This window comes from Maritalea sp. S77 (assembly GCF_049801075.1).
GTDB lineage: Bacteria > Pseudomonadota > Alphaproteobacteria > Rhizobiales > Devosiaceae > Maritalea.
Genome location: NZ_JBNAGG010000001.1, coordinates 799934 through 857604, shown reverse-complemented (window position 1 = coordinate 857604; position 57671 = coordinate 799934). Strand labels below are relative to the sequence as shown.

Genomic DNA, 57671 nt, shown 5'->3' with positions numbered 1-57671 from the left:
ACTGATGGTGGGCATTTTATCTTAGATGCATCTTTTGGCCGTATTTCGGATGCAAAAGCACTATCAGAAAGTCTTTTGAACGTGCCGGGTGTCGTGCAGCACGGATTGTTTTTGGGCCTGTGCGCCAAGGCATATCTGGCAGACGCAAATGGTGTAAAAGAGCTTGGCTAACCAAGCAGGGAGTAGTTTGATGAAGAATACATTGGTTGCACTGTTTTTGGCTGGCAGCATGTCAGTCGCAACAACTTGGTCCGCAAATGCGCAGGAAATCACACCTGAACACCTAGCTGTCGCTCAAAAATATGTGGAAATGACCGATACAGGCAATGTCTATGAAGTGTCTTTGCTAAATTCAATTCGACGTGTTGCACAGGCTCTAACACGCCAAAGTCCAGAATCCTCTGAGACAATTGTTCAGACAGCGCGCGATGTTGCACAGGAATATATTGATGCAGGCAACCCATTATATCAGCAGTTTGCTCGTATCTATGCCATCCGATTTACACCAGAGGAGCTGCAGGAAATTGTCACTTTTTATGAAAGTGAAACTGGGCAGAAGCTTTTGGCAAACAATGTCAGTATCAACAAGGACTTAAAGGCCGCAGTCGAAGTTTGGGAAAACAACTTTCTTATAGATTACGAGCGAAAGGTAAAAGCGGCATTGTCCGGAAAAGGGATTGAGCTTAACTAACCAATCTGCCGCACGATTATGTGAAGCCCCTTGGGTTGCCCAAGGGGCTTTTTTGTGGTCAATCACAGGCAATTAGATATGGAGTTGTTTCATGGGACGTCATTTTGATTTGATAGTGATTGGTGCAGGCTCAGGTGGTGTTCGCGCTGGGCGATTGGCGTCAAGCTATGGTGCCAAAGTTGCCGTAATCGAAGAATATCGCTTGGGCGGTACATGTGTAATTCGTGGATGTGTCCCGAAAAAACTATTCGTATATGCATCACGGTTCGCCGATCAATTTGAAGTCGCCAAAAGCTTTGGCTGGTCTACAGGCGATGCTGAATTCAGCTGGGACAGTTTGCGCGACAACAAAGATAAAGAGATCAATCGCCTCGAAGGCATTTATGGCAATATCCTTGATAATGCTGGTGTAACGCTCATCCGCGACCGTGCAGAACTCACCAGCGGAACATCTGTAAAGCTGAAAAAGGATGGTGAAGAACTCACTGCTGATCGCATATTGATCGCGACAGGCGGTACGCCTTTTGTGCCTAACATTCCCGGCGCAGAGCTAGGCATTACCTCAAATGAAGCGTTCCATCTCGAAAAACTACCAGAAGAAGTGCTGGTTGTTGGCGGTGGGTATATCGCTGTCGAGTTTGCCGGAATTTTCGCCGGTCTGGGTGTGAAAACAACTCTGGCTTATCGCGGGCCGCAGATTTTGCGCGGCTTTGACGAAGATGTGCGCAACATGGTGGCCGAGCAGATGCAAGAGCGCGGTGTTGAGATTTTGACCGATACGGATCTCGATGCGCTGGAAAAATCTGATGACGGGATCAATGTGAAATTTAACACTGGTTTATCGAAAAACTTCGGTGAAGTGATGTTTGCTACTGGGCGCACGCCAAACACGAAAGGCTTGGGCCTTGAATATGCCGACATTGAATGTGGCGCGCGCGAAGAGATCATCGTTGATGAGCAATCACGCACCTCCTGTAAAACCGTCTTTGCTGTTGGGGATGTGACGGATCGAGCCGCGCTAACGCCAGTGGCCATCCGGGAAGGGGCGGCGTTTGCTGAAACCTTCTACAATGATAACCCCACATTTGTGCATCATGATTTGATCCCAACCGCTGTCTTTTCTGAGCCGGAAATCGGCACGATCGGGATGACGGAAACACAGGCAGGCAATCGCTATCATAAGGTCAATGTTTACAAGGCGACATTCCGCCCGATGATGAACACTTTGGGGGATAAGCCCGAGAAAGAAATGTACAAGCTCATCACTGATGCTGACACAGATAAGGTGTTGGGCGTGCATGTGGTTGGCCATGCGGCTGGCGAAATCATCCAGATGGCAGGCATTGCGGTTACGATGGGGGCCACCAAGGCAGACTTTGATCGCACGATTGCTGTGCATCCGACAGCAGCTGAAGAATTGGTAACAATGAAGCAGCCAAGCTATGTGCTGGAATATGGCAAAAAAGTCGAATAGTTATGAAGGGCGCCGGCTTTCAATCCGGCGCCTTTTACCTTGCTTTGATCCGACTGTGCCGCTTTAATCTCCCAAATTAGGGAGGCAGACATGAGCAAAGTTTCGGGAATTGGTGGCGTATTCTTCCGCAGTGATGCTGGCGACCCGCTCGCCAAATTTTATAAAGACATGTTCGAAATCAATCTTGGCACTTGGCTGCACCAAGAAGCTGGGCCATCTGTGATAGCACCCTTTAAGCTGGATACAGATTATTTTGGGCCGAAGACCAACCAGTTCATGATCAATCTAAGGGTGGAAGGTATCGATGATTTCATCCAAAAACTGCGCGCACATGGCGTAGAGGAAATTGGCGAAGACGATGAGGAATATGGCCGATTTTTCCGTTTTCTAGACCCTGCAGGTAATGCCATCGAGCTTTGGGAACCACCCGCAGGTGAGTTGCCAAAAGACTAGAAAAAAAACGCCATCGGACCTCAAAACGCTCACGCCGATAGATGATTAGTCGACGACTTGCGCTAACTTGCGCCGAATGCGTTGCACAAAGCGGTCCAACTTATGCTGATCTATTTTCTCCGCTTGATATTGAACGAAAAAATCAAACTTGGCTTGGGGCGCGCAAACACCAACCAGTGCTGTTTTCAATATCCGGCGCACCGGGCGCCAAAGGATAAGTTGGTCAACCCACCAGGGCGAACCCATGGTCGTCACGGCGATCACATGTTTTAGATTGTGCAGCTTCGGGTGCAGCGCTGAGAGATCTTCAGCGTGTTCAAAGGCCACCCTAGGTGCCCACACCCGGTCAAACCAGCCCTTTAAAATTGCCGGAAAACCAAACCACCAAGTGGGAAAAGCCAGCACCAATATGTCCGCCGCCTGCAGCTCGGTAATCTCCTCAGTCAGGCGCGACTGATCAAAGTTATTATAAAAGCTGGCTCTTTCCTCTGGCAATAAACGCGGGTCAAACTGCTGTTCATAGAGGTCGCGATGGACCACCACGAAATTGCGTGACGTCAGCGCATCTTTAATTTGCTCGGTGAGGTGGGCGCAAAGACTGTCCTTTAACGGGTGGGCGGAAATCACCAACACATTTGCCATGATTTCTCCTTATGCACCCACAAGCCCGCGCAGGGCTGCGCCAACAAAATAAGCCAATCCCGCGGCCGACATGCCGATGACGAATGTTTCTAGCGCGCTAACCCACCAACTCCAGGTGGACCAAAGGGATTTCACCGCGCCAATCAGCAAAAACACAATGCCGGTCATGGTTGCGGCCACAACTGCGCCCGAGCTTAGGCCCAAGAAATAGGGCAGTAACGGTACCGCACCGCACACCAAAAAGGCTAAAAATGTCGCAAGTGCCGCCCGAATAGGTGAGCGCTGCACGTTTGAAAGGCCATATTCTTCTGCCATCATGGTCTCCAGCCACATATCTTCGTGGGTGGTGATCAGTTTGACAATTTCATCAAGCTCTTCGCCTGAATATCCCTTGTTGGAAAAGATTTGACGCACTTCCTCGCGTTCACCCTCAGGATGTTGGCGAATATGGCGTTTTTCAACTTCCAAAACCCTGTTGTAATCGTCAATTTCCGCTTTGGTGCCCGAATAGTTTGAGGCGGCCATCGAAAAGCCGTCAGCCAGCAAGTTGGCGATGCCCAAAACCACAACCACACCGGCGGACAGTTCGGCGCCCACCACGCCCGCGACAATTGCAAATGTCGTCACCGCGCCATCAATGCCGCCATAAATCCAGTCGCGCAGATAGCTGATCCGAGGTCCGGCGCTCAGGCGCGAATGGATGTCCGCAAATTTATGAGAATGGTTGAGGTCGCGCATCTTGAACTCCGAATCTTTAAAACACGACTCTATATATCCACTTTAAATGGAGAGTCTATGTTGAGATTTTTCGCATTTGCCGTACCCAAAACGGCCTTAATAACTGGTTTATGCTATCAATCTCTGGTAAATCCAGAGGGTTATGTGACCTAATATATTTGAAAGCGAGTAAATTATGCATAACTGGACACCTGATAGTTGGAGATCGAAAGACATCCGCCAGGTTCCGGCTTATCCAGATAAGGCGGAGCTGGCTGCTGTTGAAGAGCGCCTTGCAAACTTTCCGCCGCTCGTATTTGCAGGCGAAACGCGCGGCTTGAAAGATCAATTGGCGGACGTGGCAAAAGGTAAAGCCTTTTTGCTGCAAGGCGGCGACTGTGCGGAGAGCTTTGCAGAGCACCATGCCGACCATATTCGCGACTTCTTCCGCGTCTTTTTGCAAATGGCTGTTGTGCTCACCCATGGTGGTTCAAAGCCAGTGGTGAAAGTTGGTCGTGTGGCCGGGCAGTTCGCCAAGCCGCGCTCTTCCGACGATGAAACGAAAGATGGCGTGACATTGCCGAGCTACCGCGGTGATATCATCAATGATATTGATTTCACTGAAACATCTCGTGTGCCTGATCCACAGCGCATGTTGATGGCTTACCGTCAGTCCGCAGCAACTTTGAACCTCATCCGCGCTTTCGCTTCTGGTGGCTATGCCAACCTTGAGCGCAATCACGAATGGACGATGGAGTTTGTAAAGGGCACCAAATCATATGAGAAATATGAAGGTGTGGCGCAAAAAATTGACGATGCGATCGACTTTATGCGCGCCTTAGGCATCAATGCGGACAACACGCCGCAATTGCGCGAAACCAAATTCTATACCAGCCACGAAGCTTTGTTGTTAGGCTATGAGCAGTCGTTGACGCGTCGCGACTCCATCACCAATGATTGGTATGCGACGTCGGGCCATATGCTTTGGATTGGTGACCGCACCCGCGACATCAATGAAGCGCATGTTGAATATTTCTCAGGCATCAACAACCCAATCGGCATGAAATGCGGCCCATCAATGGAAGCGGACGATCTTTTGCGTTTGATCGACAAGCTCAACCCAGAAGATGAAGCTGGACGTCTGACACTGATCACGCGCTTTGGTTCCGACAAAGTTGAAGAACATTTGCCGCGCCTCATTGAGGCCGTGGAGAAAGAAGGGCGGACCGTTGTGTGGTCTTGCGATCCAATGCACGGCAATGTGGTCAAAGCATCGACTGGTTATAAAACCCGTCCGTTTGATCGGATTTTGTCTGAAGTGAAGAGCTTCTTTGAAATCCACCGTCAATTGGGCACCTATGCAGGCGGTGTGCATGTGGAGATGACAGGTAAAGACGTTACTGAATGTGTTGGTGGCGCTTCAGCGGTTACCGAAGCTGAATTGTCCAGCCGTTATCACACCTATTGCGACCCACGCTTGAATGCGTCTCAATCTATCGAGTTGGCATTCCTAGTGGCTGAAGAAATGAAAACCCAGCGTTCAGAGCGTCCACGCAAGCTGGCGGCGATCTAGTTCATTTCAAATCGAGATTTAGGTGAGGGCGTCACAATTTTGTGGCGCCCTTATCTGTTTGTTAAGACAAATTTAGCCGCGCATTAACCTTAATGGCTCATAAATATGCACAATTGTTTTGAGTTCGGAGTGCAACATGCGGCACACACCAGTTTGCTTTATTTTATCAGCCCTAGTCGGGCTAACTGCTGGGCAATCAGCCCTTGCAGCGGATTTTCCCTCAGATTTGCGTGGCGGATACACTGAACAGGGGTGGGAAGATACACCGTTTGAAAGTGTCGGCTTCACCACTGGTATTCGCTACTGGTATGCGCAGGGGGGGCAAGAGGTGGAAAGCTTTGGCGAAAGCTTCAGCTCAACCGACACCACGCACTTTGGCGAATTGTATTTGCGTGTAGACGATAACTACACGAACTCATTTGTAAATCTGGTTGGTGGCTATTCCGCCCTGATCAACGGCTCATATTCCAACAGTGCCCGCGGTGTTACAGATGCATCCATCACCGATGGTAAAGTCGCTTACTTTATGGGCGATTTTGGCTATATGCCCATCCATTTTGAAGATGGCGATAACTCCGGCGGACTTGGTCTAATCGCTGGCTACCAATATTGGAACGACTCTCCTGATATGGGGCGCGGCAATTTTTCTATTGTTGACGGTCCCGACGATGTGACTTGGGACTTGGGTACAGGCGATCCGATTTTTGCTGGCGATAGCACTGTCAACAATCTAGATGTCAACGCCATGCGATTGGGCGTTGTTGGTGAAGCAAAAGTTGGTGCATTCAACATTTCTGCTGAAGCCGCCGCCATTCCATATGCACAGGTCAACGGCACTTTGGCAGCAACAATTTCCGCAGATACTGATTCCGGGGCCGTTTTGACCACACAGTCTGGCCCGACCGAATTTAGTGGCTATGGCTATGGCGGCACGGCGCAGGTCATGGTCGGCACGAGCTTTGACAATTGGAATTTCAATGTTGGCGGACGCGCATGGTATTTGGAAGCGCGTGGCGAGGCACGTTTTGAAGTTGCAACCATCACCGATGCAGTCGACAGTGAGCCTGATGGCACCTACGAAACTGATGGCACCGTTGCACTCCAAGATTATGTGACGGATTTAGAAGCTTTCTCCATGTGGCGCTACGGTATATTGGCGGAATTGTCTTACTCATTCTAACATCCTCACCAAACACACTTTAAGGCCGGGCAATGCCCGGCCTTTTTGTATGTGCAAGGCTTGCTCTTACTGGGCCAAAGCGTTAAAGCATGGGCTGTTTTGAACCTTCATGATGGACGGGCCGCGTGGCTGATAAATTGCGAATTGCATTGGCGCAACTCAACCCAACGGTTGGCGCCCTTTCCAAAAATGTAGAAAAAGGCAAGCTCGCCATCGATCAAGCGGTGGAAGCAGGGGCGGACATTTTGATGTTCCCAGAGCTTTTCCCCACGGGCTATTTCCCGGAAGATTTGCTGTTTAAACCACAATTTGTGAAAAAGGCGATGGAAGCCGCCAAAGATTTGGCGGCACACGGGCGTGAGAAAGATATTTCGCTTTTGATCCCTTCCATCTGGGTCGACAATTTCCAGCTCTATAATGCGGTGCTGTTGGCTGAAGATGGCAGCATCATTGACTGGCGCGCAAAGCATGATTTGCCCAACGATGATGTGTTTTACGAAAAACGTTATTTCACCCCAGGCAATTTGCCCGGGCCATTCAACATTCAAGATGTCCGTATCGGTGTGCCGATATGCGAAGACATTTGGCGCAAAGAAGTGGTTGAGTGTTTGGCCGAAACGGGTGCCGAACTGTTGCTATGCCCGAATGGCTCACCCTATTGGCGCAATAAGCATGATTTGCGGTTGAATGTTGTGGTCGAGCGTGTGGTCGAAAGCGGCTTGCCGCTGCTTTATCTCAACCAGATCGGCGGCCAAGATGAGCTCATCTTTGACGGCGCTTCTTTTGGGGTGAATGCAGATCGGTCTTTGGCCTTTATCGGCAAAAGCTTTGAAGAGGAACTGATCATCACCGATTGGCATCGGGGTGATGAAGGCTGGGTGTGTGACACTGACAAGGTCGAGCCGCTGGCGTCAAACGATGGTGCACCGTGGCGTGCCTGCGTGTTGGGTTTGCGCGACTATCTGCACAAAAACCATTTCCAAAAAGTGGTGTTGGGTCTCTCTGGCGGTATCGATTCTGCCGTTGTGGCGGCCATCGCGGTTGATGCCATCGGGGCAGAAAATGTGCACTGCATCATGTTGCCATATAAATACACGTCCGAAGACAGCTTGAAAGACGCCAAAGAATGCGCCGAACGGTTGGGTGTGCGTTACGATGTTGTCGCCATTGGCGATGCAGTAGAATCCGCAACCGATGCGCTTGCACCTCTGTTTGGGGGGCTTAAGCCGGGCCTCGCTGAAGAAAACCTACAATCGCGTATGCGCGGCACGTTTTTGATGGGCGTGTCCAACAAGCTTGGGTCTATGCTGATCACCACGGGCAATAAGTCTGAAATGGCCGTGGGCTATGCCACTATTTATGGCGACATGAATGGCGGCTTCAACCCGATCAAAGACCTTTATAAAATGCAGGTCTACCATCTTGCGGATTGGCGCAACCACAATATGCCGAAAAACTGTCTTGGGCCGGAAGGGCGGGTGATCCCGCAATCCATTATTGAAAAGGCCCCCAGCGCCGAATTGGCACCAGACCAGAAGGATCAGGACAGCCTGCCGCCTTACCCGGTACTAGACGCCATTTTGGAAGGCTTTGTGGAAGGCGAAAAGAGTTTTGAGGAAATTGTCGGCGAAGGGCATGATCCGGAAGTGGTCGCCAAAGTGCAAAAATTGCTCTATATCGCCGAGTATAAACGTCGACAGGCCGCGCCTGGACCGAAATTGACGCAAAAAGCATTCGGTCTGGGCCGCAAATACCCCATCACAAACGGTTTTCGCGACGAATAAGGAAGAAAAATGTCTACAGTCGTGCGATTTGCACCATCCCCAACGGGATATATTCACCTCGGTAATGCGCGCCCAGCTTTGATGAACTGGATGTTCGCGCTGAAAACGGGTGGTCAATTCATTCTGCGCTTTGACGATACGGATTTGGAGCGCTCGAAAAAAGAATATGCAGATGCCATTGAGAAAGATCTCGCTTGGCTCGGCATCAAACCTCATCGCTTGGAACGTCAGTCAGAGCGCAAAGCCGCACATGATGCTGCGCGCGACAAGCTGATTGCCGATGGCCGCTTGTACCCCTGCTATGAAACAGCGGACGAGTTGGACCGTCGCCGCAAGCGCGCCCGCGCGATGGGCCGCCCGCCCATCTATGATCGTGCAGCGCTTAAGCTGACCGACGAAGAAAAAGCAGCCTTAGAAGCCGAAGGGCGCAAGCCACACTGGCGCTTTAAGCTGGAAGGCAAAGAAGTGCATTTCGACGATGTGGTGCGCGGTGATCAGGTGGTGAACACTGACACAATGTCAGACCCGGTTTTGATCCGTGCCGATGGCTCTTATCTTTATACGCTGCCTTCTGTGGTCGATGATATCGATATGGGCATCACCCACGTGATCCGCGGTGAAGACCACGTCACCAACACTGGCGCACAAATTGAACTTTTCGAAGCCTTGGGTGCAACTGCCCCAACTTTCGGCCACCACAATTTGCTGACCGACGCCACAGGCGAAGGCTTCTCCAAGCGTAAAGGCTCATTGTCCATCACCAATTTGCGGGAAGAGGGCTTTGAATCTTTGGCCGTGGCGCTGATCGCCATTTTGACAGGCACAAGTCAGCCTGTTGCGCCGCACGCCAGCTTAGAAGAATTGGCCCAAACCTTCGATATTTCCATGGTGTCGCGCAGCGCCGCTCGCTTTGATCCAGCCGAATTGGCTGGCTTCAATGCCCGCATGGTGCATGGCCTTAGCTACGACGATGTTAAAGATCGTTTGGCCGAAATGGGCGTGGAAGATGCAGAGCGCTTGTGGAATGCGGTTCACGAGAATTTGGAAAAAGTCCAAGACATTCGTGATTGGCAAAAGCTGGTGTCTGGCCCTGTTGAAACCGTGGTCGCTGATGAAGATAAAGACTTTATCGCCACCGCAGCTGAGCGCTTGCCTCAAGAGCCATGGGACGAAAACACTTGGTCAGAATGGACAAATGATTTGAAGGCCGAAACAGGCCGCAAAGGCAAGCAATTGTTTATGCCTTTGCGTTTGGCGCTCACAGGTCAAAGCCACGGCCCAGAGCTTAAGACCCTTCTCCCACTGCTGGGACGTAAGGCGTGTTTGGACCGACTATCCTAACGGTCTTTTCGCCAAAATTGACGAGGCGAAGTCCTGAATAAGAGCTGGCGGCAGTAACTTGAACGTTGTTGCCGCCATTTTCACGTCTTGGGTCTGGGCGGGGCAGCGGAATAAAGCTCGCAGTGGCCACTTCCAACTTAAGCGTTTTGCGCGGGTCACGGCGAGGCAGTGGAAAGCTGACATCGCCAAAGGTGATCACTGCTGAAGTCGCGTCGCCTCCCTCGGCCAGTTCAATCTTGCCGTAATTGGCATTTTCCTGCGGCTGGCAGGCTTCATCATAAACTTGGCGATAGCGGAATGCGTTAGCACTTTGGCTATAGGGACTGCCATTCATGTCCACCATTGTTTCAGGTGAGCCATCCGTGTTGGAATAATAATAGAGTTTCACATCGCCTTGACGAAAATTGCCTTGGCACACTGCTTGGTCGTCCGGCAGATATTCGGGCAGGGTGGAAAAGCTCACTGGCCAATAAAACCCGTCACAGCTCCGGGCGCAAACCGAGCGGAACGTCTCGCGGTTATAAAGGTCATAATAGTCTTCTTCGACAATATCATCATCGTCGCGAGAGCCGAAAATGCGCTCAAACAGCGATTTGCGTTCAGGTTCGCGATTGTTGATGGTGCGGCTGCTATTTTTATTGCCGCAACCGAAGCGCGCATATTGTTGCAACGCTTTTTCGCGAGCTTTGGCGATTTCGGCACCTTGCTGCACACGGGCGGTCAATGACGCGAAGTCATTGCGTTCGCGTTGAATCTTGCGTCCAATTGAACGGCAGGTGGAGTCCAAACGTTTGCCTGCATTCAGGGCTTTTTGGCAGCCCCGACGCACAAACTGGCTTTCCCAAGCCTTCACTTCTTTTTGCTTTTCGCGCAATCCGTTGTAATTGTCACGATAGTTGCGAAAATTGCGGTCGCGCTCAAAAGATCGGATTTGCCGTTGCAGGGTGCGACAGCTATCCGACTGCGCAAAGGCCATGGTTTGCGGCAACAACAAAGAAAAACAAATGACCACAAGGGTAGTGAAGCGAAGCATAAGACCGATCAATCAGGTTGAGACGCCATCGTGAACGTCCTTTTAGACGATTTGGTGGCAAAAACTATCTGTCAGTGGCAAATTATTGTGGCAAAAACATATTAATTTCTGATTCTTAATACAATCTCGGAAAAACCGCACCGGCGAGGGGGCAGCATGAAACTGGCGACATTGGACAATGGTACACGTGATGGACAGCTGGCCATTGTCAGCAAAAACCTAAAACGGTGCACATCTGCTTCCGCCATTTCCCCGAATTTACAAAGCGCTCTCGATAATTGGTCCGATGTGTATTCAGCCCTCGATGCGCTGAGTCGCAAACTCAATGATGGCGACATTGCAGGCAAAAGCTTTGAGCCCCATTTGGCATTGGCACCGCTGCCTCGTGCCTATCAATGGATTGATGCTTCGGCCTATCTAACCCATTTGCAGCGCGTGCGTGCCGCCAAAGGCTCGTTGCAAGACCCCCAAAACGAAAAGCCGATCATGTATCAAGGCGGTTCCGACCATCTGCTGGGGGCAGAGAAAGATATTGAGGTGACTGCGGACGATTTGGCGCTCGACTATGAAGCCGAGATCGCTGTCATTCTTGGCGATGTGCCTAAGAACCCAACTGATGATGAGGCGCGCAACGCCGTGCGTTTGGTTACCCAATGTAATGATGTGTCCTTGCGCCGATTGGTGGCGGGTGATTTGCAAGATGGGTTTGGTTTTTTCCATTCCAAGCCCGCATCTGCTTTTGGCCCTGTTGTGGTGACGCCTGATGAACTGGCTGCGAACTGGCAAGCAGGGCGCGTTGTCGGGCGTTTGCAAAGTCGCGTTAATGGCTTGCTTTATGGCCAGCCGCGAACAGAAAAAGAGATGGTGTTCGATTTCTATCAGCTTATCCAAGCAGCCGCGCAAACACGACAATTGAGCGCCGGCACCATTTTGGGCGGCGGCACAGTGGCCAACACTCATGATGAAATTCTGCCTATTTCCAGCGATGGCACGGGCTTTTCCTGCATTGTTGAAGCGCGGATGGCCGAAAAGGCCGCAGATGCCGAGCAGCGCACACCATTCCTGAAGCCGGATGATAAGGTTTCCATCCAATTTGTCACCGATGAGGGCGAGGCGCCCTTTGGTGAGATCAAACAAAAAGTGTCGTTGAACAAGGCGAATTAGGCTCACGCCGCAGCCTCAAAAGCACCTTCAACCAAAGTTCAAAGCGGGAGCACTAATTTGCTGTTGCAATTAGTTGCGCGCGTAACTATTATGTCCATATAGTTACGAACGTAACTAATTTGGAGGAAGATATGAAAATCGAACAAATTCACCATGTGGCCTATCGTTGTAAGGATGCGAAAGAGACTGTTGAGTGGTACACGAAGATGCTCAATATGGACTTCGTGCTGGCCATTGCTGAGGACCATGTGCCCTCAACCCACGAGCCAGATCCTTACATGCATCTATTCTTGGATGCAGGGAACGGCAACGTTTTGGCCTTTTTTGAGCTCCCAACAAAGCCGGAAATGGGGCGCGATGAGAATACCCCGATTTGGGTGCAACATATCGCTTTCAAGGTGAAAGACCGCGACGAACTGATCGAATTCAAAGAGCATTTGGAAAAGAATGGCGTAGAAGTGCTTGGCGTCACCGATCACTCGATTTTCCACTCAATCTATTTCTTCGATCCAAATGGCCACCGTGTTGAACTGGCGTGCCCAGATCCAAAAGAACAAGAGCTGCTCGAGCGTTTGGATTCGGTGAAGTGGGATATGTTGGAAGAATGGTCCCGCACCAAAAAAGCACCAAAACACGCCGATTGGCTGCATCAGAAAGAGCTGGCTGACGTTTCTTAAGCCATGCCGGGTGGTCTAACAAAGGCCGCATTTCTAACTTCATCTATCACGCAAATGTGAGCGCACAGATCAATGATTTGTGCGCTTTCACCGATGCAATTGTCATCATTCGATGGCATAGTTTAGTTGATCGGGCATAGCACACACCTTGCATGTGATAGGGAGAAGACAATGAAATTTAAGATGATCGCGGTGGCTGCCACCTCAATCGCACTGGCATTGGGCGGCGTCGCCGGCATCAATGCTCAAGAAGATGTTATTGCAGAACGTCAGCAAGCCATGAAAGATATGGGCGCTGCGTTGAAAGCTGGCAACCCCGGCGATGTTGCACCATTGGCTGCAAAGCTGAAAATGCTTTTCCCAGAAGGCTCAACCAGCGCTGATTCAGAAGCGGCACCGTTGATTTGGGAAGAGTGGGATCAGTTTGTTGCATTGTTCGACAAGCTAGAAGCTGACTCATTAGCAGGCGGCGATGCCCGCACTTTGGGTGGCACCTGTAAAGAATGTCACGACACATATCGTGAGAAAAAGAGCTAGACGCTCTTCATTCTAACAAGAATTTTAGGGAGCCAATCGGCTCCCTTTTTTGTTTTCGTGCCAAAAATATCTATTTGAGCTTGATTTTCTTAGCGCTTTTCGCTCAAAGTGCGCCCATGAAGCAAAACCGTAACCAAATCTGTATTATTGGCTGCATTATTATCCGCTAACATTTAGCGGCGCGGTTTTGTATTCTCTTTTTCCATTCCATTTGCAAAATCCTCGCCGCTGACGGGCCATTCTGGCTGGTCGCAAATTCAATATTGGGCTGAGGGACATGACTGAAATTCAACTTTACAACACACTGACACGCCAAAAAGAGCGCTTCGATCCAATCGATCCAAACAATGTGCGCATGTATGTGTGTGGCCCAACCGTTTATGATTATGCCCATATTGGTAATGGCCGTTCTGCCGTGGCATTTGACCTGTTGTATCGTCTGTTGCGCCATATTTACGGCGCTGAGCATGTCACCTATGCCCGCAACATCACGGACGTGGATGACAAGATCAACGCCCGCGCCGCGCAAGAGCATCCGGGCATGGAGCTGAACCAAGCCATCCGTGAAGTTACCGAGCGCACCGCTGCGCAATATCAGTCCGATATGCATGCACTGGGCAATCTTGACCCAGATCTGCAACCGCGCGCCACAGACAATATCGATGAAATGATCAAAATGATCGAGACGCTGATCGAAAAAGGTCATGCCTATGAAGCGGGTGGGGAAGTGCTGTTTGATGTCACTTCCATGGCTGATTACGGCAAATTCTCCAACCGCAACCTTGACGAACAGCAGGCGGGTGCCCGCATCGATGTGGAAGAACACAAGAAAAATCCCGGCGATTTCGTGTTGTGGAAGCTGTCCGATGAAAATCTGCCCGGTTGGGATAGCCCATGGGGTAAAGGCCGTCCGGGCTGGCACCTTGAATGTTCTGCCATGACCGAGCGTTATTTGGGTAAAGTGTTCGACATTCATGCTGGCGGCATCGATTTGGTGTTCCCGCACCATGAAAATGAAATTGCCCAATCACGTTGTTCACACGGCACAGATCGCATGGCCAACTATTGGCTGCACAATGGCTTTTTGCAGATCGAAGGTGAAAAAATGTCCAAGAGCTTGGGCAATTTTTACACTATTGCTGACCTGCTGGAGACTGAAAACTTTGGCAACCGCAAATGGCCGGGCGATGTGTTGCGCCTTGGTTTGATCATGACAAATTACCGCGAGCCGATCGATTTCACCCTGAAACGGCTTGAAGAAGCTGAGAAAAACCTTAATCGCTGGAAGGCGACAATGCTGAAGCTAGGGTTGGATTTTGTGGAGGAAAACCGCGCCGAATATGAAGCTTTAGGCCCATGTTCAAAGCTGTTGGCCTATTTGGCGAACGATATGAACATGTCCGGCGTGCTGGCTGAATTGCACCGCCATGCAGGTGGTGATCGTGAGCACAATGCGCGGCGGCTCTTTGGCTCGATGCAGCTTTTGGGTCTGGTCAGCTTTGACGGCATGAAAGCCTACCAAGCTGCGCAAAATGCAGGGCCAGAGCATGAGCAGGCAGACGAAATTGAAGCCAAAATACAAGCGCGTTTGGATCATTTGAACGCCAAAGAATGGGGCGAGGCAGACGCGATCCGCGATGAGCTCACCGCCATGGGCATCAAGCTGAAAGACGGCAAAGACGAGGCGGGCAACCGCATCACCAATTGGGAGGTCGCATAAATGTCTGAAACGATTCACACCGGGGGCTGCCAATGCGGCGCGGTGCGCTATAAAGCGTTGGGCGACGAATATGGCGGCTCGATCTGCCATTGCCGCATGTGCCAAAAGCAGTCTGGCAGCTATTTTGGCGCATTCGCCACGTTCAGCAACGACAAGGTGAGCTGGACGCGGGGGCAACCAAGCTATTTCCAAAGCTCCACAGTGGCCAAGCGCGGTTTTTGCAAAGATTGCGGCACCCCGCTCACCTACGAGTGGGACCGCGATGGCATTTCTTTGTCCATCGGCAGCTTTGACGATCCAAACAAAGTTTCCCCCACAAAGCAGCTCGATTATGCAGCGCGCATCAAAAGCTTTGATCATTTGCATGAGCTGCCGATCCGCCCGGAAGACCCTGAGTTTCAAGCTCAGCTTTCGAGCATGAAAAACTTCCAACATCCCGATCACGACACAGCCGAATGGCCCGATAGTCAGGACTGAACATGACCAAAGAACGCCTATATTTATTCGACACAACATTGCGCGATGGTGCCCAAACAGCGGGCGTAGAGTTTTCAGTTGAAGACAAAATTACCATCACCAAATTGCTCGATAATTTAGGCGTTGATTATATTGAAGGCGGTTACCCTGGCGCTAACGTGGTCGATACCGAATTTTTCGAAAAAGACCGCACCAAAAACGCCATTTTCACCGCCTTCGGCATGACCAAACGGGCAGGCCGCTCGGTGGAAAACGATCCCGGTGTGCAGGGCCTGCTCAATTCAGCGGCTAAAGCGATCTGCTTTGTGGCCAAAGCGTGGGACAAGCAGATCGAAATGGCCATGGGCATTTCGCAGGCCGAAAACATTGAGGCCATCCAGTCCAGCGTTGAAGCAACGCTCAGTGCAAAAAAAGAATGCATCGTTGACTGCGAGCATTTCTTTGATGGCTACAAGTCCAATCCGGATTATGCGATCTCCTGCGCCAAAGCAGCCTATGATGCAGGCGCCCGTTGGGTCGTCTTATGCGACACAAATGGCGGCACCATGCCCGATGAGATTGAAGCCATCGTCACCCACGTGCAGCAATCTGTGCCCGGCAGCCATCTTGGCATTCATGTGCATAACGACACAGAACAAGCCGTGGCCAACACTTTGGCTGCGGTGCGGGCAGGGGTCCGCCATGTGCAAGGCACGTTGAATGGTATTGGCGAGCGCTGCGGCAACGCCAATATGATCTCCCTGATCCCAACCTTTGCGCTTAAAAAGCCATTCTGCGATGAGCTGGAAATCGGCGTCGGGCAGAAGGAACTCGAAGGGCTCACTTCGCTATCGCGGCAGTTTGACGAATTGCTAAACCGCGCGCCGGCGCGGCAAGCACCTTATGTGGGTGCTTCCGCTTTCGCCACCAAGGCCGGCATTCACGCCTCTGCCATTCTTAAAGACCCATCATCATATGAGCATATTGATCCTGCCGTGGTGGGCAATGAGCGCAATGTGATGGTGTCGCAACAAGCGGGTAAGTCCAACCTGCTCACGGTGTTGGGGCGGGTAGGCCTTAAAATCGAAAAAGACGATCCGCGATTGGATCAACTCCTGCGCAAAGTGAAAGAACGCGAAGCCCGCGGTTATTCCTATGATGGGGCGGATGCGTCATTTGCTTTGCTGGCCCGTCGCACGTTTGGCCAACTGCCTGAGTTTTTCCGAGTGGAAAGCTTCCGCACTTCCGTTGAGCGGCGTTACAACGCCAATGGCGATTTGATCACCATGTCAGAAGCGATTGTGAAAATCGAAGTAGATGGTGAAATGCTCATGTCGGTGGCTGAAGGTAACGGCCCGGTCAATGCGCTCGATTTGGCGATGCGCAAAGATTTGGGCAAATATTCGGACCGAATTGATGACCTTGAGTTGGTCGATTTTAAGGTGCGTATCCTAAACGGCGGCACGGGCGCGGTCACCCGTGTATTGGTTGAATCTCGCGACAAATCTGGGGAACGTTGGTTTACCGTCGGCGTTTCGCCAAATATCATTGATGCATCCTTCGAGGCACTGTATGAATCGGTGACGTATAAACTTATGAAAACCGAGTCTTGAGTGAATAGTTGGTAGTTTCGGGGCCAGCTTCTCAAGACTAAGGGGAGGCAAAACTGGCTGAATCGGCATCTAAATCCAATCTCTATGTTGCACTAGGCTTTGCAGCGGCCACCACTCTTATTGTGGGGGGCGTTGTCGTGGCACCTGCCATCAATGCATGTTCTGGGCGCGATGCGCCATTTCTGAGCTGCGTAACAGGCCAAATCACCAACCGCACACCAGTTGAGCAAAGCGCCAACGTGACTGCCGATACCGAGGCTGGAGATGTTGACCAGCAGGACGCTGCGTCCTCGTCTGATCAGGATCGCCTTGAAGCTGATCCTGCACCAGCAGAAGATGCACAAACCGACGAAACTCAAATCGCCCCACCGCTTTTCGCACCGGATTTCACCATCGCCCGCGCCAGCCCAGACGGATCTGTCGTGATTGTAGGCAATGGCGATCCACAGCATGAAAAAGTGATTGCCCGTGCAAATGGCGAGCCGATTGGCGAGGCCACATTCGAAGCAAATGGCGAATGGGTGATTGTGCCCGAACAACCGTTGCCGCCAGGCGGGGTGGAAATCACAGTTGAATCGATTGATTCAGATGGCTTGGTGGCGCGGTCCAACAAGTCAGAAGTTGTGTTGATCTACGATACAATGGACCGTGAGCCAATCGTCATCGCCAGCGAGCCAGGTGCGGCAAGCGAAATTCTTCAAGGTCTAGACCGCTATCCAGAACAAGTTGACGACGCGCCGACTGAATTGGCCGAAGCACCAACTGGGGACGAAACAGAAACCACCGAAGTCGCAGAAGCTGATGTAGAACAGCCTGCTGAAGAGGAAACCGCAACCGAAGCGAAAATGGCGACTGAAGAGCCTGCAGTTGAGGAAACAACTCAAGTTGCTGCGGCTGACGAAGATACTTCGGAAACCGAAGCACCAGTTGAATCAGAAGTTGAAGTGGCTGAATCAGAAGCTCAAGAGGCAGCGCTAACCGATTCAAATGATTCCGAAATTCAATCTGAAGCTGAAGTTGCTGAAGCAGAAACAACTGAAGAAGTCGCACCTGCTGTAGAAGCCGAGGCTGCTGATACGACTGAAATGGCGGCAGCAGACACTGAAGAGGCTGCGCCAGTCGAAGACGCCACCGAAGAGCAGATCGACGTTGCGGTTGCGGATACAGAAGAAGCAACACCAGCTGAAGAAGCCACCGAAGAACAGATGGACGTTGCAGCTTTGGAGACAGATGCAATCGACGATGCATCAGACGTGCTTGAAGCCGTTGAAGCATTTGTGCAGCCAACCATCGATGCGATTGAGATTGATGGTCAGCAAAACTTCATCGCCGGCGGTGGCCCAGAAGGGGGCATCGTGCGCCTATATGTTGAAAACACATATGTGGCTGACGCAACGGTGCAAGGTGGTCGCTGGTTGGTGGAAGCCGATGACGTGCTCACTGAGCCAAGCCAGCGTGTACGGGCCGATCTGATTGATCCCAAAACAGCCAATGTATTGGCACGCGCAGAGGTCAACTTCGTGATTGAGCGCATCGCGACAGCCGAAGCCGTGCCAGAGCCTGCCGCGACGGCGGACGAGCCAGCAACAAGCGAAGAAACTGGACAATCAACAGAAGTGGCTGAAGCCGAAGTCGTTGAAGACACCACCGACGAAGCACCTGCTGTGGAAACGATGGATGTTGCCGAAGCAGAAATGACGGAAATGCCAGCGGAAACTGAAGAAGCGGCTGAAGTCGCAGAAGCACCTGACGCAGACGCAGTCGAAGCACCAGCCGTTGGATCAACTACCGAAGCGCCACAGGATATGGAACTTGCCGAGGCAACAGAAACCGCACCAAGCAGCGAAGAAGAGCCAGTGGCTGCTGAGGAAACTGTTGAGGAAATGGAAACTGCGGACGCGGCTGATATGGCAGATGCAAAAGCCGCTGATGCAACAGGCACTCAAGCCGAAGCATCGGAGGAACCTGCGGCAGTAACTGAAACCGCTGAGGCCGACGCTGAGCCATTGGCTGAACAGCCTGCACCTTCGGAAGAGACCGAGGCGGCGAGTACTGATGAGGCAGCTCCGGAGCCAGAAGTTGACATGTCTGAAACGGCCGAAGAGGCCCCAATGGTCGCTGACGCAGAAGAAGTTATGCCCAATTCAGATATGGATACCGAGGAGGCTGCACCTGAAGTGGCAGAAGCGCCAGAACAGCCCGCAACTGAACCGGAGACGCCTGCTGCTGAAGAAGAGCAAATGATCGCCGATAGTGAGATGGCCGAACCTGAAACTGAGGCTGCCGATGAAGAAGCTCAGCCTGTCGATGTTGCGGAAGCAGACAGCGAGCCAATGACTGAAGAAGAGGTAGCTCCAACCGAAGAAATGGCTGTGGCCAGCGCAGAAGACGCGGTTGATGCTGTTGAAGAGGCAATGGCCGACGCGTCTGAAACTGAGCCAATGGCGACTGATGCAGAAGATGCAATGTCAGAAACAGATATGGCGGAAGAGGAGCCATCAATTGATGTTGCGGCGGCACCAGAACAGCCAGTTGTGGAAACTGAAGCGCCTGAGATGACTGAAGAAGAAATGGTTGCTGAAAATGATGTGACCACGCCAGAAGTCGAAACTGCCACTGAGGAAGATGCGGCAACGGAAACGGCGGAAGCAGATATTCCAACCATCACTGCAATACCGGTGGATGATGCGGAAGGTCGTTTTGTTTCCGGCAAGGCCATCATCCGCAAGGGCGACAATTTGTGGACCATTGCCCGCCGGGTATATGGCCGCGGCATCCGCTACACCACAATCTATGAAGCCAATGCCAATGAAATCAGCAATCCACATCTGATTTTCCCTGGCCAAGTTTTTGATCTACCTACCGAACAGGAACGTAGCGAATAAAATTGCAGCTTGCAGTTTGAGAGTAAACCCTTTATCGTAAAAATACGATAAAGGGTTTCTCATGTCTAAAGATGAAGAATTAGCAAAACTCACGCGCGCGGTGGGCCATCCTGCACGGGTGGCAATCCTGCGTTATTTGACCAAGCAAAAAACACCTTGTTGTGGCGATGTCACCACCTGCATCGATTTGGCGCAATCCACTGTGTCCCAGCACCTTAAAGTGCTTTTGGAGGCGGGCCTAATCGAACGCAAAGGGCAGGGCACCCGAAACTGCTATTCCATTTGCGCTGAACCGTTTGAACGGCTGAAAGCCGGGATAGACGAGATATTGGCAGCCGACCGCGCCGCAACCGAAAAACATAAAGCGAGTATTGATAGCTAATGGCAGATAACCAAGCTAAAAACGCCAAGAAACAGACTGTCAGCGCCGAAGAAGGCGACGTCCTGACGACAGTTAAAAATCTTTGGCCCTATATGTGGCCAAGTGATCGTCCCGAACTCAAAATGCGCGTGCTGTTGGCGATTGTTGCCTTGCTCGCGGCCAAAGGTGCCTCAACGTTAGTGCCCTTCGCCTATAAGGGCGTCATCGACAGTTTGGGCGAACCCTCGGGCGCCGAAGCCGCGATGTGGTTTGGTTTGTCGCTGCCGTTCATCTTTGCAATTGCTTACGGTATCGGCTCAATCGTTGAGAGCGGCTTTATGCAGTTGCGCGACGTGCTGTTTGCATCTGTTGGGCAAAATGCCGTGCGCCAGCTCGCCCACCGCACCTTTAAGCATCTGCACGCGCTCAGCCTTCGCTATCACCTGCAGCGCCGTACGGGCGGTCTTTCGCGCGTTATTGAGCGGGGGACAAAAGGCATTGAGACCATTGTCCGGTTCACCATGCTGAACACCGCACCAGCCTTGGTGGAGTTTTTGATCATCGGCACCGTGTTTGTCTGGATGTTCGGTATCTCCTATCTGGGCGTGCTTGTGGTCACCATTTGGGCCTACATCTATTTCACCATCAAAGCGTCGAACTGGCGTATTGGCATTCGCCGGGCCATGAATGACAGCGATACCGATGCCAATTCCAAGGCAATCGACAGCTTGCTGAACTTTGAAACCGTCAAATATTTCGGCAATGAAGAAATGGAAACCCGCCGTTTTGATGGGGCAATGGCCAAATATGAAGGCGCGGCAATTCGCATGTGGACCTCGCTCGGTTTCTTGAACTTTGGTCAGGCTGTTATCTTTTGGGCCGGCATGATCGTCATTGGTGTCATGTCAGTGCAGGGCGTTGTCAGCGGCGCAATCACCGTGGGTGATTTTGTGTTGATCAACACCTTTATGATGCAAATCTATCGTCCATTGAACTTCATCGGTTTCGTTTATCGCGAAATCCGTCAGGGCCTGACAGACATTGAGCAAATGTTCCATCTGCTGGATCAAGATGCCGAAATTGAAGACAAACCAGGCGCCAAAGAATTGAAGGTGGAAGGCCCCGTTCTAAAATTCAACGATGTGAAGTTCCACTATGATTCAAACCGGGAAATCCTGAAGGGCATCAGCTTTGAGGTGCCAGCGGGCAAAACAATCGCTGTTGTCGGGCCGTCTGGAGCCGGTAAATCAACCATCTCCCGCCTAATATATCGCTTCTATGACGTGATTGAAGGCAGCGTAGAGGTTGATGGGCAAGATGTGCGGGACGTAACTCAAAAGTCACTTCGCGCTGCTGTGGGCATGGTGCCGCAAGATACAGTGCTGTTCAACGACACCATCGAATACAATATTCGCTATGGCCGCCCAGAGGCAACTGACGCCGAGGTGCGTGAAGCCGCTCGTTTGGCACAGATCTCAGACTTTATTGAGGCTTTGCCTGATGGGTTTAACACCCAAGTGGGTGAACGCGGTCTAAAATTGTCTGGCGGTGAAAAGCAACGTGTTGCGATTGCGCGGACCATCCTGAAGAGCCCGCCAATCCTTATTTTGGACGAAGCAACTTCTGCGCTGGATACGCAAACGGAGCAGGAAATTCAGTCAGCCCTTGATGCAGTGGCGCAAGATCGGACCACCTTGGTGATCGCGCACCGTCTTTCGACCGTGGTCAATGCCGATGAGATCATCGTGTTGCGCGACGGTAAGATTGCGGAGCGGGGCAACCATGAAGGCCTGTTGGCGCAAGAAGGGCTCTATTCACAAATGTGGAACCGTCAGCGCGAGGTCGACGAGGCTGGCGAACGGTTGCGCATGGCGCGCGAAAGCGCCGGCAGTGAGGGCTTCATCTCAGTCAAAACCGAAGATGAACCTGCCCAATAAAGTCGCTTTGAAATTGTTGGCGGCATAAAAAAACGGCCCCGCGAGGGGCCGTTTCACTTTGGAGGTTGGAAAGGGCTGACTTACTCAGCCGCTTCCGGGGTCGGGCGAGACACGATGGTCACGCCATTCTTTTCTTCTGACAACAAGCTGCCTTCCACAGGTGTGCGAATATATTGTTTCGCACTATCCGTATGCCCAGGAATTTGAGCATCAGCAGGTTGATCTTGTTGTGACGCATCTTGCTGTGCTTTTGCTTGCTGAGCCTCAGCTTTAGCTTGTTCCGCTTTGCGTCCAGCAGTTGATGTCCAAACCCAAACAAAGAAGTCTTTCCAAATGGAAGGGGCGGAGAGCATCACTGGCACCATGATCAGCGTAAGCAATGTTGAGAAGCTCAACCCGGCAATCACTGCCGTGGCCAACTGGATCCACCAAGACCCGGATGGGTCACCAACAATGATTTCCCGCGCGAAGAAGTCGATCGAGATGCCCATCGCCATGGGGATAAGCCCGAAAACGGTGGTGATCGTGGTCAACATCACAGGGCGCAAGCGCTGCGATGCGGTCATCAAGGATGCTGTGACCGGGTCCACACCATCTTCCTTGCGGAAGCGGTTATAGGTGTCGATCAAAACAATCGAGTTGTTCACCACGATACCAGCCAGCGAAACGATACCCACGCCAGTCATGATAGCTGAGAACGCTTGCTGCGTGATCATCATGCCCAGCAAAACGCCTGCTACAGACATCACCACTGTCGATAGGGTGATGAACACTTGATAGAAGCTGTTGAACTGGGTCAGTAGGATCAGAAACATCAAGAACATTGCGCCCAAACCAGCCTGCATCATGAAGGCATTGGTTTCTTGGGTTTGCTCGTCCGCGCCGGCAAACTCGAAATCAATCGTTGAAGGCCAGCTTTGGTCATCAATCCAGGCTTTCAGTTGCTCCACTTTTTGCGCAGCAGTAACTGGTGTGCCATCTTCATTTTCCGCAGGGGCCACATTGCCGCGTACACTCATAGTGTACTTTTCATTGCGGCGTTCAATGTTCGCCACTTTCGGCACAGCTTTACGCTCGATAAAGTTCGAAACAGGCACCAAACCTTGGTTGGTGATGATCCGCAAGCTGTCCAACGCATCGAATGTGCGCTGTTCTTTTGGCAAGCGGACTTGAATGTCCAGCTCGTCATTTGCGTCATCAGGGCGATAGCTGCCAATGGCGACACCGGAGGTGACCAATTGCACATAAGGTGACAGTTCACGCACACCTAGACCAAACAAGGCAGCCTTTTCGCGGTCTACTTTGATTTCCCAATCGATGCCGGGGAGGGGACGACCATCCTCAACTTCAATCATGTCGCCCATATCGTTCTCGATATAGTCGCGGATTTTTGCCACCACTGGGGCCAACTCGTCATAGCTTTGAGCCACAACGCGCATGTTCACGTCTTTGCCTGATGGCGGGCCTTCTTCTGCCTCCAACAGCTCAACGCCAACACCGGAGATATCCGCCACATTGGCGCGAATATCCGCGAAAATTTCAGTGGCATAACGACGGTCACGGAATGGTTCAAACTCAAGCTGCAAGTTGCCGATTGTGTCTGGCGGTGTGGAGGTCACAGCGCCAGTCGAACCAAAGTTCAACACAGCATCTTCAATGCCTTCAACCTTAAGAACCTCTTGCTCCACCTCGATCAATAGATCGCGAATTTCCACCGGCGAGTAGTTGCCGCGGCCCGTAATGGCCACAGTGGCATATTCAGGCTCGATCTTTGGAAACGCTTCCACGCCGGTTGGGTTGTTTGAAAATGTGTAGAACACACCACCAATCACACCCAAGCCAACGATCAGCACGATCAAAGGCCTACGGATGATTGCATTCATAAACCGGATGTAAAGCCCAGTAATGCCCGGCACTTTCTTTGGATCAAAGTGGTTGTGTACGGAAAGGGACTTCGCCGCGGCAATTTCCTTTTCGCTCACACGTTTGCGGGCAACAAGTCCGCCAATAACGGGCAGGAAGATCATCGCCGTAATCAAGGATGAAATCAGGGTGATGATCACCATGATCGGCAAATAGCTCATAAACTTGCCGATAATCCCCGGCCACAACAGCATCGGTGTAAAGGCCGCCAGCGTTGTCGCCGTAGAGGAAACAACGGGCCAGAACATCAACTTCGCCGCACGGATAAAGGCTTCGCGCCGTTCCATCCCTTCTGAGATTTTACGGTCAGCATATTCCACAATCACAATGGCACCATCCACCAACATGCCCACAGTCAGCACCAAGCCGAACATGATCATCATATTGACGGTATAGCCAAGCAATTGCAGGAAGAAGAACGCCATCATAAAGCTTGTTGGGATCGCCACACCCACCATGATCGCAGGGCGAATACCCAACATGGCGATGGTGACAATCATCACCAAAGCAATCGCTGTCAAAACAGCCGATTGCAATGAGTCCAACATGCTTTTTGAGAATTTCGCCTGATCCAGCATATATGATGCATGGATTGTTGTCGGCCAATCCGCTTTGGCAGCTTCCACAACTTTACGCACATTATCTGATGTGTCGATAATGTTGGACCCCAAGCGCTTGTTCACTTCAAGGATGATCGCTGGCTCGCCGTTCACACGGGTAAAGTCAGTAGCATCTTTAAAGGTACGCTGAATGGTCGCTACATCGCCAAATGTCACGATGGTGCTGCCATCCGTTTTTAAGGGCAGGGTGAATACGTCAGAAGCTGTCTCGATAAGGCCGGGCACTTCCAAAGCAAATTTGCCTTGGCCTGTGTCCAAGGTGCCAGCAGGCACAACAAGGTTGTTCCGCGCCAGCGCATCAAACAGTTGATTGGTCGTCAGATTGTAGCTTTCCAGCTTCAACAGGTCGACCACCACGTCCAACACTTCCTCACGGTCGCCCGCCATATTAACGTCGCGCACTGTGGAGATGCCTTCTAAATCCTCTTGCAAGTCCTGCGCCACACGCAACAATGTACGTTCAGGCACATCACCAGAAAGAGCCACCGTGATGGTGGCAAAGCCATTGGCTGAGATTTCGTGCACAGTTGGTTCGTTTGCATCGTCAGGTAATTGCGATTTTGCCGTATCGACTTTCTCGCGCGTATCAACCACCGCCTGATCTTTGTCGAAGTTAATATCAAACTCCAAAAACACAGACGCGTGGCCCGTGCTTGAGGTGGATGAGATGGACTTCAACCCATCAAGATTGCGCAGCTCGTTTTCCAACGGTCGCGCCAACAGGCGCTCCGCATCGGCCGGAGACACGCCGGTTTGCGAAACAGATACATAAAGGTAAGGCACATCCACATCGGGTTGGCTTTCCTTTGGCAGATTAACATAGGCGGAAATACCCGCAATTAGCATCACGATCATCACAACGATGACAGTTTTGGGACGCCGAAGAATATTCTCTAGGGCACCAATCATGATGTTGTCTCCTCAGTTTCATTGTCTGCCACCACTTGTTGGCCAGCAACAACATATTCTTGCCCGACCGTGATGATGTCTATGGTTTCTGGCAATCCGGTCACCCAAATGCCTTTTTGGCTGTCTTTAACGATCTCAATTGGATGAAAGCTCACTTGGCCATCTTTAACAGCGCGCACGCCCAATGTGCCGTCATTATCCAATGTCAGCACAGATTGTGGGATTAAATGCGCAGGCACGGTGCCCAAAATCGCACTGGCCTCGGCGGTCAATCCGGCGCGGATGGTTTGGTTTGGGTTCGGCAATTCAACTTCCACAGGGAAGGCGCGTGTCGCTGTGTTGGCAGATGGGCTGATATAGGCCACTTTGCCTTCAACTTCGCGTCCTGTGATGGTTTTCACGGTCACGGGCAACCCAATGCGTACCGCATCAATGTTGCTCTCTGCCACATCACCCACAAACACCAGCGGATCCAATTGAACCAGCGTCACGCAAGCGCCACCAGCAGAAAGCATGTCGCCGGGCTGGGCCATTGGGTCTTGAACAATCCCGCGGGCCTCTGCGTAAATCTCAGTGCGGTCCAGTTCAGCTTTGGCTTCGTCCAACTGGGCCTGCGCCGCTTTCAAGTTGGCTTCGTAAGCTGCACCAGAATTTGCCGGGGCCAATTCTTTTTCGCGCAATGTTTTGTTGGTCTCAAAGTCGGCTTTCGCTTGCTCGAAGCTAGCTTCGGCTTGGGCCAAACGCGCTTGCCGCGTGCCTGAATCGATGGAGCACAACAGATCGCCTGCCTCTACAAGATCACCTTTTTCAACGTGGCGTTTTTCCAAAATGCCAGTTGTTTCCGCGCGGATCGACACTGTCGCCTTCGCCATTGTGTTGCCGCGTAGAGTAACTTCTAGCGGCAGTGGCTGAATGGTAAAAGTGCGGGTCCGTACGGCTTGTAACTCTTCCTCAGCGGCAGTTTCGGCGTCAGCCTCAGCTTGCGCAGCATCTTCATTTGCTGCCTTTTCGTCGTCGCCTTCAATCAAGCCGAAATCGGTCATCAAATCTTTGGCTTTGTCAGCGCCTGGCAAGTCGACCGCGTCTAGCGCTTGGGTTTCACCGTTGCCGGGGCCTTGGCCGCCTTGCACAATGTAACCTGAGGCCATCCATCCGCCGATACCCAACAACAGCAGGAATGCAACGCCATATGACATTAGAAATCGCATAAATTTCGTCCCTATTCGGCTGCGCGGGCAGGTACATCTTCTTGCTGTGCCAGCGCTAATATTTCATGTTTATTTTCAATTAGATATTGGCGGGCACTGCGCATACAGTGCTGCCCGAAATTCAAAACCCAGCGTTCAGAGGGCTTGGTGAACTCTTTTTCCAGTTTCTTGACGTTCTCAATCGCGTCGTCGCATTTGGCAATGCGCTCATTTACGCGTTTTTCCACCAGTGAGCGGGGCAGGTCCTCCACGAACCGCAAAAACAGCAAGAATTCAGAACGGAACACATCATCATTCAACTCGTCATAAAGCGAGTTGATGAAGAACGTGCGACCAGTTTCTGTGATTTTATAGACGCGTTTGGAGGGTTTGCCCTCTTGCGCCACCGTGCGGCTGGTGACGTACCCTTCTTCCTCTAGCTTAGACAAAGCAGGGTAGATGGAGCCAAAGCTAGCTTCCATGAAATAGGCATAATCGCCCTCAGTAGAGCGTTTGCGAATGTCGTATCCGGTGGTTTCGCCTTGCGTAAGAATGGCAAGGCAAATGGTTTTTACATTCATTATAGATCTGCGCCTCATATAGAACCGATATATATCACTCCTATATATGACGGAAAATCATAATGGCAAGGGAAGCTGTTTCACTTTTTTGTAAAAGGGCAACAAAAGGTAAAAATAATGATCAACCGTCAACTTGCATAACGGTAAAACGTTGCGATTGGATTATTGTGTAACCTAAATAGTGTGTTACCGCGCCTTTTCAAGCGCCCGCATCATTATTTCGGCACATTTGATGGCACATGCCGGAGATGCCGCTGCCGCAAAATATGGATTGAGAAAATCCGTATCATTTTTGCCGTACCGCATGGGCTGTCCGGTCGCTTCAATGAGTGCGCCACCCGCATGGCTCAAAATGGCGTGGCCCGCCGCAATGTCCCATTCGCAGGTGGGGGTGAAGCGAGGATAGTGCAGCGCCGCACCTTCGGCCACCAAACAAAACTTTAGGGACGACCCAACCGAAACATCTTCACATGGTCCGGCTTCATCCAGAAAATGCTTGATCGCGCCATGGGCATGTGACCGGCTGGCCACAATCTTGCACTCCATCTTAGGGTTGGTCGAAATGCGCTCCCACGCTTGCGGCACACAATTCTCAATTGCGGCCCGATAAGAGCCATCTGGCGTGCCGATATAAGCTGAGTTGAGAGCAGGGGCGATGATCACACCATGTGTTGGGACGCCATCTTCCACCAACGCAATATTCACCGTGAATTCGCCGTTTCGCTTGATATATTCCTTGGTGCCATCAAGTGGATCAACCACAAAGAAACGACTGCCCAATTGCGGGATTTTGCCGTCTGCCACGCTTTCTTCGCCGAGGATCGGAATGTCCAAGTCGCGCAGCATTTCAATGATAATTGCTTCACCCGCCGCGTCAGCGGCTGTTACCGGAGACCCGTCATCCTTGCGCTCAACCTCGATATGTTGCTGATAGTGCTCAAGAATAACCTTGCTTGCCGCAAGTGCTGCATCCAGCATGCGTGTCGCCAAGGGAGAGAATGTCGGCATGGAATGGTGGTCCTAAATGTCGATCTTGATGTCGAGCCCAATATCCAATGGCACGGCTGCCATCGTAATCTGACTTGTGGAGATAAATTCAACGCCTGTCTCGGCCACTTTGCGCACGCTATCTAAATTGATGCCGCCAGATGCTTCCAACCGTGCCGCGCCTTTCGCTGCATGCACGGCCTCGCGCAACAATTTCGGCTTCATATTGTCAAGCAACACAGCCGTTGCGCCAGCGTCTAGCGCTTCGCCAAACTGCTCAAGCGTGTCCACTTCCACTTCGATGGCCACCAAATGTCCTGCAAATGCCTTTGCCGCGGCCACAGCCTGTTTCACGCCGCCTGCGACAGCAATGTGATTGTCTTTAATCAAAATGGCATCATCCAACCCATAACGATGGTTTGAGCCACCACCACACTTCACCGCATATTTCTCAAATGCGCGCATACCAGGCGTGGTTTTACGCGTGCAGCAAATTTTCGCGCCGGTGCCTTCAATTTCATCCACATAGCGTTTGGTGAATGTTGCGATGCCGCTCATATGGCACATAAAGTTCAATGCGATGCGTTCGGCAGACATGATCAACCGCGCATTGCCACTGATGGTCGCAATGTCTTGTCCTGGGGTCACCAAGTCGCCATCCGCAACATGTGCTTCAAATTTAAGTCCATCGCCAATCTGGGCAAAGGCTGCGCGGGCGAGATCGATGCCGCTGATGACGCCTTTCTCGCGAACGTTCATCACGGCAACCGCCGTGGCGTCCGGGGAGAGGGTGGCTTGCGTGGTCAAATCACCAGCTTGGCCAAGATCTTCCAGCAAAGCATTTTCAACTGCGCGCCGAATGATCGGCTGCGCCAATTGGGCGGGCATCATATTGTTAAACGCCAATTCGACATTCCTTTTTGCTTTATGGCAGTTAGCTTTAGCGATGCCCCTCGCCATAATCAAGCAAACAGGTGCTCATTAGAGGCTATTTCGTAGGAAATAGTACCGGGTCGTCGCCATTTTGCCATGGGGTGAATTTCGGCATAATTGCCTTAAATCGCTCACTTGCGAGAAATTCATCTAGCCATGCAATCAAATGCGGGCGGTCTTGCGCCCAAAACCAATCACGATCCACGTGGGCAAATTGGCGGATAAAGGGCCAAATGCCGATGTCAGCTGCGCTGATACGGCCGTGAAACAAATAGCCACCGTCTTTAAGTCGATCCTCCAGCATATCTAGAAAAGGCAGGGCGTTGTCCCGCGCCGCAGTGCCGCCCTCCAACTCATATCGGCTGGGATATTTATATCGATCGAGCAGGGGCTTAAACTCTTGATCGGATTGTTCAATTAGCGCGTGCATCGCGGCCATATCTTCGCCGCCATGGTGCAAATCTTCAGGATCGCTTTGTGCCAATGCCCATTTCAATATGTCATGGCTTTCCTCAAGCACTTCATCACCTAAATCCAAAACAGGTACGGTGCCTTTTGGGGAGGTCTGCAAAAACAGTTCTGGCTTATCGCGCAGCAGAATTTCGCGCAACTCAACTTCAATTTGCGCCGCCTGCAGGCCAAGGCGGCCACGCATGGCATAGGGGCAACGGCGAAAACTATAAAGAATAGGTCGGGTCATAAAGGATATATGCCAAAGGCAAATTGCATCAGCAACCCGTAAAACGGATGCTCACATGCTGATTTTTGCATAAAAGCTGTGGGTAAAAGTACTTATTTTCATTAATGGATCTGTTTAACGCATTGTTATGTCACAATTTTGTTAGTTTTATGGTTAATTGTTGCATATTGCCAAACGAATAAATTTGATTGAAAATTTCATTAATATGTTGTTAACTGGGCCCCTATTTTAAAAATGTTTTAGTATTTAGTATCATGTCAGATAATGCAGCTTTAAGCCTGCAAAGCCCCGACTTTGCTGGCAATCAAAATCCTAAAAACGAAAATACGGTGCTGGCGCCGCGCCAAGCAGCATCCACAAATCTGTCCAACAAATTCTGGCCAGAACTCGGTCAGCTGGAAAATGCTTTCGACATTTCCCACGGCACTTTGTGGAGCTTCATGAACTTTGAGGGGCGCGCTGCATACAATCCTAATCTGCTGGAGGATTTTCACGGCTGGCACCGCAACATTCGCGCCTTGAAGGAGGAGATGGGGGAGCATTTCAAATTTGTTGTGCTGGGTTCGCGCCATCCCGATTTCTTCTGCCTCGGCGGCGATTTGGACTATTTTTCAAATTGCATCAATTCCAAAGATAGGGAGCGGCTTTATAGCTATGGTCGCTCATGCGTCGAAATTTTGCACAAGAACTGGCGCAGCATTGATAGTGAAGTGCTCACCATCGGGTTGGTGCAGGGCGACGCCCTGGGCGGCGGTTTTGAATCACTCCTGTCCTTCGACTATATCTGTGCGGAGAAGGGCGCAAAATTTGGTTTCCCTGAGCAAATGTTCGGCCTGTTCCCAGGCATGGGCGCATTGACCTTCTTAGGGCGCTCACTTGGCTTTGCCAAAGCCGAGCAGCTTGTGCGCACGGGGCGCACACTAACAGCCGAAGAGCTCTATGAAATGGGTGTGGTCCACATCCTGGCTGAGAAGGGCGAAGGGCTGAAAACGGTTCAGCGCTTTATTGCCAAGAATGAGCAGAAACATGCTGCCTTGTGCACTTATCGTAAGGCCGTGAAACGTGCCAACCCTATCCCATTCGAAGAATTGGATGATGTTGTGTCACTTTGGGCTGATGCGGGGATGCGCATTTCATCGCGCGAGTTGAAAGTGATGCAGCGTTTGGTGGCAGCGCAAACCAAAAAGACATCGCCCGCCGCGGAATAGCGGGCGATCTATGTGCGGGGGCGCATTATTGCGCAGCGGTTTTATCGCTGCGCTTTTTTATTTGATCAAGGTACTCCGGATCAAACTTGCCCTTGCCAATTTCCAAAAGGCTAGTTGCGTCTTCGCTATTGAGCGGACGACACATATGGAAGCCTTGGATTTCGCTCACGCCGGAATCGCGCAAATAGTCCATTTGTTCTTGAGATTCCACGCATTCTGCGACCACTCGAATATTGAGCGCTTGGCCGATATGCGCAACAGCAGTTGCCACGGCCTTGGAACTGGCATTGGTTTCCAAATCGCGAATGAACGACCCATCAATTTTGATCTTGTGATAAGGGAACGTGCGCAATTGCGATAGGGACGAGAAGCCAGTGCCAAAATCGTCGAGTGAAATGCGCACACCGATAGACTGGAACTGCCGCAAAATATCGAGTGTCGCCATTTCGTCTTGGAAGAAGGCGGTTTCCGTAATTTCAAGTTCAATACGTTCCGGCGAAATTTTGAAACGCCGCAATTGAGATTTCAGATATTTCGGGAAGTCCGTATCTTGGAATTGCACCGCGCTGAAATTGATTGCAATCGGCGTGTCGGTTGGCCATTTCGATGCGGTGCGAATGGCCTCGCGCAACACCCAACGACCAATCTCAATCACTTGGCCTGTTTGTTCGGCAACTTGAATGAAAACAGAAGGCACAACGCGACCGCGCTTTTCATGTGTCCAGCGGATAAGTGTCTCAAAGCCGCTAATTTCAAGCGTATTGGCATCAATGATGGGCTGGAAGGCCAAGCGGAACTGGTTCTCTTCCAAGGCATATTTTATGTCGAGTTCCATCGCCCGAACTTGCTGTGCTTTTTGATCCATCTTTGGCTCAAAAAACTCATAGCGATTGCGCCCCATATTCTTGGCTGCATAAAGCGCCATGTCCGCGCGTTTCAGCAACAAGGCGGCGTCTGTGCCATCTTTCGGCGAAATTGCGATGCCGATAGAAGCGCCAATGCGCACATAGTGCGTCGCCACATTGAAAGGCTGCTTAAGTGCTTCAATGATTTGGCTCGACAGAATTTCGGGTGTGCGTGCATGTGGCGATAATTTCTGCGTCACGAGGAATTCATCCCCCGCCATGCGGCCCACATCGCATTCATCCATGCACACGTCACAAATGCGTTTGGCAACCTGCTTCAGCAAGTCGTCCCCCACTGGGTGGCCCAGCGTGTCATTCACATTTTTAAAGTGGTCCAGATCGATAAAATATACAGCGATTTCTTGACCTGACGTGTTGTCGTCCAACAAGCTGCGGAAATTAGCTTGCAATGATGTGCGGTTCATCAGGCCAGTAAGCTGATCCACCAAAGCCAAGTTCCGAATTTTGGCTTCAGCCTTTTTCTGCTCGGTCACATCAGCAAACACCAAAACGCGGTTGCCTGTTGATGTTTGGCGTGAGGATACGTCTACATAGCGTTTATCTTCGAGCTGGATTGTATGCTCAAAGTTCGCTTTTGCGCGGTCTCGCTCAACGTCTCCATCAAAAACAAAATGATCCCGGTCGGCGGGATGAATGAGTTGGAGCACATCTTCAAAGGTTTCGCCCTTGTGTAATCGTTCAGGCGGACAGCCGAGAATTTCGCAAAGGATCGGGTTCCACACCAATAGCTTATTGTCACGATCAAACATGCACAGCCCGTGCGACATGTTCTTGAGCGCGCCGTCGAACAAATTCGCTTGCTGCTCAAATGAGTCGGCGAGTTCTTTGTTTTTCTCGCGAGTTTCAAGCGCGCTAATAATGGTTTTGCGCACCGCCAAGGTAATGTCTGTCATGCCAAACATGAAGATCAAGAGTGCGGCACCAACAACTTCGTAGAACAAGGTGTCATGTAGAACCAAGCCCAAACCCATGGGCACTGAAGCTGAATAAAGCTGACCCAAAGCAACCCATGGCCGGCTGGCATTGCGGCCCGCAATGGATGCGGCATATGCAGCGGTTGTTGTGGTCAGCATCAAATGGATTGCGCCATTATCGATGCGCAACACAGCGAAGAAGGTCACCATGCCCAAGCAGAGGGAGAATGCTGTGCCGCCGATGGCATAGGCCCATTCCCACTGATTCACATTCTTTGGTGTAACTGGCTGTCCGCTGCGCAAATAGTAAATGCCAAGGCCGATACGCGCCATCGCGATCAACACAACGGCATAAGCGATGTTTTCGACCAATTGATCATCTGACGTTACAGAAAGAACGGCAGCGATAAACAAGCCTGCTACTGCACCAGAAATCAGGGAGGCGAAGGGGTGAAACAGCCCATCCACCAACTGCGCCCGAATGGTCGCAGAAAGATTCTTCTCTGACTTTATGGTTTCGAATAGTCTTTTAAACATATGATCACCAACACACTATTGGACGATGCGTGACGCCTGCAATAAATAATCGTTACATCAAGAATTTAGAATATATTCTTCTTCAAAAAGTTAAGTTTTTTCCCAAATTCCGATTATCTTTCGCCATTGCGCATTTATGCCCTTTGCTCTAGGTTTGCTTTCAACATGTAACACATCGTCATTGGGGCGCCGCTTATGCGTAGCGACCCGGACCGGATGGAGCAATAAGAGTGACCGATAAGATTCGGTCCGCAAACCAGAAAAGCCCATCACAGTCCCCTATAGAGGGCACAGATGAGGGGCATTTGGCAACTGGTCCACAGGACCAAAACGCCAGAGGTGGCCATGCGCGATCTCCTGGCCATGCGCGGACCCCTAAACGAAATGGCCAACGCCACAGAAGTGCGCGCGGCAATACAAAGCCAAATATCTACGGCGCATTGGATCTGGGCACCAACAATTGTCGATTGTTGCTGGCCCGGCCCACGGACAGTGGATTCAAGGTTGTTGATGGTTTTTCCAAAATTGTGCGCTTGGGCGAGGGGTTGTCGACGACAGGCGCGCTGACCCCTGCGGCGATGGATCGAACGATCGATGCGCTGAAACAGTGCCAGACCAAAATCAACAATCATAAGATCGCTAAATTGCGACTTATTGCGACCGAGGCTTGCCGTTCGGCCAGTAATGCCGATTCCTTTTTGGATCGCATTCGCACTGAAACCGGCATTGATTTGGAAGTTGTCGACCGCAAAACTGAGGCGCAATTGGCGGTGACTGGCTGTGCTGACTTGGTTGAGCCCGGTGTCAGTGGCGCTGTCATTTTCGATATCGGCGGCGGATCGTCTGAGCTGGCTTGGCTCGATTTTCGCGGTGGTCGCCCGAAAGCGCGCGGTAAAATGGCCGCATCCATCAGATCGTGGCAATCGCTGCCCGTTGGTGTTGTGTCCATCGCGGAGAAGTTTGACGGGGTCAATGTGACACCTGAGAGCTTTGAAGAGATGATTGCCTATGTGCGGATGCATTTGAAGCGCTTCAAAGGGCGCGAAAAGCTGAAACGCGCCATCGCTGAAAGCAAAATGCATTTGGTAGGGACATCGGGCACTGTCACAACATTGGCAGGCCTGCATCTGGGCTTGGAGCGGTATGACCGCTCGAAGGTCGATGGCCTTTGGATGGGCGAACAGCACGTCATCGACACCATGCGGGTGTTGTTGAACATGAATTACGACCGCCGCGTTGCCAATGCATGCATCGGGCGCGAGCGAGCTGATCTTGTGATTCCGGGCTGCGCCATATTTGAAGCAATCCGCCGCGAATGGCCATGCGACCGTGTTCGTGTGGCAGACCGGGGCTTGCGCGAAGGCATTTTGATTTCCCTGATGTCGGAAGACCGCGTATGGTCGAAACGACCGGGCAAGGGGCATGGTGCGCAATTTGGCAAAAAACCTTACAAACGCCGGGAAAAAGGGGCGAATGATGAGCAAAAAGCCAAGTAAAGCGGGCGGCGGTGGCAAAAAAGCCCGCGGCAAATCCATTGCAAAAGCCGCTGGCAAAGCCAAATCAAAAGCGTCGGACCGGGGCCTGAAGACCCGTGTGAAAACGGCAAAGGGGCGCAAAATTTCCTCCACATTGTGGTTGCAACGCCAGTTGAACGACCCTTATGTGCAGCGGGCCAACAAGGAAGGGCGGCGCTCCCGCGCGGCCTATAAGCTGATTGAGCTCAATGAAAAACACAACATTTTACGCCCCGGTATGCGGGTGGTTGATCTGGGTTGCGCCCCCGGCGGGTGGTGCGAAGTGGCCACCGAAATTATGGGGGCGGACGCTGATGACCCAAAAGTTGTCGGCATCGACTATCTCGAAATGGAGCCCATGCCGGGCGTAATTTTCCTGCAAAAGGACTTCAATGACGACGACGCGCCAGAAATGTTGATCGACGCGTTGGGCGGCCACAAGGTCGACCTCGTTATGTCTGACATGGCGGCCCCAACCACGGGTCACAAGGCGACAGACCATTTGCGCATTATGGCACTTGTGGAACTGGCAGCAGATTTCGCCATTCAAATCCTCAAGCCGGACGGGGTTTTTGTGGCCAAAGTTTTCCAAGGCGGCACAGAAAACGAACTGCTTGCCCATTTGAAACGCCATTTTAAGTCGACATTTCACGCCAAGCCCCCAGCCTCACGACAGGATTCGTCTGAGAGCTACCTCATCGCCAAGGGCTTCAAAGGCTAAGCAATGTTTACTTAGCCAACGGGATCGACTTGCACCCGTTGTAGATCCTGATTTTCATCATAGGGGTTCGAGACTGTGTTGATAAAGCGCAGCTTGCCATCAATCATGATGCGCACGGTGAAGCCCGGCGTAACAGCATTCTCAAGGTCAGCGCAGTCTGCTTCCAACTTAAATGGCAAGGGAACTTGTTTCCCTTCGCTACTAAACTCGCTTTCGGCGAAAATATCTGCCGCTTTGTCGGCAATGCCCTGTTCTTCCAAGCGCACGCTGACCATTGCATTCTGTGGCAATGCAATGCGCTGCAAATAGAAGACTTCGCCTTCAACGGTGCATTTGTCGCTGCTCGGAAAGGCAGCCATAAGGGCAGCAAACATTGCATAATTGAGTACGGACATCATTTATCTCCTGATCAATAGAGTGCTAACAATAAACAACACCAAATTGCGGCCAAATTTATGCCTTCGCCTTATGGCCTGCAACATCATCGCCCACTTGCTTTGATAGGCCCAAGATCGGGATCATCGCCATTGCTGTGATCGCCGCGAGGATGAAGAATGCCAATTGCATCTCGCGTACACCGACCTCTGTGCCATTGATCAACGAGAATACATCCAACAACAAGGCTGCAAAGGCCACGCCCAGCGCGAACGCCAACTGAATGCTCACCGAGCTGATCACCGTGGCCGAACCTGATTGGCTCTCTGGAGTTTCGGCAAAGGTGAGGGTGTTGAGCGACGTGTAATACATCGAGCGGAAGAAGCCCATAAACAGGAGGATGGACATGATCAACCAAATCGGCGTTTGTGCCGTGAAAAAACCATGGGTGACCGCGAGCAATGCCGACATGGCAACCCCGACTATCAAAAGGATTCTAAATCCAAACACTTGCAAGGCGGGCTTGAGGAAGAACTTCATCAAAATGGCGCCGCCCGCGCCGATGAATGAAATCATGCCTGACTCAAATGGGCTGTAACCAAATCCGACTTGCAACATGAGAGGGAACAGAAATGGGAACGCGCCGCCAGCCACGCGATAAACGAAACCCGCAATGATCGATGTGCGGTAAATAGGCTCTTCAAATACTTTTAGATCCAGCACCGGGTTCTCAATACGACGCGCGTGGAAATAATAAGCCACACCAGACATAAGGCCGATAAGGGCGACGGACGCGCCGAACCAAGGCGGCAATGCAGGCATGGAGATCACTGAGAGGCCGAAGATGATGCCGGAAAATGCAGTGCCAGTGAGCAAGAAGCCGATCAAATCCAGCTTGCGACGGTCGCGATAACCTGTGCCGCCCATATATTTCGTCACCAATGCAAGGCCAATCAAGCCGATCGGAATGTTGATATAGAAAATCCAATGCCAAGAGAAATAAGTGGTCAGGAACCCGCCTATTGGTGGGCCTGCCAACGGGCCGAATAGGGCCGGCAGGGTGAGCCACGCCCACGCATTGACCAAATCTTTTTTCGGCGTGTTGCGAATAAGGATTAGTCGCGACAACGGCGTCATCATTGATCCACCCATGCCCTGCAAGAACCGGGCGGCAACAAAGGAGAACAATGAATCCGCAAAGGCGCAGGCAATCGAGCCGAGCATAAACACGACGATCGCCCCGCGAAACACATTGCGCGCGCCATAGCGATCGGCCATCCAACCGCTAATGGGAATGAAAATCGCGAGCGCCACCAAATAGGAAGCGAGAGCGAGTTTCAGTGAAATTGGGTCTGTGCCAATATCTGCGGCAATGGCGGGCAGGGCTGTGGCGATGACGGTGGCATCCATCAACTCCATAAACAGCGCCACCGCCAAAATTAGTGGCGTGATGCGATCATTCATTGGATTTTGCTTTTTGACTCAGTGGTCCAACCAGTCTAGCTGGCTTATCTGACGCTGTCACCCCGGATGAATTATTTTTCGAAAATCTCCGATGCTCTTCATTATTGATATTCATATTCGCCGCCTTATAGTGAGGACAAAAAGGGGAGTGATTTATGGCCAAAGGTGAATGCAGTTGCGGCGCAGTGGCGTTTGAAATTCACAAGCCCATTCAAGATGTTATTATTTGTCATTGTTCGATTTGCCGAAAGGCAACCGGCAATAATGGCATGGCGCTTGTGCTCGCCATGAATGAGGACTTCACCTGGCTGCGCGGACAGGAGCATATCCAATATTGGAAAAAGCCCGATGCAGATTGGGAAGGCTGGTTCTGCCAAATTTGCGGCTCCACTTTGCCAGGCCGGAATGATGACACAAAACTCTATGTGCCCGTTGGCCTGATCACCGAAGGTGGCGAAAATCTGAGTGTCGCCCATCATATTTTCACCGAGTCCCGCGCGGCATGGGATGTAATTGGCGATCAAGGCAAGCAGCATCCCCATGCTTTTGGCACCTATCAAAGCAAATAGGCAGCACTTTAGGCTGCCTGAAATTATCCGGCAGTTTGCGGGGCACGAGATGGTGCAATACTCGCAATGTTGCGCTAAAAAATGAGTCTATTCCCATCTCGCGCCAACGGCATTTTTCGCTTTGCCAAACTGGTTCGGGGTGCTTACCCAATATCCCCAACCCTTTTCAAAAAGGGAACGCCCTCGGTGTCGGGCAAAACCAACTTAGCAGCGCGGTCACCGCGTCCGGCAAACCCACCGTCTCTCCCTTCGCGCGGCCAATTGGCCGCATATACCCCGATCATCCGTCAATAATCCGCTTGGGGCGGAAGATGGCTTTTATCTTACCATGGTCCTGAGGGGCGGGGATAAGTTTGGAGATCAAAAATGAATGCGATGCGATCAATCTTTACGATTTCGAAAAATCTTCTTATGATTTCAATGGATTAGTTGGCGGCTATTGATGAGTTTAGATTGGGAAAATGCTGTATGTACAATCTAAGATTGCAATAATGGACGTTTTCAACTCTCCAACTTCCTTAAAGGCGCTCCAGCAAAAGACAAAAATTTTATCATTATCGCAATCGTCGTTAAGTCCGCATATCAGCAGTTACCTTGAAATATCAAAGTATGGTTTGTCGAGAAACACCGTGTTTTGGCAGGTGCGACCAACAAAAAATCCCCGACCAAGGGCCGAGGATGTAATCGGAAGAAGTAACGGTCTGTCTAGAAATGCCAGAGGGCCGAGGCGCTGAGATCGTGGCCGGTTTCGCCTGTGTTTGACCAGCCGAGATATTTATATTCGAGGTCGATAGAAATCTCGTCGGAAACGACGAATTCCGTGCCTAGGCCGATGGTTGTGTATTGGTCACCGCTTTCATAGTGCAGGCGACCGAGGCCCGTATAGATCAATACGTTCGGGTCAACCAAATAGCCTGCGCGTGCTTCGATGCCGCCGTGGCCGCCATAGGTGCCAGAAGATTGGTTACGATTGGCGCCCAGCCAAAGTTCTGCGCCCACCAAGAAACTGTCTTGAGTTAGATTTACACCGACAATAGCATCCAATTGCGCCAAAGTGTCGGTGCCACCGCCATTTGAAACCATTGCGCCACCAAGGCCCACGCCTGCATAAAAGCCATTCCAATCAAAGCCCGTTTGCGCATATTCAGTGGGTAAAGGCGGATATTCAATTGGGCCATCAGCAAAGGCTTGCCCGGCAAAAAGGGCGGTTGCTGCTGCGGCGAGTATCGCGGATTTGAAAGGTATCATATTGTCTGGCCCCCAATGATCATATGCAATGTTAATAGTTTGTTAGGGTTAAGGAAGGTTTAACTGAGGGTGAAAAGCGGTGTGCGGGCACACATCGACGCTGGGACGAATTGCTGGCCAGCAACCTATTCTTAAGAGCTTATTAAAATTTCACACTTCTCCCCCTATGCAAACACAGAGTCGCGTGGTATTGACCCTCGCCAACCATAGTATGGTGGCGCTTCCCCCACCGTCCTGTGATCGTTCCGAAAAATCTGCTTCCGACGGAGGGCTCGACCCGTGGCAAAAATCATTTCCACCGCAACTGGCGATATCGCTTTAACTTTTGACGACGTGCTGTTGCAGCCTGCTGAATCCAGCGTCATGCCAGCGGATGTCGACATCCGCACACGCGTAACCAAAGACATTGAGCTGACATTGCCTATTCTGTCTTCCGCAATGGACACAGTGACCGAATCCAAAATGGCGATTGCATTGGCCCAAGCGGGGGGCATGGGTGTTATCCACCGCAATCTGACGCCTGACGAGCAGGCCGAGCAAGTGAAGCAGGTCAAGCATTTTGAAAGCGGCATGGTGGTGAACCCGATCACCATTGGCCCAGACGCGCCATTGGAAGCAGCATTGGCGATCATGGAACAACGCAATATTTCTGGCGTGCCAGTGGTGGAAAATGGCGGCTTGGGTGGTCGCAATGTGGGCAAGCTGGTCGGCATTTTGACCAACCGCGATGTGCGCTTTGCTGACAATATGCGCCAGCCCATCTCTGAGCTGATGACCCGCGAAAACCTGATCACTGTGAAAGACGGCTCAACCCAAGAAGAAGCCAAACGTTTGTTGCACGCCAACCGGATTGAAAAACTGTTGGTGGTGGACGACAATTATCAATGTGTAGGGTTGATCACCGTTAAAGACATTGAAAAAGCGCAGCTGAACCCAAATGCGATCAAAGACAGCAAAGGGCGCTTGCGTTGTGCGGCAGCATCAACTGTGGGCGACAAGGGGTATGAACGTTCCTTGCGCTTGATTGAGGCGGAGGTCGACCTGTTGGTGATCGACACGGCGCACGGGCACAACACGCAAGTGGCGCAAGTTGTTTCGCGATTGAAAAAAGAAAATTCAAAAGTGCGGATCGTGGCCGGCAATGTGGCCACAGCTGAAGCCACACGCGCACTGATCGATGCAGGCGCGGACGCGGTGAAAGTTGGCATTGGGCCAGGTTCAATCTGTACCACACGGATCGTGGCAGGTGTGGGCGTGCCACAACTCGCCGCCGTGATGGCTTGTGCTGAAGAAGCTGCAAAATCAGGCATCCCCATCATCGCGGATGGCGGAATCAAATTCTCAGGTGATTTGGCTAAAGCATTGGCAGGTGGTGCAAATTGCGCCATGGTCGGTTCGCTTTTGGCGGGCACAGACGAAAGCCCCGGCGAAGTTTATCTCTACCAAGGCCGTTCCTATAAATCATATCGTGGCATGGGTTCTGTGGGCGCCATGGCCCGCGGTTCGGCAGACCGCTACTTCCAACAAGAAGTTAGCGACAGCATGAAGCTAGTGCCGGAAGGCATTGAAGGCCAAGTGCCATACAAAGGCCCTGCGGGCAATGTGTTGCACCAATTGGCTGGGGGCTTGCGCGCAGCAATGGGCTACACCGGTTCACCAGATTTGAAAACGTTCCGCGAAGAAGCAACTTTTGTGAAAATCTCAGGCGCTGCGTTGAACGAAAGCCATGTGCATGATGTGTCCATCACCCGTGAAAGCCCGAACTATCGCGGTGGGCGTTAATGTCAGGCTTTGAAAAGCTACTACTATTGACGGTATTCGCACAGGTAGGGCTCACCCTTGCGGTGTTGCTCTATCTGGGCAAATTGCGTGTGCCGCCTGTGTTGGCTGGCGACATCAAGGTAGCGGATATTGCGCTGGATGATGGCAACTGGCCCGAGCGCTCGCAACAAGTGTCCAACAATTTCAACAATCAATTCCAGCTTCCGGTGCTGTTTTACGCGGCGGTGATGATATGCTTTGCGGTGCGTTATGTGCCCGGCATCTTTTTGTTGTGCGCAGTTGGGTTTGTGGCAAGCCGTTACGTCCATGCCTATATCCATTGCACCACAAACCGTGTATACCGCCGCTTTATTGCTTATGTTGCCGGGCTCGCTTTTCTCACCATCGGGTGGGTCGACCTGGTGATTGAGCTGTTGATTGTGTTGTGAGGCAAAAATGCGTTTACCCGGCAGACTAAGTGCAGCGATTGAAGTGCTCAACGATATTGAACAACGCAAGCGGCCTGTGGCTGATGCGCTGAAAGATTGGGGCTTGTCGCATCGCTTTGCCGGATCGGGTGATCGCGCCGCCATCGGCAATATCGTTTATGATGCGCTGCGCAAAAAACTGAGCAATGCCCATTTTGCTGGCGGCACTACCGGGCGGCATCTCGCCTTTGCCACGCTTGTCCGCGACTGGGGTGAAACGCCAGAAAGCCTTAATGCGCAGTTTGAAGGCGATAAATTTGCGCCAGAGCCATTGAGCGACAAAGAAATTGAAACACTGACTCGCCCGGATCCATTTGCCGATGCAGCGCCGCATGTGCAGGCGGACATTCCTGAATGGTGCCAAAACTCATTCGAACGAAATTTCGATGAAGACTGGGTGGCCGAGGGCCAAGCCTTGGCAACGCGTCCGCCAGTTGATCTGCGCGTAAACACCATCAAAGCCAACCGCGAAAAAGTGCTGAAAGCCCTGAAACGTGTGAAGCCCGTGGCAACTGAAATTGCGCGCCAAGGCGTGCGCATGAAAGCGGGCAGCACTGACGCGCGGACGCCAAATGTGCAGGCGGAAGAGGGCTTCCAAAAAGGTTGGTATGAAGTGCAAGACGAAGGCAGTCAGATCGTGGCTGATCTGATCTTCGCTCAACCCGGCGAAAAAGTGCTCGATTTGTGTGCAGGCGCTGGTGGCAAAAGCCTCGCCATGTCTGCATCCATGGGAAATAAAGGGCAAATCTTTGCCTATGATAGCGACCGCAAACGCCTATCAGCCATCTTCGAACGCATCAAGCGGGCAGGCACCCACAATATTCAAGTGCGCCAGCCGGACGAAGGCTCGCTGGATGATTTGCTGGACGCCATGGACAAAGTGGTGGTGGATGCGCCGTGCACTGGTTCTGGCACTTGGCGGCGTCGGCCAGATGCCAAATGGCGCTTGAGCCGCGAACAGCTTGATGTGCGCTTGCGCGAGCAAGAGGAAGTGCTGTCTCAGGCGATCCCGTTTGTTAAAGTTGGCGGCTTTTTGATCTATATTACATGCTCTGTTTTCCCAGAGGAAAATGAGGGGCAAATCTATGCCTTCTTGGATGAAAATCCGAGCTTTGAATTGGTGTCCGCAGGCGAGGTTTGGCAGGATTTGTTTGGCTTTGACAAGCCGCAGCCTTGGTCATCGGATTTGCAATCCATCACGTTGACGCCCGGCACCACGGACACTGACGGTTTTTATTTCGCCGTCATGCTGCGCAACGCCTAAAATGTTTGGTGCTTTAGCGGAACGTTAAAGCAAGTCACATAATCTATCGCCTCGGACTTATTAAACTTGTTGTCAGAGGCGAAGATGGCGACTGCGCAAAATACGACCCAACATATCAGATTGGCAGAACTTTTGGCTGCGCTCAGCCATGCGCTGGATATCACCGAGGGCCAACCCGTTGGCCATTGCGTGCGCGCCTGCTGGACAGGGCTGCAAGTGGGGCAAAAGTTAGGACTGCCGCAAGCGCAATTGTCAGACCTTTACTATACCATTTTGCTGAAAGATTTGGGGTGTTCGAGCAACGCCGCGCGGATTTGTGCCCACTATATCGCATGCGATTTGACCTTTAAAAATGAGTTCAAAAAGGTCGATGGCAGTTTGCCACAAGTGCTGAATTTTGTGATCACACAGTCCGGTGTGAAGGCCAATATGGCGGACAAGTTTCGCTCGATTGTGAAAACCTTGCGCCATGGCGGACAAATCTCAAAAGAATTGATTGAAACCCGCTGCCAGCGTGGCGCCGAAATTGCACGGCAAATGCACTTCAGTGACAATGTTCAACAAGGCATTTTGAACTTAGACGAGCATTGGGACGGCACAGGCCAGCCTGACAAGCTGGAAGGTCTCGAAATTCCACTCTATTCGCAAATCGCGCTGCTGGGGCAGGTGGCAGATGTGTTCTTTATGAATGACGGACGCAAAGAGGCGATTAAGGCCGTGCGCAACCGCGCTGGCACATGGTTCAACCCCAAAGTGGTCGAAGCCTTTTTGGAGCTTGAGCACGATGAAGCCTACTGGGCCATGCTGGAACGCGATGACCTTTCTGACATCATTTATGAATTTGAGCCGGGACAAAGCGCGCGCATCGCCGATGAGGATTATCTTGACGACATCGCACAAGCTTTTGCGCAAGTGGTGGACAGCAAAAGCCCATTCACGGCAGGCCATTCAGAGCGCGTAACACTGTTTGCTGATTTGATCGCAGAACAAATGGGCTTCTCGCCGGAAAAACGCCGCTGGCTGCGCCGCGCTGCGTTGCTGCACGATATTGGTAAGCTAGGTGTGTCCAACTCGGTGTTGGATAAGCCGGGGCGGCTGGATGAAGAAGAATTTGCGGAAATCAAAAAACATCCCGTGTTCTCCGAAGAGATTTTGGACAACATCAAAGCCTTTGGTGACATTGCGCCCGTTGCGGGCGGTCACCATGAACGGCTAGACGGTAAGGGCTATCCATATGGCCTTAAGGGCGATGAAATCGACATGGATACCCGCATCGTAACGGTGGCTGACATATTCGATGCCTTAACCGCCGACCGACCTTATCGCGCGGCGATGCCGGTTGAAAAAGCGCTCGGCATTATGCGCGAAATGGTGGATGACGCCATCGACCCCATTTGCTTTACCGCCCTATGCGCGGCCATTGCCAAATTTGACCAATTGCCAACGCTCGATAACCACGCAGGCGAACTCAAAGTGGCCGTGTAGGGCTGAGTATTCGACGTTTCGTAGGAAAGTTGAAAATCGCACTTATGGAAATGTCGAAGAATATTCTTCTCAGCGCACTTCTGATTATAGTGCTTGCGGCAGTTGATTGGGTGTCATTGTCCCTTGTCATCGCTTCAATCTTGGAAGTTTTTGGCAAGTCGCGGGGCGTGGGTTTTGGCATAACACTTCACTACGCAACTCAGTTCTTGGTCGCGGTTTCCACGCTCGGCCTATTTATTTCGATTTTTCGTGGCCACAAATTTGCACTCATCGCGGCATTGATAGGGCACGGTGCAGTGATGATCTATCTTTGGCCTGGGCCCGATGCCAGGAAGTTTATGGGCGTGATCTTCAGCTCCTACATCTTGTTCTTCGTGATGCTAAAGCTGCTCTCTAAAAGCCGTTCCTATCTGCGGTTGACGAGGTGAGTTGCACCAAACACATCACGATGTTCTATCCAAATGTGTAAGCGCTTCTACGCGAAAAAGTCAGTCCAATGGATTATTAATCAAGTGTATTTTCTCAGATTAGTAATTTCTTGGGCAATGGTTGACATGTCTAACAAGAAGACGTGCAATGCACTAAATTTTTTAAATTGATTTAGCTAAGTAGCATGACATCCACAAACGCAAATTATTATCACTATCTTCGAGTTTTTTTGAATTGATCGTTGAAAATGCCAAGAGGTTTGAAGATGCGTCGGAGCTCGACAGCTTCGAGCTTGGTCGTAAATATGCCTATTATGAGCTGCTATCGCTTGCGCAGCAGCAATGCGATGCTTTTCAATTGGATAGAGTTGAACTTGGGTTGGATAACATAGATCCTGAAAACGATGTTCTACGCTGAACCAATGATTTTCCCGGGAAATGCTGTGCGGATAATTTGGACTATTGAACATCCAGAAGAACACGACAGTGAAATCTATGGAGAAACCGGTTCAATTTTGATTGTCGGAAGTGAAGGTCAAATTGGGGAAACAAATACTGATGTCTTAAATTGGATGAAATGTTTGATTGGTATCTCCGAAATGCCTGAAGGGCTGCGTAAGTTTGATCTACTTGTCGAGCCAGAGCCGCTAATTGCTTCGCGATACAAGGAAACCCTGACGATCAAGTGGAAACAGAGCGAAACTCGAATTTTAGACTGTGCAGAGTACATCTCCGCTGTCAGGGGCGCTGCAAAAGAAATCTGGAATGAGGCCACCAGCACGCAAGAATTTCAGAAGCATAGGCACTTTGAATTTCTGAACTGGCATCAATCAGATGTTGGGCGAGCTGACTAGCGTGTTTCAAACATATCCGAAATTACTCCCTGACACTTGATGGCCGAGAGTTGTCGCCAGTCTTTGGCGCATACCTGCTCAGTAATTGTTTTGCCGAAGGCATCTTACAAAATTCGTCAATGATCTGACTGATGATCACGATGTTCGATATTGTTGTGAGCGAGCATTACGGATTTGATGGCCCGTCATAGCAAGCGAAGGCCAGCTTATTTCCATCTGGGTCACGAATATAGGCAACATAGAACTTATCGCCATATCGTTCAGGACGGTAGCCCGGGCTTCCTTCGTCTCTTCCACCATTCGCGTGTGCCTTTTCATAAAGCGCATCGACCAAGCTTGCCGTTGGCACCCTGAACGTTGTCATTGCGCCATTTCCTACGCTAGCGGGATTTCCATCAAATGGATAGCAGGAGAAAAAGCGCGGCACTGTCTCATCATCACGATCGCCCCACGAGGCAACTTGTTCATCTTGGTAACATGGCGACAATCCCATCAAGTCGAAGAGTGGATTGTAGAAATCCTGTGCACGTTTGAGATCATTTGTGCCCACCATGGTATAGCCAATCACGATACATGCCTTTCTCTGAGAAATCTGAACACAGAATCCGGTTCTGCCCAGACCAAGATATCTTGATTCAAAAGTAACAGACAATTGCCCGGTGCACATTCCATCTGACCAAAATTCACATCAGTCAAAACAAAAAAAGCCGCTGGAAAATCCAGCGGCTCAAGATATTTTGGTCTTAGTGGCTTAATTAAGCTGCATCGCGACGTGGCTTGCGATTGCGGGGTTTGCCGCCTTTGCGTGGGCCGTTTTTCGGTGCAGAATTTTTGTTCTGTCCGTCGCGGCCACCGCCACCATTGCGGTTGCGGCCACCACGTGGTGGGCCACCGCGACCACGGCGTTGATTGCGTTTTGGTGGTGCGCCACGTGGAATTTCAATTTCCACTTCTTCACCTTCCAAATCCACGGCGGGAATGTCCAACTGCACGAGGCGTTGGATCAGGCCCAAATAGGGGCGCTCTTCCGGGTCGCAGAATGAAATTGCCAAACCAGATGCGCCAGCACGTGCCGTGCGGCCAATGCGGTGCACATAGCTTTCAGCCACTTCTGGCAATTCATAGTTGACCACAAGGCCAACGCCAGGCACGTCAATGCCGCGCGCGGCAATATCAGTGGCCACAAGAACCTTGCAGGCGCCTTTTTTGAATTGCTTCAACGCACGCTCGCGCTGGTTGTGTGACTTGTTGCCGTGAATGGCTTGGGCCTTGATGCCTGAAACGCCAAGACGCTTTGCCACTTTATCTGCGCCGCGCTTTGTGCGGGTGAAAACGATGGCAGTTTTGTCTTCATGCTCCAAAAGCACATCAGAAATCGCTTCGATTTTCTCTGCTTTGCTCATCGAAATTACGCGCTGCTCAATTTTGTCGGCAGTTGGCTTGTTTGATGGCACAGAAAGCTCAAGCGGCTGGTGCAAATGTGAATTGCTCAGCTTGCGGATTTCTTTTGGCATTGTGGCAGAGAACAGAAGTGTTTGGCGCTCAGTTGGCGTCAAGTTCAGGATCTCTTTAATGGCAGGCAAGAAACCAATGTCGAGCATCTGGTCAGCTTCATCAAGCACAACCATTTGCACATCATCAAGGGTCAAAGCATTTTGCTTCAACATATCTTGCAAACGGCCAGGCGTGGCGATCAAAATATCAACGCCTTGCTGCAATTGGTTTTTCTGCACCCGGTAGGACACGCCGCCAACAATGGTGGCCACGCGCAAATTGGTGCGGGCAGAATAGTTGCGAACAGATTCGTGAATCTGTGCGGCCAACTCGCGAGTTGGCGAAAGGATAAGTGCGCGCAAACGCTTGTTCTTCGGCGCAGGCCCTTGGGCTTGCAGCTTGTGCACGATTGGCAAAGCAAACGCGGCAGTTTTGCCGGTGCCTGTTTGGGCGAGGCCCACAATATCGCGCCCATCCAATGCAGCTGGGATAGCTTTTGATTGAATAGGGGTGGGCTCGTTCAACCCAAGTTTAGGCAAAACGGCAAGGATCGGCTTTGCTAAGCCGAATAGTTCAAAACTCAATGGAATATCTTTCGTTGTTGGCGCCGGCAGCATCCGAGTCGTTTTGCTCGGCATATGACAGGGTGTCATTCTGATAGCGCGTGGCCAAAAATTATTTTCGGGCCGGTCCAAATCATGGGCCAAACAACATTATGCGGCCCTAAAGTCAAGTGAATTCGCCTAAATCATCTAATGAAAAGCTAAATCAGCTGCAATTTGCCTCTTGCCATATATGAGAAAATATCTCATTTTAGAGAAAATGGGGTCGATATGGATTATTTTACATCGCAATTGGCAGAGCGATTGAAAACTTTGCGGCAGGATGCAGCGCTGACCTTGGATCAATTGGCGCAACAATCCGGTGTTAGCCGCGCAACCCTGTCGCGGTTGGAAAAAGGCGAGGTGAGCCCTACCGCAGAAGTATTAGGCAGATTATGCGCCGTTTACCGCCTGCCCTTGTCACGCCTGATGGCCATGGTGGAGGATGAATTTGTGCCGCTGGTGCGCCAGGTCGACCAAGAAATTTGGCATGATGAAGAAACCGGCTTCACCCGCACCAAAGTTTCGCCCCCTGCGGCCAAGCTTAAGGGCGAGATTATTCGCGGGCAGTTAGAACCGGGCAATCAAATCACCTACGATCAACCTTCACTGGCTGGGCTGGAGCATCATTTGGTGATGTTGGACGGCGCGTTGTTTATCCGTATCGATGACCAGCATTATAGCCTGAAAGCAGGGGACTGCTTGCGCTACCAGCTTTTCGCCAGCTCAGAATTTATCACCCCGCCCGATAGCGGTGCGGATTATCTCATCATGCTTGTGTGAGGAAATATGCAGATTTTTCGGGCCACATTGGACCAATTTGATCAGCACTTTGATGAGCTGGTGGAGATTTTGCAGCTCACCGTCAATAATGGTGCGGCCGTTGGCTTTATCGCGCCATTGAGCGCGGAACGCGCCCGCCAGTTTTGGCGGCAAAATATCCGACCAGAGATTGAGAGCGGGGGACGCGCGCTGTTTTTGGCTGTGGAGGACGGCAAAGCCGTGGGCACAGCACAATTGATTTTAGCCATGCCCGACAATCAGCCCCATCGTGGCGAAGTTGCGAAAATGATGGTGCATCCAGACCATCGCCGCAAAGGCATCGCCAACCAACTGATCGCGCAGCTGGAAGAAGAGGCAAGGACCCACTACCGCTGGCAAATCACGCTGGATACGCGCACGGGCGGCGGAGCCGAGCCGTTCTATCATCGCATGGGCTATAAGGTGGCCGGGATCATCCCCAATTACGGCAAAAACGCCACGGACGAGAATTTCCACGCCACAACCTATATGTACAAAACGATAAATGAGGCCCGGGCATAATGCCAGCAGCTTGGGCAGTTGGCGCACTGATGGTCGCAGCTGTTCTTGGCGGCGCCTTGATCGCGGCGCAAGGCCCCATCTATGCCCGCATGGCCATCGGCTTCGGCAATCCCATCACCGCAACGCTGGTGGCGTTCATCATCGCCACTTGTGCCATTGGTTTGGTTGCCATTCTAACTGGCGTGCGCTGGCCCAACAGCGGCGCGTTTCAATCTATGCCAGACTGGGTATGGCTGGGTGCACTGATTGGGGTTTATCAAGTGCTCGTTTCCATCTTCGCCGTGCCACGATTGGGTGTCGCGCCCTTTATTCTGCTGGTGATTGTGGGGCAAATTCTCGCTAGCTTGTTTTACGATCATTTCGGGCTGTTCGAGCTCAAAATGCGTCCGCTCAACATGCAGGCAATTGCGGGGGCAGGGATGGTCTTTCTTGGTGCGTTGCTGGTGATCACGCGATAAAACAATCAAAACCGTCAAAAGCGCACACTTTTTGCTGATTTCGGCGCGAATCCCGGTTGCGGAATCTCACAATTGGGGGTAAAGCGTCGCCATGACAGACCTTACTCACGACACCACCCAAAATATCCTCATTGTGGACTACGGTTCACAAGTGACCCAGCTTATTGCACGTCGCGTACGCGAGGCGGGCGTTTATTGCGAAGTTCATCCCTTCAACAATCTTGGCGACAAGCTTGAAACCCTCAAGCCCAAAGGCGTGATCCTGTCCGGTGGCCCGGCCAGCGTGACCGACGACATGGCGCCAGATATTCACCCCGACATTTGGGCGCTGGATGTGCCCGTGTTTGGCATTTGCTATGGTCAGCAAGCCATGTGCATGGCCCTTGGTGGCAAAGTTGAAGGCAGCGATCACCGCGAATTTGGCCGCGCTGATGTGGAAATCACCGCACCATGCCCGCTGTTTGAAGGTGTTTGGGAAGTCGGTCAGAAATATCCTGTTTGGATGAGCCATGGCGACCGCGTGGTGGATATTCCTGAAGGGTTTGTGGTGAAAGGCAAATCGCCCGGCGCGCCATTTGCTCTGATCGCGCACGAAGCGAAAAAGCGCTTTGCGGTGCAGTTCCACCCTGAGGTTGTACACACACCAGATGGCGCGAAACTGATTTCGAATTTCGTGCACAAAATCTGTGGCTGCGATAACTCTTGGACCATGGCGGCCTATCGCGAAATGGCAATCGAGCGCATTCGCGAGCAAGTGGGCGACGCGAAAGTGATTTGCGGCTTGTCCGGCGGTGTGGACTCATCTGTTGCAGCCGTGTTGATCCACGAAGCCATTGGCGATCAACTCACTTGTATCTTTGTGGACCATGGCTTGATGCGGATGAATGAAGCGGAAGAGGTGGTGACCTTGTTCCGCGACCATTACAACATCCCATTGGTTCATGTGGACGCTGAAGACACATTCATGGGCGAGTTGGACGGCAAGTCTGATCCGGAAGAAAAGCGCAAAATCATTGGCCGCTTGTTCATTGAGACTTTTGAAGAAGAAGCGAAGAAAGTGGGCGGCGCAGAGTTCTTGGCGCAAGGCACACTTTATCCTGACGTGATTGAAAGCGTAAGCTTCACCGGCGGTCCATCCGTGACCATCAAATCTCACCACAATGTGGGCGGCTTGCCGGAAAAAATGAATTTGAAGCTGGTCGAGCCATTGCGCGAATTGTTCAAAGACGAAGTGCGCGATCTGGGCCGCGAGCTTGGCTTGCCCGACAGCTTTGTCGGCCGCCATCCGTTCCCCGGACCTGGCTTGGCCATCCGCTGCCCCGGCGGCATAAACAAAGAAAAAGCCGACATTTTGCGCAAAGCCGACGCGATTTATCTCGATGAGATCCGCAAGTCCGGCCAATATGACAAAATCTGGCAGGCATTTGCCGTGTTGCTGCCCGTACAAACCGTTGGCGTGATGGGCGATGGCCGCACCTACGAATTTGTGTGCGCACTCCGCGCCGTCACCTCTGTTGATGGCATGACCGCTGATTTCTATCACTATGATATGGAATTCCTAGGCCGCACCGCCACACGCATCATCAACGAAGTCAAAGGCATCAACCGGGTCGTTTATGATGTGACCTCAAAGCCCCCAGGGACGATTGAGTGGGAGTGAGGACTGGCGCAACCCCTAAATCGACATTGCCAACGTTTTTTTGCAATGAAGAAAGGGGCTGCGCAAAATTGCACCAGCCGGAAGTTTTGGTAACTTTATGTCAAAGCTTGGCGCTGAAGAATTAAAATTTTTGCTGAACGTAAACAGCAAAAATTGCATAGTAAGGAGCTAATATAGGCATCGGCTTTTAAACGCGCTGATGTGCGCGCTAATAAATGCATGTGAGTGTCCGCGGCGTGATGTGAACACGCCAAAAGATTGAAAGACGATATCCATCCGTCGTCGTCTGCTACAACCATTGTTGAATGGCTAACATTGTCATTTTGTTGATCTGCAAATTTTGCGGTCACTTCATATGCAGACAATTCGAGATACGTTATTACTGTTAGAATCGATGGAAGTGCATTTCATCGACGGAGTAATCAGGGTGCATGATGAAAATTGCTGATATGGTGGGGACATCGTACCTGCAGATTTGAGAGAAGCGTAGGTTAAGTTGGCAAGGCGTGCACATTATTGGCTCGCAGTAGATAACCAAAGTCTGGGACTGGTAACGTGAAATTCTCGGAAGTCGAACTGCCTTCTAACAAAAAGTTTGGATTTTTCTTCACAGCGGTCTTTGCGATTGCTGCCGCACATTTTTATGTCAGCGGTTCTTTGTTATGGGTATACGCTTTTGTTGCTGCTGCCGTAACGATATTGATCGTTACTATAGTGAAAGCTGACGTGCTTTTGCCTCTTAATAAGCTTTGGATGCGGTTTGGATTGCTCTTGGGGTTGATTGTTAGTCCAATCGTTCTTGGTGTGCTTTTCTTTGGAGTTTTCACGCCCATTGCCTATTTGATGCGGATAAGCGGGCGTGATGAGTTAAGACTTAGGTTTAAAGATAAAGCCAGTCACTGGGTTGTTCGTAGCGAGCCAATCCAGTCAGATTCTTTTAAAAATCAGTTCTAAAGTTGGGCAAGTAAAATGGAATTCTTAAAAGAGCTTTGGGCATTTTTACGTGTACGTAAGAAACTATGGCTTGCACCAATCATTGTCGTAATGATGTTACTTGGTGGGCTTTTGATACTTGCACAAGGATCTGTCGTAGCTCCATTCATTTACACACTCTTCTAGGAACAAGCGCATGTATATTCTAGGCATTTCGGCCTATTATCACGACAGCGCAGCATGTTTGCTAAAAGATGGTGAAATCATAGCTGCGGCTCAGGAGGAGCGTTTCACGAGAAAAAAGCATGATGCGGGCTTCCCTCATTATGCAATTGAATATTGCCTTCAAGAGGCAAAGATAAGTCCAAGTCAGATCGAAAACGTAGTCTTCTATGAGAAGCCATTCGTTAAATTTGAAAGACTGCTGGAGACATATCTTGCATTTGCTCCGAAAGGCTTCTTCAGCTTCGCCAAAGCAATGCCAGTTTGGATTAAAGATAAGCTCTTTCAAAAATCGGCTCTCATTAAAGAGCTTAAATCGGCACTTGACGAAAGCATTGACTGGCGAGAACGCCTCCTTTTTTCCGAACATCATCTATCGCATGCAGCAAGTGCCTATTTCCCGTCACCATTTGATCGTGCTGCAGTGCTTACACTGGATGGTGTTGGTGAATGGACAACGACATCACTTGCAATTGGCAATGGCAGCGACTTAAGGGTTGTTAAGGAGATTCACTTTCCGCATTCGCTGGGGCTCCTTTATTCAGCATTTACCTATTACACCGGCTTCAAAGTCAATTCCGGCGAATATAAAGTCATGGGTTTAGCGCCTTATGGTGAGCCACGTTACGCTGACCTAATAAGGGAAAAGCTAATAAAAGTAGCCGATGACGGCAGCTTCCAGTTAGATATGAGCTACTTTGATTACGCAACTGGCCTGACAATGACCAACAAGAAGTTTGACAAGCTGTTTGGAGGTCCGCCAAGAACATCAGAGTCAGAGCTTACGCAACGTGAGATGGACTTGGCAGCTTCCGTTCAGAAAGTCACTGAAGACATTGTTATCGAGTTGGCAGCAGGAATTGCGAAAGATACTGGCGAGAAGAACCTCTGCTTAGCAGGTGGCGTGGCACTAAACTGCGTGGCAAATGGTATTCTTCTGCGCAGCAAGATCTTTGATAATATTTGGATACAGCCAGCTGCCGGTGACGCTGGCGGCGCTCTCGGGGCAGCTCTGTCATCTTGGTACCTACACCATAAGGGTGTGAGAGTTCAATCTACGGAACGTGACGCTATGAAGGGAGCATATCTTGGTCCCGAGTTTAGTGATGAGGAAATCGAAGCTGAACTCAAATCGTGTGGCGCTGCTTATCAAAAACTTCCAGAAGGTGAGCTAATAGATAAAGTGGCTTCAGCGCTGGCTGACGAAAAAGCAGTCGGCTGGATGCAGGGAAGGATGGAATTCGGACCGAGAGCGCTCGGGGGGCGGAGTATTGTTGCAGATCCGCGTTCACCCATTATGCAAAAGCAACTGAATCTAAAAGTAAAATATCGTGAGAGCTTTCGGCCATTTGCTCCGAGCGTTCTTCGTGAAGACGTGGGCGAGTGGTTTGAACATGAAACAGATAGCCCATACATGCTATTGGTTGCCGATGTCTTAGAAGATAAGCGGCGCTCAATGACTGCTGACGAAAATGCACTATTTGGTATTGAAAAGCTTAATGTTCCGCGTTCTTCTGTACCTGCAATCACACACGTGGATTATTCTGCACGCATACAAACAGTGCACGCTGACACTAATCCTCGGTACCACGCATTGATATCTAAGTTCAAAGAGAAGACAGGTTGTCCGCTTGTCGTTAACACGTCATTCAACGTGCGTGGTGAACCGATTGTCTGTACGCCAACCGATGCATTCAAGTGCTTTATGGGCACAGAGTTGGATATGTTGGCTATAGGTAACTATCTGATTTATAAAGAAAAGCAAGATGAGAAACTAAAAGAAAGTTATGAGAGCCAATATGAGTTGGATTAAAAATATTGTCCTCGTAACAATCTCATTTTGTTTTTGTTACTTCTTACTGATCGTCGGAGATTGGTTCATTGGTCGTACAATGGAGCAAGCGATCAACCGCAACTTAGCTTATAGTGAAGCTGCGGAAGTTGAGAATCAAAGAGTTCAATCCGAAGATATTCCACAGAGAGAGCGGGCAATATCTGAAGGTTTTTCTCCAATGATTTACCCATCACTATTGGACCCGATTCAACAAGAATATCCACTTATTGCTGGCTTGCCATTTACAGATACCTACTACTGCAATGAAGGATATGGATTGATAAAATATCGATCCGATAGATTTGGGTTTCGCAATGAGGATTCACTTTGGGATAAAGAACCTCGCAAGATAATGATTGGGGATTCATTTGTTCATGGAGCTTGTGTTCCAGATGAAAGCACAATCCCTTATCTGCTTTCGAAAGAGCTCAATGAGACTGTAATGAATCTCGGCATCGGTGGAAATGATCCAAGCCATTATTATGCCTATGCAAAGCTGTTTGTACCTTTGGTAAAGCCCACAGAGTTATATGTAGTTTTCTATGCGAATGACAAAGGTATAGAAGATAAGAGTGCGGTCGAGTACGCGTACGTTGAGGAAGATAAAAAGATTTTTGATAAGTCAGAAATTTCGCTGTTTGATGTCGACTATTTCAAAAAGGAAGGTGAGAGAGCCACCGCTCTATTAAAAAAACAGAGTGAAGCCAAAATGCAAGCATCGTTGATTGATAGAGCTTATAATGCAGTTATCAGGCACTCAAAACTTCCTGAAATTTCGAATATTATTTTTCAAAAGAAGTCCAGTTTTCATATGACGCGGAGGACGATAGAGCGCGTTAGTGGATTATGCAACGACTACGAATGCAACGTAATTGTGGGATTTATCCCTAATAGTGAGTATTTTCGGCCAGACTCGCACGCAGACGAATATGGCAATCGGATAGCGAAATTGACTGAACAGTTAGGACTAGACTTTGTTGATGGTAGAAATTTGCTAGATAGAACAAAGAATAGTCTGGATTACGCTCTTAAGGGCCCGCACTTATCGCCGGTAGGGTACAAAAAGATGGCCGATGCGTTTGCCAACCGTTAATTTTAGACCAATGCAATTGGGGTGTGATCTAGACATGCGCGCAAATACGTTCAGGTTGGTTCATAATAGACTGCACCACTTCACTACTATCTTAGTGGAGTGAGTTATGAGGTCAAACTTAAACTAAGCTGCCAATTTTTAACGGCGCATCGTTTGATGCGCCGTTTTGTTTTATTGGGGGATGATGGCGATTGTGAATTGTTTCGGTTTTTCGCCTGATAGCTTGTCGAGCTGGCCTTCGGTGACATAGATTTTGCCTTGGTGCAGGACCAGTGAGGTGGGGCCGTTGAGGGGGTGATCGAGCATTGTCACGCGTGCCTTGTTGCCCTCGATCTCAAGTTTTGCCAACGCCCCCGCGGCGCTAGTGGCGATGAGTTGGTTGGTGCTGAGTGCGCGCATCCCATCGGGGGCGATGATGGGCTGATCTAGGGTGATCTCTTTGGCGGTGACGTTTGGGGCGGCATCTAGATCGATGCTATAAAATTGACCGCTGTTGAATTTGGCCACGATTAACGAGTTGCCCAGCAGGGCGATGCCGCTCAAATTGAAGCCGTCGCCGGTGAACCTTTCATCTTGCAACAGAGTTTCGAACGCATCTGCGCCCGGCTTGAGGGCCAGAATGCGCGGCACGAATGAATCTGTGACATAGATGGTGCCATCTGCTGCTTGCACCAGATCGTTGCACAGGCCGCCGCCGGGTAAATCCCAACGCGCTGTTAGATCGCCACTTTCAATGTCGAAGGCGAGTAGACCGGGTGCAGCGGTGCCGCTGAATTGGTTTAGCCCGAGATCAGAGCTGCAGGCATATAAAATATCTTCCTGCGGGGAGAGCAGCAAGCCGCCGATCGAGATGGCGCCGTTGGTGCCGCCTTCAACAAAGATTACGGGTTCGCTGCCTTCGGCGGGCAGACGCACAATATGGCCTGTGGTGACACTGCCTGTGTAAATGTCTCCATTTTCACTGATCGCGATGCTTTCAGGGAATTGCGCTTCGTCTGGCAGTGCAATCTGGTCGAGGGCCATGGCTGGTGCAGCGCTGAGGCTGAGTGCCAAGAGGGCCGAATAGGCGCCTGTTCGTAATTTCATAATTTGTCCTTTCATGTTGAAGGGCAAAAATATGGACTCTATAGTTGTGCGTAAATTCGCAATAAATGCACATATGGAGTGCAATAATTATCATGCATGATTGGGGCGATTATCGATTTTTGCTGGCGGTGTTTGAGGCGCAGAACATTTCGCGGGCGGCGAAGCGGCTGAATGTGAACCACGCCACGGTTTCTCGTCGACTGGCGGCGTTGGAGGAAAGCATTGGCGCACAATTGTTTGAGCGCAAGCCTGAAGGCTATGAGCTTACCGAGGCAGGGCTGGTGATGGTTTCCGCTGCACATACCATGCAAAAAGCACTGGCAGATGCGGACCAACTGGTGCGGGCGAACGATGAAAGCCTGTCGGGCGTGGTGACTTTATCAGCGCCGGAAAACCTGATCCATGCAGTCATCCTTCCGAAATTGAGCTCATTCAAAACTGATTACCCGAATATATGCGTAAACTTGGACAGCGCCGACGATGTAAAGAGCATCCACAATCATGATGCTGATATCGCACTGCGGGTGACCGATGCACCTGCGGAAGGGCTGGTAGGCCGGAGGCTGGTGGCGCGGCACATGGGACTTTATGCGTCGCATGAATATTGCGAGGCACGGGACGTGGCCACGGACCAAATTGATTATTGGATTGGACGCACAAACGACCAAAAAACGCCCAAATGGGTGACGACGCATTATCCGCAAGCAACAGCTTCGGCGCGCGTTAGCTCCAATATCGCACTGCATCAGGCGGCGCGGGCAGGGCTTGGCATTGCACAATTGCCCTGCCGGATTGGTGACGATGATCCAAAGCTGCAAAGGGTTGCGCCCTTTATGGCGGAAAAGGATCGGGATCTCTGGTTGCTTTATAACCCCAATATGCGGCAAACGCCGCGCTTGCAGGCGGTAGCCAAGTTTCTCACCAAATTGATTTTGGCGGAAAAAGAACTGTTTGAAGGGACAACCGGCGATCCGAAGTCCTAGTAAGGGCTAGTTGCTTTATCGCTTGTTAAAACAATCGGCCAAGACGGCGCAGCCATTTTGAATATCTTCAATGGACGGCGCTGCATAGCCGATAACAAGGCCATTGAGCACGCCTGTGTTCTCAAAGGCATATCGACGCAAAGCATTGA

General features: G+C 51.1%; 53 protein-coding genes (2 of these 53 running past the window's edge). 36 read left to right on the top strand and 17 right to left on the bottom strand.

Going from position 1 to position 57671, the window contains the following annotated elements; genetic code table 11:
• The 4 genes from rpiA to ACP15Y_RS04020 all read left to right on the top strand — a co-directional run.
• A protein-coding gene (gene rpiA / locus ACP15Y_RS04035; protein ID WP_424982458.1) for a ribose-5-phosphate isomerase RpiA crosses the window boundary here: on the top strand, positions 1 to 171 show its final stretch. Its footprint begins 519 nt before the window's first position; the window shows 171 of its 690 coding nt (coding positions 520–690); its start codon lies off the left edge, out of view; the stop codon is at positions 169 to 171.
• 19 nt (positions 172 to 190) lie between these two features.
• Positions 191 to 691: a DUF2059 domain-containing protein gene (locus ACP15Y_RS04030; protein WP_424981711.1), complete on the top strand. Its 501-nt coding sequence runs from the start codon at positions 191 to 193 to the stop codon at positions 689 to 691.
• A gap of 91 nt (positions 692 to 782) precedes the next feature.
• On the top strand, positions 783 to 2165 hold the full coding sequence (gor, locus tag ACP15Y_RS04025) for a glutathione-disulfide reductase (protein WP_424981710.1): 1383 nt from the start codon (positions 783 to 785) through the stop codon (positions 2163 to 2165).
• A gap of 90 nt (positions 2166 to 2255) precedes the next feature.
• Positions 2256 to 2618, top strand: a complete 363-nt coding sequence (locus tag ACP15Y_RS04020; RefSeq protein WP_424981709.1) for a VOC family protein — start codon at positions 2256 to 2258, stop codon at positions 2616 to 2618.
• Between the two features lie 45 nt (positions 2619 to 2663).
• Here ACP15Y_RS04020 and ACP15Y_RS04015 read toward each other — a convergent pair whose 3' ends face one another.
• Both ACP15Y_RS04015 and ACP15Y_RS04010 read right to left on the bottom strand, forming a co-directional pair.
• Positions 2664 to 3260 carry an NAD(P)H-dependent oxidoreductase gene (locus ACP15Y_RS04015; RefSeq protein WP_424981708.1) on the bottom strand — a complete coding sequence of 199 codons (597 nt, stop codon included), beginning with the start codon at positions 3258 to 3260 and terminating at the stop codon, positions 2664 to 2666.
• A 9-nt stretch (positions 3261 to 3269) separates the two neighbouring features.
• Entirely contained in the window at positions 3270 to 3998 is a 729-nt protein-coding gene (locus ACP15Y_RS04010) for a VIT1/CCC1 transporter family protein (RefSeq protein ID WP_424981707.1), read from the bottom strand.
• Positions 3999 to 4170: 172 nt separating this feature from the next.
• Between ACP15Y_RS04010 and ACP15Y_RS04005 the strand changes: the two genes are divergently transcribed.
• The 4 genes from ACP15Y_RS04005 (at position 4171) to gltX (ending at position 9855) form a co-directional block, all read left to right on the top strand.
• Positions 4171 to 5550, top strand: a complete 1380-nt coding sequence (locus ACP15Y_RS04005) for a class II 3-deoxy-7-phosphoheptulonate synthase (RefSeq protein ID WP_424982457.1) — start codon at positions 4171 to 4173, stop codon at positions 5548 to 5550.
• A 136-nt stretch (positions 5551 to 5686) separates the two neighbouring features.
• Positions 5687 to 6730 carry a hypothetical protein gene (locus tag ACP15Y_RS04000; protein WP_424981706.1) on the top strand — a complete coding sequence of 348 codons (1044 nt, stop codon included), beginning with the start codon at positions 5687 to 5689 and terminating at the stop codon, positions 6728 to 6730.
• Positions 6731 to 6855: 125 nt separating this feature from the next.
• Positions 6856 to 8514 carry an NAD+ synthase gene (locus ACP15Y_RS03995; protein ID WP_424981705.1) on the top strand — a complete coding sequence of 553 codons (1659 nt, stop codon included), beginning with the start codon at positions 6856 to 6858 and terminating at the stop codon, positions 8512 to 8514.
• A 9-nt stretch (positions 8515 to 8523) separates the two neighbouring features.
• Positions 8524 to 9855, top strand: coding sequence for a glutamate--tRNA ligase (gene gltX / locus ACP15Y_RS03990; RefSeq protein ID WP_424981704.1), 1332 nt, complete (start codon positions 8524 to 8526; stop codon positions 9853 to 9855).
• Here the strand turns inward: gltX and ACP15Y_RS03985 are convergent.
• Complete coding sequence (locus ACP15Y_RS03985) at positions 9800 to 10888, bottom strand: DUF2865 domain-containing protein (RefSeq protein ID WP_424981703.1); 1089 nt, start codon at positions 10886 to 10888, stop codon at positions 9800 to 9802. The two genes, gltX and ACP15Y_RS03985, sit on opposite strands and share 56 nt — an antisense overlap.
• A gap of 156 nt (positions 10889 to 11044) precedes the next feature.
• Here ACP15Y_RS03985 and ACP15Y_RS03980 point away from each other — a divergent pair, with 156 nt between their 5' ends.
• From ACP15Y_RS03980 to ACP15Y_RS03940, 9 genes are all read left to right on the top strand, one after another.
• On the top strand, positions 11045 to 12052 hold the full coding sequence (locus ACP15Y_RS03980) for a fumarylacetoacetate hydrolase family protein (protein ID WP_424981702.1): 1008 nt from the start codon (positions 11045 to 11047) through the stop codon (positions 12050 to 12052).
• Between the two features lie 131 nt (positions 12053 to 12183).
• The gene (locus ACP15Y_RS03975) at positions 12184 to 12729 is read left to right on the top strand and encodes a VOC family protein (RefSeq protein ID WP_424981701.1); all 546 of its coding nucleotides are present in this window, start codon (positions 12184 to 12186) and stop codon (positions 12727 to 12729) included.
• Between the two features lie 171 nt (positions 12730 to 12900).
• Positions 12901 to 13266, top strand: coding sequence for a c-type cytochrome (locus ACP15Y_RS03970; RefSeq protein ID WP_424981700.1), 366 nt, complete (start codon positions 12901 to 12903; stop codon positions 13264 to 13266).
• Between the two features lie 277 nt (positions 13267 to 13543).
• On the top strand, positions 13544 to 14986 hold the full coding sequence (gene cysS, locus ACP15Y_RS03965; protein ID WP_424981698.1) for a cysteine--tRNA ligase: 1443 nt from the start codon (positions 13544 to 13546) through the stop codon (positions 14984 to 14986).
• A complete protein-coding gene (locus tag ACP15Y_RS03960) occupies positions 14987 to 15463 on the top strand; it encodes a GFA family protein (RefSeq protein WP_166638960.1) in 477 nt (158 codons plus the stop codon).
• Between the two features lie 2 nt (positions 15464 to 15465).
• Positions 15466 to 17055: a citramalate synthase gene (gene cimA, locus ACP15Y_RS03955; protein ID WP_424981697.1), complete on the top strand. Its 1590-nt coding sequence runs from the start codon at positions 15466 to 15468 to the stop codon at positions 17053 to 17055.
• Positions 17056 to 17192: 137 nt separating this feature from the next.
• A complete protein-coding gene (locus ACP15Y_RS03950; protein WP_424981696.1) occupies positions 17193 to 19940 on the top strand; it encodes a LysM peptidoglycan-binding domain-containing protein in 2748 nt (915 codons plus the stop codon).
• Positions 19941 to 20001: 61 nt separating this feature from the next.
• The gene (locus tag ACP15Y_RS03945) at positions 20002 to 20322 is read left to right on the top strand and encodes an ArsR/SmtB family transcription factor (RefSeq protein WP_424981695.1); all 321 of its coding nucleotides are present in this window, start codon (positions 20002 to 20004) and stop codon (positions 20320 to 20322) included.
• Positions 20322 to 22238 (top strand): ABCB family ABC transporter ATP-binding protein/permease, encoded by a 1917-nt coding sequence (locus ACP15Y_RS03940; protein WP_424981694.1) that lies wholly within the window; start codon positions 20322 to 20324, stop codon positions 22236 to 22238. The genes ACP15Y_RS03945 and ACP15Y_RS03940 overlap by 1 nt, the downstream gene beginning before the upstream one ends.
• 80 nt (positions 22239 to 22318) lie before the next feature.
• Here ACP15Y_RS03940 and ACP15Y_RS03935 read toward each other — a convergent pair whose 3' ends face one another.
• From ACP15Y_RS03935 to ACP15Y_RS03910, 6 genes are all read right to left on the bottom strand, one after another.
• Entirely contained in the window at positions 22319 to 25690 is a 3372-nt protein-coding gene (locus ACP15Y_RS03935; RefSeq protein ID WP_424981693.1) for an efflux RND transporter permease subunit, read from the bottom strand.
• Positions 25687 to 26898 (bottom strand): efflux RND transporter periplasmic adaptor subunit, encoded by a 1212-nt coding sequence (locus ACP15Y_RS03930; RefSeq protein ID WP_424981692.1) that lies wholly within the window; start codon positions 26896 to 26898, stop codon positions 25687 to 25689. The genes ACP15Y_RS03935 and ACP15Y_RS03930 overlap by 4 nt, the downstream gene beginning before the upstream one ends.
• An 11-nt stretch (positions 26899 to 26909) precedes the next feature.
• Positions 26910 to 27458 carry a helix-turn-helix transcriptional regulator gene (locus ACP15Y_RS03925; RefSeq protein WP_424981691.1) on the bottom strand — a complete coding sequence of 183 codons (549 nt, stop codon included), beginning with the start codon at positions 27456 to 27458 and terminating at the stop codon, positions 26910 to 26912.
• Positions 27459 to 27644: 186 nt separating this feature from the next.
• On the bottom strand, positions 27645 to 28466 hold the full coding sequence (gene cysQ, locus ACP15Y_RS03920) for a 3'(2'),5'-bisphosphate nucleotidase CysQ (RefSeq protein ID WP_424981690.1): 822 nt from the start codon (positions 28464 to 28466) through the stop codon (positions 27645 to 27647).
• Between the two features lie 12 nt (positions 28467 to 28478).
• On the bottom strand, positions 28479 to 29336 hold the full coding sequence (gene nadC, locus ACP15Y_RS03915) for a carboxylating nicotinate-nucleotide diphosphorylase (RefSeq protein ID WP_424982456.1): 858 nt from the start codon (positions 29334 to 29336) through the stop codon (positions 28479 to 28481).
• A gap of 97 nt (positions 29337 to 29433) precedes the next feature.
• Positions 29434 to 30078 carry a glutathione S-transferase gene (locus ACP15Y_RS03910; RefSeq protein WP_424981689.1) on the bottom strand — a complete coding sequence of 215 codons (645 nt, stop codon included), beginning with the start codon at positions 30076 to 30078 and terminating at the stop codon, positions 29434 to 29436.
• A 254-nt stretch (positions 30079 to 30332) separates the two neighbouring features.
• Here ACP15Y_RS03910 and ACP15Y_RS03905 point away from each other — a divergent pair, with 254 nt between their 5' ends.
• Entirely contained in the window at positions 30333 to 31286 is a 954-nt protein-coding gene (locus ACP15Y_RS03905) for a crotonase/enoyl-CoA hydratase family protein (protein WP_424981688.1), read from the top strand.
• A gap of 25 nt (positions 31287 to 31311) precedes the next feature.
• On the opposite strand, the gene ACP15Y_RS03900 is transcribed toward ACP15Y_RS03905, so the two are convergent.
• Positions 31312 to 33663: a putative bifunctional diguanylate cyclase/phosphodiesterase gene (locus ACP15Y_RS03900; protein ID WP_424981687.1), complete on the bottom strand. Its 2352-nt coding sequence runs from the start codon at positions 33661 to 33663 to the stop codon at positions 31312 to 31314.
• 230 nt (positions 33664 to 33893) lie between these two features.
• Between ACP15Y_RS03900 and ACP15Y_RS03895 the strand changes: the two genes are divergently transcribed.
• Both ACP15Y_RS03895 and ACP15Y_RS03890 read left to right on the top strand, forming a co-directional pair.
• Positions 33894 to 35159 carry a Ppx/GppA phosphatase family protein gene (locus ACP15Y_RS03895; protein ID WP_424981686.1) on the top strand — a complete coding sequence of 422 codons (1266 nt, stop codon included), beginning with the start codon at positions 33894 to 33896 and terminating at the stop codon, positions 35157 to 35159.
• Positions 35140 to 35898 (top strand): RlmE family RNA methyltransferase, encoded by a 759-nt coding sequence (locus tag ACP15Y_RS03890; RefSeq protein WP_424981685.1) that lies wholly within the window; start codon positions 35140 to 35142, stop codon positions 35896 to 35898. The genes ACP15Y_RS03895 and ACP15Y_RS03890 overlap by 20 nt, the downstream gene beginning before the upstream one ends.
• A gap of 11 nt (positions 35899 to 35909) precedes the next feature.
• Here the strand turns inward: ACP15Y_RS03890 and ACP15Y_RS03885 are convergent, their stop codons facing one another.
• Positions 35910 to 36293, bottom strand: coding sequence for a YbaY family lipoprotein (locus ACP15Y_RS03885; protein WP_424981684.1), 384 nt, complete (start codon positions 36291 to 36293; stop codon positions 35910 to 35912).
• A gap of 58 nt (positions 36294 to 36351) precedes the next feature.
• Positions 36352 to 37737 (bottom strand): MFS transporter, encoded by a 1386-nt coding sequence (locus ACP15Y_RS03880; RefSeq protein WP_424981683.1) that lies wholly within the window; start codon positions 37735 to 37737, stop codon positions 36352 to 36354.
• A gap of 155 nt (positions 37738 to 37892) precedes the next feature.
• On the opposite strand from ACP15Y_RS03880, the gene ACP15Y_RS03875 reads away from it, so the two are divergent.
• Complete coding sequence (locus tag ACP15Y_RS03875) at positions 37893 to 38306, top strand: GFA family protein (RefSeq protein WP_424981682.1); 414 nt, start codon at positions 37893 to 37895, stop codon at positions 38304 to 38306.
• 705 nt (positions 38307 to 39011) lie between these two features.
• Here the strand turns inward: ACP15Y_RS03875 and ACP15Y_RS03870 are convergent.
• Positions 39012 to 39554 carry an outer membrane protein gene (locus ACP15Y_RS03870; RefSeq protein WP_424981681.1) on the bottom strand — a complete coding sequence of 181 codons (543 nt, stop codon included), beginning with the start codon at positions 39552 to 39554 and terminating at the stop codon, positions 39012 to 39014.
• A 279-nt stretch (positions 39555 to 39833) separates the two neighbouring features.
• Between ACP15Y_RS03870 and guaB the strand changes: the two genes are divergently transcribed.
• The 6 genes from guaB (at position 39834) to ACP15Y_RS03840 (ending at position 45834) form a co-directional block, all read left to right on the top strand.
• The gene (guaB, locus tag ACP15Y_RS03865) at positions 39834 to 41336 is read left to right on the top strand and encodes an IMP dehydrogenase (protein WP_424981680.1); all 1503 of its coding nucleotides are present in this window, start codon (positions 39834 to 39836) and stop codon (positions 41334 to 41336) included.
• Positions 41336 to 41764 carry an MAPEG family protein gene (locus tag ACP15Y_RS03860; protein WP_424981679.1) on the top strand — a complete coding sequence of 143 codons (429 nt, stop codon included), beginning with the start codon at positions 41336 to 41338 and terminating at the stop codon, positions 41762 to 41764. Before guaB ends, ACP15Y_RS03860 begins: the two co-directional genes overlap by 1 nt.
• A gap of 7 nt (positions 41765 to 41771) precedes the next feature.
• Positions 41772 to 43067 (top strand): RsmB/NOP family class I SAM-dependent RNA methyltransferase, encoded by a 1296-nt coding sequence (locus ACP15Y_RS03855; protein ID WP_424981678.1) that lies wholly within the window; start codon positions 41772 to 41774, stop codon positions 43065 to 43067.
• An 84-nt stretch (positions 43068 to 43151) separates the two neighbouring features.
• A complete protein-coding gene (locus ACP15Y_RS03850; RefSeq protein ID WP_424981677.1) occupies positions 43152 to 44552 on the top strand; it encodes an HD-GYP domain-containing protein in 1401 nt (466 codons plus the stop codon).
• Between the two features lie 29 nt (positions 44553 to 44581).
• Positions 44582 to 44980 carry a hypothetical protein gene (locus tag ACP15Y_RS03845; protein WP_424981676.1) on the top strand — a complete coding sequence of 133 codons (399 nt, stop codon included), beginning with the start codon at positions 44582 to 44584 and terminating at the stop codon, positions 44978 to 44980.
• Between the two features lie 404 nt (positions 44981 to 45384).
• On the top strand, positions 45385 to 45834 hold the full coding sequence (locus ACP15Y_RS03840; protein ID WP_424981675.1) for a hypothetical protein: 450 nt from the start codon (positions 45385 to 45387) through the stop codon (positions 45832 to 45834).
• A gap of 166 nt (positions 45835 to 46000) precedes the next feature.
• On the opposite strand, the gene ACP15Y_RS03835 is transcribed toward ACP15Y_RS03840, so the two are convergent.
• Positions 46001 to 46402 carry a VOC family protein gene (locus tag ACP15Y_RS03835; RefSeq protein ID WP_424981674.1) on the bottom strand — a complete coding sequence of 134 codons (402 nt, stop codon included), beginning with the start codon at positions 46400 to 46402 and terminating at the stop codon, positions 46001 to 46003.
• 187 nt (positions 46403 to 46589) lie between these two features.
• Positions 46590 to 47912 carry a DEAD/DEAH box helicase gene (locus ACP15Y_RS03830; RefSeq protein ID WP_424981673.1) on the bottom strand — a complete coding sequence of 441 codons (1323 nt, stop codon included), beginning with the start codon at positions 47910 to 47912 and terminating at the stop codon, positions 46590 to 46592.
• Between the two features lie 249 nt (positions 47913 to 48161).
• Between ACP15Y_RS03830 and ACP15Y_RS03825 the strand changes: the two genes are divergently transcribed.
• From ACP15Y_RS03825 to ACP15Y_RS03790, 8 genes are all read left to right on the top strand, one after another.
• The gene (locus ACP15Y_RS03825; protein WP_424981672.1) at positions 48162 to 48713 is read left to right on the top strand and encodes a helix-turn-helix domain-containing protein; all 552 of its coding nucleotides are present in this window, start codon (positions 48162 to 48164) and stop codon (positions 48711 to 48713) included.
• Between the two features lie 6 nt (positions 48714 to 48719).
• On the top strand, positions 48720 to 49253 hold the full coding sequence (locus ACP15Y_RS03820; protein WP_424981671.1) for an N-acetyltransferase family protein: 534 nt from the start codon (positions 48720 to 48722) through the stop codon (positions 49251 to 49253).
• Positions 49253 to 49711 carry a DMT family transporter gene (locus ACP15Y_RS03815; protein ID WP_424981670.1) on the top strand — a complete coding sequence of 153 codons (459 nt, stop codon included), beginning with the start codon at positions 49253 to 49255 and terminating at the stop codon, positions 49709 to 49711. The genes ACP15Y_RS03820 and ACP15Y_RS03815 overlap by 1 nt, the downstream gene beginning before the upstream one ends.
• A 91-nt stretch (positions 49712 to 49802) precedes the next feature.
• Positions 49803 to 51371: a glutamine-hydrolyzing GMP synthase gene (guaA, locus tag ACP15Y_RS03810; RefSeq protein WP_424981669.1), complete on the top strand. Its 1569-nt coding sequence runs from the start codon at positions 49803 to 49805 to the stop codon at positions 51369 to 51371.
• Between the two features lie 555 nt (positions 51372 to 51926).
• Entirely contained in the window at positions 51927 to 52325 is a 399-nt protein-coding gene (locus ACP15Y_RS03805; RefSeq protein ID WP_424981668.1) for an SxtJ family membrane protein, read from the top strand.
• 15 nt (positions 52326 to 52340) lie between these two features.
• Complete coding sequence (locus ACP15Y_RS03800; RefSeq protein ID WP_424981667.1) at positions 52341 to 52490, top strand: DUF5989 family protein; 150 nt, start codon at positions 52341 to 52343, stop codon at positions 52488 to 52490.
• 10 nt (positions 52491 to 52500) lie between these two features.
• Positions 52501 to 54339: a carbamoyltransferase family protein gene (locus ACP15Y_RS03795; RefSeq protein ID WP_424981666.1), complete on the top strand. Its 1839-nt coding sequence runs from the start codon at positions 52501 to 52503 to the stop codon at positions 54337 to 54339.
• A complete protein-coding gene (locus ACP15Y_RS03790; protein WP_424981665.1) occupies positions 54326 to 55453 on the top strand; it encodes a hypothetical protein in 1128 nt (375 codons plus the stop codon). Before ACP15Y_RS03795 ends, ACP15Y_RS03790 begins: the two co-directional genes overlap by 14 nt.
• A 171-nt stretch (positions 55454 to 55624) precedes the next feature.
• Here the strand turns inward: ACP15Y_RS03790 and ACP15Y_RS03785 are convergent, their stop codons facing one another.
• A complete protein-coding gene (locus ACP15Y_RS03785) occupies positions 55625 to 56539 on the bottom strand; it encodes an SMP-30/gluconolactonase/LRE family protein (RefSeq protein ID WP_424981664.1) in 915 nt (304 codons plus the stop codon).
• A 92-nt stretch (positions 56540 to 56631) separates the two neighbouring features.
• On the opposite strand from ACP15Y_RS03785, the gene ACP15Y_RS03780 reads away from it, so the two are divergent.
• On the top strand, positions 56632 to 57522 hold the full coding sequence (locus ACP15Y_RS03780; RefSeq protein ID WP_424981663.1) for a LysR family transcriptional regulator: 891 nt from the start codon (positions 56632 to 56634) through the stop codon (positions 57520 to 57522).
• 15 nt (positions 57523 to 57537) lie between these two features.
• On the opposite strand, the gene ACP15Y_RS03775 is transcribed toward ACP15Y_RS03780, so the two are convergent.
• Positions 57538 to 57671, bottom strand: partial view of a PLP-dependent aminotransferase family protein gene (locus ACP15Y_RS03775; RefSeq protein ID WP_424981662.1) — the 3' portion only. It continues 1312 nt past the right edge of the window; 134 of the gene's 1446 nt are visible here — the last part of the coding sequence; its start codon lies off the right edge, out of view — the gene reads right to left on this strand; the stop codon is at positions 57538 to 57540.

Coding starts and splice junctions, on each gene's coding strand:
- ACP15Y_RS03880 (WP_424981683.1), bottom strand. CDS start 37,737: ATGAATGATCGCATCACGCCACTAATTTTGGCGGTGGCGCTGTTTATG.
- guaA (WP_424981669.1), top strand. CDS start 49,803: ATGACAGACCTTACTCACGACACCACCCAAAATATCCTCATTGTGGAC.
- ACP15Y_RS03980 (WP_424981702.1), top strand. CDS start 11,045: ATGAAACTGGCGACATTGGACAATGGTACACGTGATGGACAGCTGGCC.
- ACP15Y_RS03985 (WP_424981703.1), bottom strand. CDS start 10,888: ATGCTTCGCTTCACTACCCTTGTGGTCATTTGTTTTTCTTTGTTGTTG.
- gltX (WP_424981704.1), top strand. CDS start 8,524: ATGTCTACAGTCGTGCGATTTGCACCATCCCCAACGGGATATATTCAC.
- nadC (WP_424982456.1), bottom strand. CDS start 29,336: ATGATGCCCGCCCAATTGGCGCAGCCGATCATTCGGCGCGCAGTTGAA.
- ACP15Y_RS03870 (WP_424981681.1), bottom strand. CDS start 39,554: ATGATACCTTTCAAATCCGCGATACTCGCCGCAGCAGCAACCGCCCTT.
- ACP15Y_RS03910 (WP_424981689.1), bottom strand. CDS start 30,078: ATGACCCGACCTATTCTTTATAGTTTTCGCCGTTGCCCCTATGCCATG.
- ACP15Y_RS04020 (WP_424981709.1), top strand. CDS start 2,256: ATGAGCAAAGTTTCGGGAATTGGTGGCGTATTCTTCCGCAGTGATGCT.
- ACP15Y_RS03840 (WP_424981675.1), top strand. CDS start 45,385: ATGTTCTACGCTGAACCAATGATTTTCCCGGGAAATGCTGTGCGGATA.
- ACP15Y_RS03785 (WP_424981664.1), bottom strand. CDS start 56,539: ATGAAATTACGAACAGGCGCCTATTCGGCCCTCTTGGCACTCAGCCTC.
- ACP15Y_RS03885 (WP_424981684.1), bottom strand. CDS start 36,293: ATGTCCGTACTCAATTATGCAATGTTTGCTGCCCTTATGGCTGCCTTT.
- ACP15Y_RS03945 (WP_424981695.1), top strand. CDS start 20,002: ATGTCTAAAGATGAAGAATTAGCAAAACTCACGCGCGCGGTGGGCCAT.
- ACP15Y_RS04010 (WP_424981707.1), bottom strand. CDS start 3,998: ATGCGCGACCTCAACCATTCTCATAAATTTGCGGACATCCATTCGCGC.
- ACP15Y_RS03900 (WP_424981687.1), bottom strand. CDS start 33,663: ATGTTTAAAAGACTATTCGAAACCATAAAGTCAGAGAAGAATCTTTCT.
- ACP15Y_RS03970 (WP_424981700.1), top strand. CDS start 12,901: ATGAAATTTAAGATGATCGCGGTGGCTGCCACCTCAATCGCACTGGCA.
- ACP15Y_RS03780 (WP_424981663.1), top strand. CDS start 56,632: ATGCATGATTGGGGCGATTATCGATTTTTGCTGGCGGTGTTTGAGGCG.
- cysQ (WP_424981690.1), bottom strand. CDS start 28,466: ATGCCGACATTCTCTCCCTTGGCGACACGCATGCTGGATGCAGCACTT.
- ACP15Y_RS03905 (WP_424981688.1), top strand. CDS start 30,333: ATGTCAGATAATGCAGCTTTAAGCCTGCAAAGCCCCGACTTTGCTGGC.
- ACP15Y_RS03960 (WP_166638960.1), top strand. CDS start 14,987: ATGTCTGAAACGATTCACACCGGGGGCTGCCAATGCGGCGCGGTGCGC.
- ACP15Y_RS03795 (WP_424981666.1), top strand. CDS start 52,501: ATGTATATTCTAGGCATTTCGGCCTATTATCACGACAGCGCAGCATGT.
- ACP15Y_RS03815 (WP_424981670.1), top strand. CDS start 49,253: ATGCCAGCAGCTTGGGCAGTTGGCGCACTGATGGTCGCAGCTGTTCTT.
- ACP15Y_RS03930 (WP_424981692.1), bottom strand. CDS start 26,898: ATGCGATTTCTAATGTCATATGGCGTTGCATTCCTGCTGTTGTTGGGT.
- ACP15Y_RS03935 (WP_424981693.1), bottom strand. CDS start 25,690: ATGATTGGTGCCCTAGAGAATATTCTTCGGCGTCCCAAAACTGTCATC.
- ACP15Y_RS03855 (WP_424981678.1), top strand. CDS start 41,772: ATGCGTTTACCCGGCAGACTAAGTGCAGCGATTGAAGTGCTCAACGAT.
- ACP15Y_RS04000 (WP_424981706.1), top strand. CDS start 5,687: ATGCGGCACACACCAGTTTGCTTTATTTTATCAGCCCTAGTCGGGCTA.
- cysS (WP_424981698.1), top strand. CDS start 13,544: ATGACTGAAATTCAACTTTACAACACACTGACACGCCAAAAAGAGCGC.
- ACP15Y_RS03850 (WP_424981677.1), top strand. CDS start 43,152: ATGGCGACTGCGCAAAATACGACCCAACATATCAGATTGGCAGAACTT.
- ACP15Y_RS03925 (WP_424981691.1), bottom strand. CDS start 27,458: ATGAATGTAAAAACCATTTGCCTTGCCATTCTTACGCAAGGCGAAACC.
- ACP15Y_RS03825 (WP_424981672.1), top strand. CDS start 48,162: ATGGATTATTTTACATCGCAATTGGCAGAGCGATTGAAAACTTTGCGG.
- ACP15Y_RS03890 (WP_424981685.1), top strand. CDS start 35,140: ATGAGCAAAAAGCCAAGTAAAGCGGGCGGCGGTGGCAAAAAAGCCCGC.
- ACP15Y_RS03790 (WP_424981665.1), top strand. CDS start 54,326: ATGAGTTGGATTAAAAATATTGTCCTCGTAACAATCTCATTTTGTTTT.
- gor (WP_424981710.1), top strand. CDS start 783: ATGGGACGTCATTTTGATTTGATAGTGATTGGTGCAGGCTCAGGTGGT.
- ACP15Y_RS03975 (WP_424981701.1), top strand. CDS start 12,184: ATGAAAATCGAACAAATTCACCATGTGGCCTATCGTTGTAAGGATGCG.
- ACP15Y_RS04030 (WP_424981711.1), top strand. CDS start 191: ATGAAGAATACATTGGTTGCACTGTTTTTGGCTGGCAGCATGTCAGTC.
- cimA (WP_424981697.1), top strand. CDS start 15,466: ATGACCAAAGAACGCCTATATTTATTCGACACAACATTGCGCGATGGT.
- ACP15Y_RS03800 (WP_424981667.1), top strand. CDS start 52,341: ATGGAATTCTTAAAAGAGCTTTGGGCATTTTTACGTGTACGTAAGAAA.
- ACP15Y_RS03875 (WP_424981682.1), top strand. CDS start 37,893: ATGGCCAAAGGTGAATGCAGTTGCGGCGCAGTGGCGTTTGAAATTCAC.
- ACP15Y_RS03820 (WP_424981671.1), top strand. CDS start 48,720: ATGCAGATTTTTCGGGCCACATTGGACCAATTTGATCAGCACTTTGAT.
- ACP15Y_RS04015 (WP_424981708.1), bottom strand. CDS start 3,260: ATGGCAAATGTGTTGGTGATTTCCGCCCACCCGTTAAAGGACAGTCTT.
- ACP15Y_RS03940 (WP_424981694.1), top strand. CDS start 20,322: ATGGCAGATAACCAAGCTAAAAACGCCAAGAAACAGACTGTCAGCGCC.
- ACP15Y_RS03860 (WP_424981679.1), top strand. CDS start 41,336: ATGTCAGGCTTTGAAAAGCTACTACTATTGACGGTATTCGCACAGGTA.